Origin of the sequence: Actinomadura decatromicini (assembly GCF_008121305.1) — a bacterium.
Lineage (GTDB): Bacteria > Actinomycetota > Actinomycetes > Streptosporangiales > Streptosporangiaceae > Spirillospora > Spirillospora syzygii.
Window position 1 is genome coordinate 55,263 of the sequence record NZ_VSRQ01000015.1, and the last position, 49,631, is coordinate 104,893.

Here is a 49,631-nt window from a genome sequence, read left to right on the forward strand (position 1 = left end):
TGCGTGTCGCGGATCGTCCATGCTGATCAGGGAGCCGCTGTACTCGGCCATTTGCGTGGACGGGTCGATCGGGCTGACCGCGGTGGGTTGGGAGCTGAACACCCCTGGATTGCGGCTGGCCTCGGCTACCTGCTCGTACCGGGTCAGGGCATAAAAGCCGGGTTCGCCCGGGACGGGGCAGAAGATGCGCTCCTGCGTGGCCCGGAGCGAGGCGAACAACTCGTCCCGCTCGGCTTGTGATTTCGCCCAGAAATCAAGGTTCGACAGCTTCTGCTCTACAAGGGAGGGCATGTGTGGGAGCCGCCTTCCGTTGGGAGTCGCCGTCCTCAGGCTAACTCCGGCGTCCACGGAACGCGATCAAAAGCGGGCGGGCACCGAGACCCGCCCGCTCTAACCAGCGTGCTATTTCCGCTTGCTCCAGCCGTCGAAAAGAAGAAAACCGGTCAGCGCGCGGTGGGCTCCACATAGTGGCGCTCGACCGGGCCCACGTAGACCTGACGCGGACGCCCGATCTTGGTGGACGAGTCGTTCATCATCTCCCGCCACTGCGCGATCCACCCCGGGAGCCGGCCCAGGGCGAACAGGACGGTGAACATGTTGGTGGGGAAGCCCATCGCCTTGTAGATGACGCCGGTGTAGAAGTCGACGTTCGGGTAGAGCTTGCGCTCGACGAAGTAGTCGTCGCTGAGGGCGACCTCCTCCAGGCGCATCGCCAGGTCCAGCAGCGGGTCCGACTTGCCGAGCGCGTCCAGGACCTTGCCCGTCGCCTTCTTCACGACCGCCGCGCGCGGGTCGTAGTTGCGGTAGACGCGGTGCCCGAAGCCCATCAGCTTGACGCCGGGCTCCTTGTTCTTGACGCGCTCGACGAACGAGTCGATGTTGTCGCCGTTCTCATGGATGCGCTCCAGCATCTCCAGCACGGCCTGGTTCGCGCCCCCGTGCAGAGGGCCGAACAGGGCGTCCACCCCTGCGGACACCGAAGAGAACAGATTCGCCTGGCTGGACCCCACCAGCCGCACGGTCGAGGTGGAACAGTTCTGCTCGTGGTCGGCGTGCAGGACGAAAAGCATGTCCAAGACGCGCACGATCTCGGGGTCGATCTCGTACGGCTGCGTCGGGAGGCCGAACGTCATGCGCATGAAGTTCTCCACGTACCCGAGAGAGTTGTCCGGGTAGAGCAGAGGCTGGCCGTTGGACGTCTTGTACGCGTACGCCGCGAGGGTCGGGAGCTTGGCGATGAGCCGGATGCTGGACTGGTCGACCTGTTCAGGGTCGAACGGGTCGAGGCTGTCCTGGTAGAACGTCGACAGTGCGCTGACCGCGGACGACAAGACCGCCATGGGGTGCGCCCTACGCGGGAAGGCGGAGAAGAACGCGCGGAACTTCTCGTCCAGGAGAGTGTGGTTACGGATGCTGCCCGTGAACTCGGAGAGCTGGTCGGACGACGGGAGCTCGCCGTAGATCAGGAGGTAGGCGACTTCGAGGAAGGACGATTTCTCCGCCAGCTCCTCGATCGGATAACCCCGGTAGCGCAGGATGCCCGCCTCACCGTCGATGTAGGTGATGGCCGACGTGGTGGACGCGGTGTTGGTGAAACCCGGATCGAGGGTGACGTGCCCTGTCTCTTTGAGGAGGCTGCCGACGACCAGACCCGAGGGGCCCTCGGTCGACTCGGTCACTTCCAGGGGCATCCGGCCGCCCGCGTGGCCGAGCTCGAAATCCGACATACTCGCTCACTCCCAACTGGGTCCACACCTGCATAGACGTTCCGCTCATCATCGTATCCACGTGATCACAGACGCCGATCTGGGCCTGCCTCGTTGACGGCGGACGGCGAGGGTGCTCCGGTGGAGTCATGACCCATCCCAGCGCCGCGGAACTCGCCGCGCGTGTCCGCGGGGAACTCGCCCGCGCGACGACCGCGAACCGCTTCGTCGACATGCTCGAATCGGGCGACATCCCGAGAGAACGCCTTGCCTGGTTGGCCTGCGAGGAGTACCGCATCGTCGGCAGTGACCGGCGGAGTTTCGCGCTCCTGGCCGCACGCTTTCCCGCAGAGCCGGCGGGTGAGTTCTTCCTCGGACTCGCACAGGGCGAAGGACAGGCGTTGAGGCTCCTCGGCCACTTCGCGGCCGCACTCGGCGAGAGTGAGAAGAATCTCAGGGAGTACGAGCCGAAACCGTTCGCTCAGGCATACCCGGCCTACCTCGCCCAGAGGGCGGCGTTCGGGACCGCCAGTGAAGTCGCCCTCGCCATGCTGGCCAACCTCGAAGAGTGGGGGTCGTACTGCTCCCGCACGGCACGGGCCCTCCAAGCCAACTACGACCTCGATGAGGAGGCAGTGGGCTTTTTCAAGTTCTTCTCCGAGTCGCCGCCCGGTTTCGAGGAGCAGGCGCTGAGCGTCGTCGAATCCGGTCTCGCGGCTGGCGACGACCCAGAGGAGGCGGCCCGCGCGGCCCGCCTGCTGCACGCTTACGAGACCGCCTTCTGGGAGGCCCTTGCCGAAGGACTCTCTTAGCCCTTCACTGCGGCGGCTCGCGTAGCGTCGGCAACTCCGCGGTGACTTCGACCAGTGTCTTCTCTTGGACGCCGATCAGATGTTCCACATCCACGGGCGGCCACTCCTCGCCGTAGTGAGCGTCCAGCAGCGTGGACAGCGCTACCAGGACCTGCTCAGGGGAGGGACGCTCAGCGGGTTCCTTCACCAGGCAGCGCGTCACCAGCCCGCGCATGGGATCCGGCAACCGGGTGAGGTCAGGTGCGCCGTGGACGATTCGCGCGCGGACCTTGTGGTCCGTCCCGAAGGGCGCCGCACCGGTCGCTGCGAAGACGAGGGTCGCGCCAAGGGAGAACACGTCGCTCTCCGAACTGACGGGTTCACCCAGGGCCTGCTCTGGCGACATGTACGCGGGAGTCCCGAGGATCTCCGTGCGCGACAGTGGCAGCGCGTTCAGCGGCCGTGCGATGCCGAAGTCGATGACCCGCGGTCCGTCGGACGCAAGCAGGACGTTCGACGGCTTCAAATCCCTATGCACGATCCCCGCGCGATGGATCGCCAGCAGAGCCTCCGCTAGTCCCGCGCCCAGTCGGCAGGCGGTCTGTTCGCGCAGCGGCCCCTTTTCCCGGACCACCTTGGAGAGGCTCACACCACGGATGTACTGCGTTGCCAGCCAGGGCTGGTCTGCGTCGGGGGCGGCGTCGACGACGGGAGCGGTGTAGAAGCCACTGACCGACTGGGCGGAGGTGACCTCGCGGCGGAATCTGGCACGCCACCTGGGGTCGTCCAGTAGTTCCGGGCGGATGACCTTCACGGCCACAAGTCGTCTGCTGGGAGACGCCCCTAGGAAGACCTCGCCCATCCCTCCGGAACCGAGCCGGGCGACCACGCGATACGGGCCGATCATCTGCGGAAGGTCTGACTGCATGGGCACGGATATCCGATCATGGTGGGGCCGCGCCTAATCGTGCCATGCCCTCGGCTGATCTCCTTACAGGAAAGGCTCACACCCAGGGGAGTTCGCTCCGCTCGGCCCAGTAGACGTCAGGTGGGACGCTCAGGTCGTCCATCAACGCAAGGTCTTCCTCATCGAGGGCCACCTGCGCGGCGGACAGATTCGCTTGCAGTTGCGCGGGACTGACCGCACCGATGAGAACCGTGCCCGCCCACGGCCTGGCGAGTGCGGCGGCCAGCGCGACGGCGTCCGGTCCGACTCCCTTCTGGGACGCCACAGACCGCACAGTCTCGGGTGGTCGCGTTGCGAGCCGTCCGTTGGCCAGCACCTCCTTGAGCAGCACATGTAGGCCCGCGTCATGGGCGTCGCGCAGAGCATCCTCAGCGGACGGCTCAAGGACGTTCCACGTCGATTGAACAGTGCTGAAGAGTCGTTGTCCGGACACTTCCAGCGCCACCGCCCGCCGGATCGTGTCGCGCTGCCCTGGACCCGATGTTGAGAAACCGACGCGGACACCCTCTGCGGCGGCCTCCGCTAGGGCTCCTTGGAGCCGCGTGTCCTCGAACAACGGACTGTCCTCGGTGAGCGAATGCACTTGGTAGACGGACAGGTGGCCGTTGAGAAATGCGCGGGTCTCCTTGTACTGGGCCTGGTAGCGCTCAAGGCTGTGCTCCTTGACCTCGTGCACAGGAGCGTCCATCTTCCATTCGCCGACGTAGGTGTAACCCCATTTGCTCGACACGGTCACTCCGTCAGGGGCGCGTGCGCTCAGCCAGCCGCCGAGGAACTCTTCGGCCCGGCCGTACGATCGAGCCGCGTCCACCCATCGGATGCCGGCGGCGTAGGCCGCGTCCAGGACGTTCCAGGTCGCGTCACACATCTGCGGCACGCTCCGGCTGTTCGGTAGCGCGGCCGCGCGGCCCACGTTGATGTACGCGGGCCGCCCCAGGGCCGCTAGGCCGATCCCAAGTCGCTGTATCGCGTTCATTCCTCCAGCCTGACATGGCCCGTCATCAGGCTCACCCCAGACCGACTTGTCTGAATTGCCGGGTAATTCTCATCGGGTTATCCACAGAATCGAATTCTAATGCTGTGGTCGGGTCCCGTCCGCGAGGCTGAATCGCGTCACCATCTCATCGCGGCAAGAAAGGCACGACAATGCCCGTACAGATCGTCCGTGCCCAATATGGGGCACACCAGTTCGCGGGTTACCTGGGAATCACCCGATGGCAACTGCGCGTCGCCCAGGAGCACGGCATCCTCCCGCGTCCCGACCTCGACGGCGAGCGCTGGTCGGCGGCCCTCGCCGACGAGTGCCGGGGCCGCGGGCGCGGCGAGCAGGTCATCGCCGCCTTCGGCGAGATCCCGCCGATCGGTTCCGCCAAGGCGGCCATCCGGCTGGCAGAGCGGGTGGGGCTCGACGTCGAGCGGCGGGACGTCGAGGTGCTCGCCGCCCAAGGCGAGCTCAACGTCATCAGCACCTTCCGCGGGCACCCGGTCTACCTCCTGAAGGACCTGGACCGGCTCGACCCGGCCTCCGTCCGGTCGGTCGTCGCCGCCCGGAAGGGGCCGCTGATGGAGACGGTGGACGCCGGCGGCGCGGCGACGATCCTCGGCTGGCCGCGCAGGACGTTCGACCGCATCGCCGGCGAGCGCGACCTCCCGATGGACCGGCTCGGCCGGTACGCGCTCGCCGACGTCCAGGCCCTGAGGGCGGACGACAACCTCATGCGCGGAGTCGACGAGGAGAAGCGCCAACTGGCTCTCACCAAGACGCGCCGTTCCGAGATCAGGGTCGAGGACGTCGTGCGCGGCTGGATTCTGCGCTGCTCCGCCTACCTCGACCGCGACGCCGAGGAACCGCCGGACACAGCCCTCCTCAACCGGGCGCTCCGCAACCTGACGAACATCAGGACGGAGCTCGCGAGACATGAACGAAGGACCGCGTAGGCGAATCCTTCCTCGTGCCCAACTCGCCCCTGGATTCCTGCCCCCCATCTTCCGCATGTCAGCCGACCGCCCTGCTCCTCACCTATTTACGAGCAGGACTGGCATCAACCGACGGCAACCCGCAACAGCCTTCAACGAAGAAGATGTCCGCTGAGCGACGAACCGAGCCGACCGGGGTCAACGGGGCGGGACAACCTCCACGGCCGCCTCCAGAACCGTCCCGTGCCTCGACTGACCGCTCTCCTGAGGCCAATGAGGACGCCCATTCGTCCGCCGACGTGTCCACGACCGACGCGGCGACGGGCGACGCGGGCATGGCTGACGCGCGCATGGCCGACGCGGCGACTGGCGATGCGGCCATGGGCGACGTGGGCTCGGCCATCTCCCAGCCCGGGGCTCGTGGGAAAGAGGTGACCAGACCGATCAGGAATCGAGAAGCGTCGGTCGACCAGCCGTAGCTAGCGTGACCTCCATGGACGTCACCATTCACTCCACTTTCCTGCCGCACGACGACCCGGAGGCGGCCCTGGCCTTCTACCGCGACGCCCTCGGGTTCGAGGTGCGCAACGACGTCGGATACGAAGGGATGCGCTGGATCACGGTCGGACCGCCCGGCCAGCCCGGGACCTCCATCGTCCTGCACCCACCGGCCGCCGATCCCGGCATCACCGAAGAGGAGCGCCGCACGATCGCCGAGATGATGGCCAAGGGCACCTACGGGATCATCACCCTGGCCACGGCCGATCTCGACGGCACGTTCGAGCGGCTGCAGGCCAGCGACGCGGCCGAAGTCGTCCAGGAGCCGACCGAGCAGCCCTACGGGATCCGCGACTGCGCCTTCCGCGACCCCGCGGGGAACATGGTCCGCATCAACGAGCTGCGTTGAGGCCCGGCGGAGAGTGAGGAGGTAGGCCAATGGCACGGAAGCAGCACGGCGGCGATCGAGGCGCACGCAAGCCCGGGACGCCCGGGCCGGTGTCCCGATGGATGCAGCAGACGATGAACGCCCGCATGAACCGCAAGATCCGCCGCGGCCGCGGCAAGTTCATGGGGATGGACGTCTTGATCTTGAACACGGTAGGCCGCCGAAGCGGACAGCCCCGGCAGACGCCGGTGGCATGGTTCTCGGACACCGATGACGCGCGGTTGATCGTCGCGTCGGGCGGTGGGAGCCAGAACCCGGACTGGTACGCCAACCTCATGGCGCACCCCGAACAGGCATCGATCGAGCTGCCTGGCCGCGACGCCGTCGGAGTGACGCCGCATCGGCTCGACGGTGCCGACCGCGACGAGGCTTGGCAGCGCATCGCGGCCGCCCAGCCCCGCCTGGCGAAATACCAGAGCAAGTCCGACCGCGTATACCCGGTGATCCGCCTCACGCCAAGGTGACGGAGCCCCGCGACGAACGCACCCACCAGCCTTAAGCGAGCATCCGCCCAGCGAGTCATTTCGGCCGCCCGCTCCATCACCAACCGGCCTGGCTGCCAACCGGGGCCTGCCTGCCAACCGGTCAGTTCGCCAACCGGTCAGTCCGCGAACCCCGCCAACCTGTGAGATGGGAGATTCCAGATGCCTTGATTCCATCAAGACGCCAACGCCCCCGTCAGTGGTGCCAGAAGGCAGGCGCGTGGTCAGTCGAGGCAGAACTCGTTGCCCTCGGGGTCGGTCATCACGATGTGACCGGCTCCCAGCGGGGGAGCGGGCTCGTGCCGCTGGACCCGGACGGCGCCACGCGAGACGAGCCGCTCGGCCTCCGCCTCCAGCGCCGCCATCCGCGAGTCGCCCGCAAGGCCGGGAGCGGCCCGCACGTCGAGGTGCACCCGGTTCTTCGCCTGTTTGCCCTCCAGCACTCGCTGGAAGAACAGCCGTGGTCCGGAGCCCTCCGGATCGACCACCGCTGAAGCGTCGTTGCGCCTCTCGGGCGGCACACCCATGGCGTCAAGCGCCTGCTCCCACGACTCGAAGCCCTGAGGCGGGGCCTGCAACCGGTAGCCGAGCGCCTCGGCCCAGAACGCGGCCAAGGCGGCCGGGTCGCCGCAGTCGAAGGTGATCTGGATTTCGCGCGTCATGTCAGGTCGTCTCCCGTCGGGTCCGCCGGTGAGTGTGCAGGTAGAGGTCGCGAAGCAGGCACACCTCAGCCAGATGATGGATCAGCTCGCGATTGATGTGGAGTACCAACGCCGCCAGCGGACGATCGGCGTACGGTCCTTCCGCCTCCCCACACGGTCGTTCGAGGCCGGTCTCGTCGAGGGACTCGACGCCGGTCAGCCACCTGGCGTATTCCGTATCGAGCTGCGCCAGCGCCGTGGACGCGGTCGTCGCGTACTCAAACGAGTTGTAGTCAGTGGACGCGCGACCGAAATGCGCTGCGTTGCGCATCGCGAGCACGCCCACGATCACGTGTCCGAGACGCCAGGCGATCGTCGTGAACGGCGGCGGATCCGGCTCCGGCACCGCGAAGTCGATGGCCATCGCGCCGGGCCCGCCCTGGACCGGCGCGTCGCCCGTCTCGCGCGGTCGCACGCTCCAGCAGCCGGGCACCGGCTCCCAGAAGTACTCCTCGTTGGTGAGTCCGTCGAGCCGAGGGCGCAACTGCCGGGACCAGTGCCAGGTGAGCTGATCTCGGAGCCGAGGGTTCCAGGTCTGGTCGGTCATGGGCCAAGCCTTCCGCGAATAGCGGACAGGATCGTTCCGTGTTTCGTGGAACGATGGTCGCGTGAGCGTCGAGGCGACCACCGAGCGAGTGCTGCGGCTGCTGGCTCTGCTGCAGCGCCGACCGTCCTGGACCGCCGCCGAACTCGCCACCGAGCTAGGCGTAACCGATCGTTCTGTCCGGCGGGACGTGGAGCGGCTGCGCGCGCTCGGCTACCCCGTCCACGCGACGGCGGGCGTCGGCGGCGGCTACCAGCTCGGCGCGGGGACGCGGCTGCCGCCGCTGCTCCTCGACGACGAGGAGGCGATCGCGACGGCGGTGTCCCTGCGGCTGGCCTCGGGTGGCACGGTCGCCGGTTCGGGCGAGGCGGCCCTGCGGGCGCTCGCGAAGCTCGACCAGGTGATGCCGCCCCGCCTGCGCGCCGAAGTGAGAGCGGTGCACGGCGCCACCGAGACCATGGCCGACCCGGGCGTCGAGATCGACGCGGAGCTGCTGGTGACGCTCGCACGGGCGTGCCGTGACGCCGTTCGGGTCCGGTTCCGATATGCGGCCCGAGACGGCGGCGAACGCGAGCGCACGGTCGAACCGGTGCGGATGGTCGCCACCGGCCGCCGCTGGTACCTGATGGCGTGGGACGTCGACCGGGACGACTGGCGCACCTTCCGGCTGGACCGGATGCGCGAAGCGGTGGCGACGACCTGGCGTTTCCGGGTGCGGGAGCATCCCGATCCCGTCGCCTACGTCCAGCGCTCCGTGACCGAGGCGCCGTACCGGCACCTCGCCCGCGTACGGCTGCACGCCTCGTCCGACCGGGTGCGAGAGCTGATCCCGCCCCAGGTGGGACGTGTCGAGGACGACCGAGACGGGTGGAGCGTACTCGTGGTCGGCGGGGAGGACCTCGACTGGCTCGCCGTCCACGTGGCCCGCCTGGGCTTCGAGGCAGAGATCCTGGAACCCCCAGAACTACGCAAGGCGGCCGCCGCCCTGGCCACGCGCCTCGCGGCCATGGCGGGAACCGACTGAAACAACCGCAGCGCGAGTGGTGGGTCGGGTCCTGAGGGCAACTGCTCGGTCCGGCTATCGCGTGGCCGGGCAGTGCCGGTTCGGTGGAACTGGCTGCCGGGCGCGCGGGTCATGGCGAGTTGGGGCGTGAGGGGGGCAGGGGTGGCAACTGCTCGATGCGGGTTTCGCGTGGCCGGGCGGGTGGCGGCCTCGGTGGAGGTGGCTGCCGTGGCGCGAGGGCCGTTGCAGTGTGCGGGCTGTGGCGGGGCAGGGGTGGGTGGCGTGGTTGGGGCGGCGGCTGTGCGATGCGGATTCGGAGAGTTGGGTGTTTCGTGGTTGGGCGGAGTTGAGTGACGCTATGGCCAGTTGGAGTGGGGATGGGTTAGGGGCGGCGGGGGTTGGAGCGGCGTTTGGGGGGCGGTTTCTGGTCCTGTTGCTGGCGGGCCAGTGCGGAGAGGAGTCGGTCTCGGGCTTCGGTGCGGGACATCGCGGGCAGGCGCTTGGGGAGTGCGGAGGCGAGCGCCTTGGGTGCGTCGACCAGGCCGTCGTCGTCGACCGTGACGTGCTCGTCCGTCCAGGTGCCTAGGACGATCACGTTGACGGCGCCAGGGTGCCGGACGAGGAGGGCCTTGATCCTTTCGGCCTCCGTCCCGCAGTCGGCGACGAGAAGGAGGCGTCGTCCGTTGGCGCCGGTGTTCTCGCGGATGGCGAGTTCGGTCTCGAGGTAGGCGAGCGCTGCGTCGAGGTTGCCGGGGATGAAGAGCCCGGCGGTGTCGTCGTCGAGGAGTTCGTCTTCTCCGAGACCGAAGAGGACGGTGGCGTCGGGACGCGGGATCACGACGAGAGAGCTGTCGCCGTGATCGTCCAACGCCGTCAACGCCAGCACGCGCGCGCTGGCGACGGCGCCCGGTCCGGTTAGCCCCGCCGCCGAGATTGTGAAGGGATCGAGCACGGGCCGGTAGACGAGCGGCGGAGGTGACGCCGTCGGGGGATCCGTGGGCGCGGGCCAACCGGCGGCCGCGTACAGGCGGTGCCGGAACGGGTAGCAGATCGCCGCGGCGGCGGGCAGGAGCAGGCCGAGGAGAAGTACGGGCTGAAGCGACGAGGGGCGGGAGTCCAGCTCGTCCGCCCGCTTACTCGTGCGGGCCGGAGTCGGGGACGGATCGCGCGGCGTCGGGAGCTCCGCCCTCGGCGGCGATGACTGCACGTGCCTGCGCGGGCTCCGCGTCGTGGGCGTGGCGGCGGGCTCCTCAAGGTCGCCCGGAGCAGGGGGACGGTCCCTGACCGCGGGCTTCCTGTCGAACCTCTCCATCCAGCGGGGGAACTCCCGGCCGCGTGCGGATCTCTTGCGGGACCGCTCGTACTTCATCGCCAGCCATGCCTCCTTGCACTTGTGCGCGGTGTGCCGGTCACCGCCGCTCAACGCGTAACGGCAGGCCGGTGGGAGGGATCTGCGCGGCTCGGGGTCGCCGTAGACGGCCGCGTCGGCGGGTGCGACCGCGCCGAGGCAGATGGCCCCGGCCACTGCGGTACATCCCAACAGCCCGCATGTGCAGCGGATGAAGTCGCCGATCAGGACGGCGGGTGTGGGGTGTGCCAGGAAACGGATCATCTTCGCCCCGGGGGATCGCGTCGGTCACCGTGCGAATGCCGATCGTAGTCAATCCGGCTACTCAGCGTTGAACATTGCTCACAGTCGTGCAGATGAACGTTCGCTTGCGGACCGTGACCGACGGGAGCGATGTGCCCGGTGGATGCAGGTCGACCCCCTAATGGCGGGATATTTCGGGCGTTTGGCGGCGGTGAGGCGTGCCATGGCTGTCTTCTCGCTGGTCGCGGCGAATTTGCCCGGCACAAATCCCCGTCGGTCGCGTGGCATGGTTCATCGGCAAACCAAATGCATTCGGGCTATTTCGTCGAAACGTGGCCGGGCGCGCTTGCCCTGGCGGGACGGTATTACAAGTATCACCCCCGATGGCTGGGGCTCGGTGAGTGAGTTGAGGTGGTGCAGGAAGCTCCCGGTCGCCCTCAGTTCATGGGAGGGGCGAAGCTTGGCTCGATTATGCGCGTGGCTGACTCCGGACCATGTGGGCCTCGAAGATCCGCACACAGAACACTGACGTGGGTCGGTCCTGAGGATGTAACGCGTGTGGTCCCCGCCGCGTTGCCCGTTGCCCGTTGCCCGTTGCCCGTTGCCCGTTGCCCGTTGCCCGGTGCCCGTTGGCGTGGGTCCGGTGGGCCTGGGGGCGGTCCAATATCGGCGCACATTGTGCGTCCGAATTGGTCTCGACGTGGGCTAGTTGGTCCGTTGTTGTGTGTTTATCGGCGACTTATGTGGCAGAGGAGTTTCAGGATCTTGATCGATAACTGTTATGGCTGTTCCTGGCGTCGTGGTTTGTCTGAGGGCGTCGTGGGCTGTGGGGTTTGTTGTATGTCGTTGGGCGGTTTTCGCTGGCGTGGCCCGGGCATAGGGGGTGGCCGCATCTGATGGGGGAGTGGTTTCTGTTGGTGGTTAGGCGGCTGTGGGGGGTTGGGTCAGGTCGTACATGCCCAGTGGCAGGGTGTCGTCCCATAGCCAGTCGTTGATGGTGCCGTCGAAGTCGGTCGGTGGGGTGATTGCGAGGAGGTGTGGGGTCAACGGAGAGAGTTGCAGTCTGAACGGGGGCGATGGGGTCAGGTGGACGCGCCGGGTCGTCCCCCAGAAGTCGTTGAAGTCACCTTGCGTGATGTCGACGGCAGTGGCGATCGTCCGGGCCGGGTCGGTGGGGCCTGTGGCCAGCCAGGACCAGTGGTCGGTCAGCAGGTGGCGGGCGGTGGCGCGGAGGACGTTGAGGGCGGCCAGGTCATGCGGGCAGGCCACGTCGCCGATCTGGACTTCGGGGAGGCCGAAACGGCGGAGGCCGCGGGTTCGGAGCTGGACGCAGGAGCAGCCGTTCACGCCCTCCGGGTCCAACTCGGGCTCTGCGGCGATACAGCGGCCGTTGGCGCGGAACGGTGGCAGGACGTCGTCTATCCAGTCGTCGGCCAGCACGAAGCGTGTCCTTTCGGGGGCGTGCGTTCGGAGGACGCGGCCGGTGACGAGATCCGCGGCGACGCCGTCGACGGCGCGGGCGATGGCGTTCGCCGCCGCGCGGGCCACCTGGACGGCGCGGGGCTGGTCGGTGATCGGTGCGAACGCGGTGACGACGGCGAACTCCGGGGCGTTGCTGAACGCATGTGCCGCTCGCCGGTGCTCGGGACGTGCCGCCTTTATGTGCGTCGGGTCCCAGCGGAGGGTGGGGAGCTCCTCACGGGTGAGTTGGAGCTGGGGCGAGCCGAGGCGTCCGGCGACGTGGGCCTGGTAGGGCGTGGCCGGGAGTCGGTGGAGCACTGCGGCGAGGTCGTCCGGGATGCGTTCGGCGGCGACCACGAACCGAGAGGTCGTGGTGGACGGAACCGGAAACGTGATCATGGTCATGAGAGCCGCTCCTTCCCTGCCTGAACGGACATGACCAGCTTGTTCCGCCGCGGAAGAGCCCCGCACCAGAACTCAATTCTGTGGATAAGCCCGCCGCGTGGCTGGCGGAGCCGCGCCGCCGCGCCACAGCGCCGCCGCGCGACCCGGGCCGACGACCGCCCCCTGGAGACGGTGTCTTGCCCGGGGCTGTCCTTCGGATGGCCTGGTGCAGATACTCGCGCCGGTTCGATGGCATCTTCCGCACGTTGTCGGCGACCTTCGGTAATGTAGTCGTCACGTAGAGTTAAAACGTCCTGAAGGGTGACGGCATGTGCCGACTGTTCGGTATGAGTACGGGAGGTCCGCGGGTGCGGGCCTCCCACTGGCTGCTGGACGCGCCGCGGAGTCTTCGCGCCCAGAGCCACCGAATGCGGCACGGGGCCGGTCTCGGCTGGTTCTCGCTGGGCGGCGAGCCCGTCCGCGACCGCTCGCCCCTGGCCGCCTTCGAGAACGCGGACTTCGACATGCACGCCCGCAACATCCCGTCCCACACGTTCGTGGCGCACGTGCGGGACGCCTCAGTGGGCGGGCTGACCGTGCGCAACTGCCACCCCTTCGTGATGGAGGACCGCCTGTTCGCGCACAACGGGGTCGTCAAGGGGCTCAACACGCTCGCGCGATGGCTGACGGAGGTCGAGCGTGCCCGCATCGCCGGTGAGACAGACTCCGAACTGGTCTTCGCCTATGTGACCGCCGAGATCCGCCGCCATCGCGACACGACGGCCGGGCTGGTCGAAGCGGTCCAGCGCATCGGGGCCGAGCTTCCCGTCTTCTCCCTCAACCTCCTCATCGCCGAATCCGGCCGGCTGTGGGCGTTGCGCTACCCGGAGAGCAACGAGCTCTGGGTCCTCTCGCCGGACGAAGGCGGTGTGACGAGCGTCCAGGGCACGGCGACCACCGGTGAGGCTTCGACATCCAAGAATGAGGGCTCGTTACCAGCAGTCGTCATAGCCAGTGAGCCCATGGACGACCGTCCGGGCTGGAGGCTCCTCGACCCAGGTGAACTCCTCGTCGTCGAAGGGTTGGCGGAGACGTCGCATTTCCCGTTCGCGCCTCTGAGCCATCCGGTCCGCCGATCGGAGCTCTCCCTCCGCGAGGCCGCGTCCCAGCAGGTGGGCCCGTCCATGCAGATGGCCCCGTCCGCCGGAACCGCGGCCAAGCAGGCCGTGAGCGGCGCGTGCCGCCACCCTGGCGACACCGATGCCCCACGGCAGCCGGACGAGATGGCCGATTCCGGACCGATGCCCCATTGAGGACACCCCGTCGCGCCTCGTCGCGGCCATCGCACCAAGCCAGGCGGCCCGCTCGCGCGAGCGGGCCGCCCGGCGGCGTCCGGCGGCGCCCGGCGGCCGGGCCGTGCGGGTCCTCCGGCGGCGCTAGGGTCTTCGAATGGACGGTCGGCCGGTGCGCGGCCAGTCGGCCGACTGACTGGTGCGCCCCGTCAGGAGACCGGGTCGCGCGAGCGCCGGACGTCCACCCGTCGCAGGTCACGGGACGCGCGGAGCAGCGTCGCTCCGGGTTGTACGCAGCGCCGCGACACGCCGTTCACCATGAAAAAGACCAGCTTCGGCCGAATTCGCGGTGATTCGCGCGGCATCGACGGTGTAATCAGGGGAATGTGTACGTTGGGGAGATCAACACTGCTGTGAGCTGCGGGGACGGGCCCCGCCGCCCAGCATTGCGAACAGGAGGTCCTCGTGGCCCGAACACTGTCGAGAGGCACCCGTGTCACCGGTGCCGAGAGAACGCGGCTGGCCGCGGAACTGGCCCCGCGCTACGCGTCGGGTGAGAGCATCCGCGACCTGGCCGCCGAGACCGGCCGTTCCTACGGGTTCATCTACAACGTCCTGAAGGAGGCGGGCGTGCCGCTGCGCGGCCGCGGCGGCAACACACGGCGTAAGAGGACCTGACCCGCTCCCGAGATTCTGGAAGGAAGGTACGGCGAATGACCGGATGTCCCCCTCGCCCCCCGGGGGGACGCCGTGCGCTAGGAACGGCGAGACGCCCCGGTGACCTCGTGGCGCCCGTTCAGGCTGGCGAGGTCCGCGGCGGCGCGCCCGGCCACCCAGCCCTCGTGGTTGGACACCGAACCTGCCCGTCCCTTGGCCAGGTTCGGGAACATCGAGGCGACGGCCCGTTCGACGGCCCGGTCGCGCGCGGCCAGCACGGGAAGCAGATCCTTCCCGCCGGCGTCCGCGGCAGCCCGGCCCGCCGCCTCCCGGAGCCGCTCCCCGACGCGGGCGGCGTACGCGTTCAGGAAGGCGTGTCTGAACGACCGCGTCCGTGAGCGTCCCCGCGCGTCGCGCCTGGGACCCGCGTGCACCATGGCGGACGTCGCCTGAACCAGAAGCGATGTGAACAGCATCTCCACCGCCGCCAGATCGGCCGGGAAACCCAGGACCGTGGCGAACCCCAGTTCCCGATGCCACACCGCCCTGCAGCCGTTGGCGTCGGACACCACCGTCAGCAACACCGCCTTTGGCGCGTCGTAGGGGTTGTCGACGGCTATGCGCCGTCCGGACGTTCCCTCCGTGTCACCTGTCTCCACGGCGAGCAGAGCACGGTCGATGCTGTGCCGCGCCATGAGCTGCTGTGCGCGCGCGCTGAGCGCCTCCGCTTCCTCTGGGAACTCGGTCGACTCCGCCTTGGCGAGGAGGGCCCTGACCTTGCCCAGCATCCGCTGGTCGACTTCATTGGCCCGTTCGCGCCAGGCCCGCGCTGAACTGAACGAGGCCGAGGCGTCCTCGCCTTGGGCGTAGGTGCCCGGACACGGCCCCAGCCCAGGAAGGCTCGGCAAGAACTCCAGCAGATGGACGACTTCGACCGCGCAAGCGACATAGACCCTGCGGTCCACCCCTTCACGCTCACGCCACGCGGACGGGTGCGCGTCGTCGTCCTCCCACCAGACCTCGGCTCCGAGAGTGGCGAGCTGCTCCCGCCAGCGGTGGTCCACGGCCGCGCCGGCATAGGCGCGCATCTCGCTTGCGATGGCGTCCGTGACCAGACGTCCGTGCCGGGGAGTGAGCCGCCTGGACGTGTACCTCACCACGTCGGCCGGTTCCCATCCGCGTTCCCAGGCGGCGGTGACGCCCTCCCGCAGCCGTGCGGACAGGCGGCGGTCGGCGGCGAGCGCCCGACCGGGATCATCGGGTCGTCCGGCCAGTTCCGCCACGAGCCGCTGGAACGCGGCGGCGTGCCCGCGCGAGAGCGACCGCACGGCCTCCGTCGTGAGCCGTCCCGCCTCCCGCACCGTCACTCCCGCCGTCCGTCATGTCACAGGGCCAGGACGCATCCTGCCACCGGCAACGGACACCCACCCCATCAGGAGGGACGGGTTCGCCATGCGCGGAAGGCCGGCAGGCGTCCCGCATGCGAAAGCCCCCGGCCGGTCAGGCCAGGGGCTGCGCGGATGCGGGGGAGGCTCTAGTCGTCGTCCTCGCCGCGCATCTCTTCGACCACCACGCTCTGATACGCACGCGACGTGTCGGGGACGTAGCTGAGCCGTGCGAGAGCCTTGCCGCGGTGGTCCCTGATCTCGAACTGGTAGCCCTCGCGGGCCTCGCCCACGTGCGCCACCGCCTGGTCGTGCCGCAGCCGACACATCGTGTCGACCTTCTCCAGCGCCACCTTCAGGCTCCCCGCGTCGCTGATGAGCCGGGCCGGCTCACTCGTCTCCCAGATCTCGAACATTGATCGTGTCCTGTCGGCGGTCGGTCGGTCGGTAGGAACGGGCTAGGAACAGGGCGGGGCATTCCTGACGTCGGAGACAGCTTGAACCCAATTGGTGGATCTTTCAATCAGTCCAGATCTCGGATGGATCACTATTCGAAGTTGTCCACGCTCGTAGCGTCATGTGTGCATGTGGTGAGCTTTGGAGCCTTCCATCCCGCATGCCGGGCTGGATAGGATTCGTCGCTTTCGACGAGGATCCGCGCTCGTCCCGGTCGCGTCAACCACCGGTGACCTCCGTCCGGCATGTCAGCCCTCGTCGGCGACCGCGACGACCGTCTCCTTGGCGTCCGGTTCGAGGAACCGCAGCAGAGCCTCTCCCTCGACCGTGAGCGACTCTACGGCGTCGCGGGGGAGCGGCTCGAAGGGACGAAGCCGCAGCGTCGCCACCTTGCGCTTGTACTCGGTCTCCCATATCCCGCGGGCGAATCCGTCCCAGAGGAACACGGCCCGGACGCGAAGGTTCTTGGTCGTCAAGGAAGGCCGGTGCTCGTCGGCGATGACGCGCCTTCGGTCCGCGTGCGCCAGGACGAGGCTGTCGAACTCGGGCAGGAAACGAGCCGGGGCCGGGGTGTCCTCATCTGGCCGCGGCGCGTCGGGCAGGTCGAACAGCTCCCGGCCCTTGTCGTCGGCGAAGGGCCGGAGGCTTGGACGGAGCCGATCCAGCGCCTCGCCTGTTCCGGGTAGTCCGGACCACGTCTGAGCGTCGGCGGCGGACGCCGGACCGTAGGCCGCCAGGTAGCGGAGCATGAGTTCGTCCATCGCGGCGTCGGCGGCCGGAGGTGTGCCCAGCCAGGTGTCGGCCAGAGTGAACTGCGATGTGCGTGGAAAGCCCCACCTGTCCTCGGTGGGCACCATCACGAGGGGCACGCAGAGGCGGACGGCGTATCCGAGCGCCCGGTCGTTGACGTCTGGGAACTGCTCCTGAAGCAGGGCGCGCATCTCGTTGAACGTGCGAGGGCCCTCCTGCAAGAGGGAGCGTGCCGCCGGGACGACCACATCGAGGTCCAGGCCCTTCGCGCGGTCGCCCAGGACGCGGAGGGCCCCGTCCAGCATCGGTTGCATCGCGGTGCGGAACGCCGTGTAGTCGGCGTCCGTCATGAGGTGCAGCGTGGCCCGCATCATCGTCGCGCGGACCAACGACCGGTCGTGCAAGGCCGCGTGGAGGTCGGACGCGGCGAAGCCGTCGAGCCGCGTCCACAGCCCCAGGAACGGGGGCTTGGGCTCCTGCGCCTGCATGCCGCACAGCCGTCCCACGGCCTCGGCGACCGAGACGGCCTCGCGCGCGAGGAGGAGCTGCCGGGCCAGCGTCGCGCGGTTCAGCGCGCGGATGCTCAGGGTCTCTGTCACGGGGCCCAGCATGCCGGATGAGCCTTGGCGGCGCGCCCGTGCCCTGGAGTTCGCCGCCGGGGCCGCGGGCACGCGGCGGGAAAGCGCGCGCGGCGCGGCGCGGGTCGGGGACGTGGCGGATTCGTGCAGGTCAAGTCGTTGTGGACGCCGGGCGGGCGCGTCCTGGAGCGGCTCGGAACGATCGATCGCTACCCGGGTTACGGGGCGAATCCGTGAAAATGCACGTGCATCAGCTCTTGCACCTGCACGCCATTCCTAGCAGGATGAGGCCCGGCCCCCGCACGTGAACTCCCGCGGAGATCGCGATGAACGCACACTTGAGTGACAGCGACCGACAGGCGCTGAGGCTTGCCCAGGATCTCCGTGAGGAGATGCGCGCGGCACTGCCGCAGCTGTCGGCAGCCCCATCGGTCTCCCCGTTCGTCGACCAGGCGGGAAGGCCCAGCGTCCTTTTGCGCATGGACGCCGACACCGCCCACGCGCTCATGGCCCTGCTGGCCGAGCGCCGCATGGAGCGGGGAGCCGCGCCCGCCGCGGAGCCGTTCCGGGTCGAGGGCACGCACGTGCCGCCGTCCGGCACGTCCAGCCCGCCGCCGCCCACGGCCCAGGCCGTCCCGGCCGCGCAGGGCCCCGTGGTGACCGCCGTGTCGCCGTTCGGGCAACCCACCTACGCCGAGCCCGGCTACGTGGAGCCCGGGTACGCCGAGTCCGCCTACGCGGAGCCCGCGTACGACCGGCCCGCGTACGCGGAGCCCGGGTACGCGCAGGCCCCGTACGCGGAGACGCCGTTCGTCCAGCCGCAGCAGGCCGGCCGGATGTTCCCCGGCGGGACGGGCCCCACGCCGCTCCTGCCGTCCGTCTACCCGACGCGCTGACCCGGCCGAGGCGGCCCACGCCCCTCTACGCACGCAGCCCCGCCTCGCCCTGCACCCGCCCTCGGCGCGAATCCGGTTCGGCCCACACCCCTGCCTCGGCCCCTTCGCCTCGGCGTGCCCGCTTGGCCTACCCCTTGGCCCGAACCCGCCTCGGCGCGCTCCTGGCCGCGCGCGATGCCGCGCGCGATCGGACCCGGCTCCGCGCCGTGGGAACATCCCGCGGCCGCCCCCGGTTCCTATCCCTGAGGCTTACCTGGCCTTGACCCTTCGCGGGCCTGTAGCGGGCCCGTTCAGCGTTTCCGGCTCTGTTTATGCCGAGCACCTTGTGACGTGGGCCATAGTGCCATAGCGCGTCCCAGAGAGCCGAGACCTGGGTCACATCGGAAACACCCTTCGTCAAGCCGACTTAAAGATCCTTTTCGTTGCCGGAGACACCCGGTGACTGGCCCGGAAGCCTTATGGGAAAGGCGTTCAGGTCGCCACCGGAGGAAAAGATCTACCTAGTCAAAGGTAAAGAAAACCCCGGTTTGGCGAAAGTACGGTAATGCCGTATATAGTCGACGTCAGGTCAGGGTCAATGAACCGTTGACCTGGCTGAACGCAGAACCGTCGCTTCCCGCCCGCCAGGCGGGATCCACTCAGCCGAACACGGTCGCACCATGCACCGGCCGTGCACCGGGCCGAGCCAATGAGCCCCCGGTCGGCATTCCTTCCGCTTCATCGAAGCCCGCGTGACACGCACGTCCAATGACGGCCGTGTGCCTATGCGCGCGAGCGCGGTCCGCCATGCCCGCGGATCGTTCCAGCGGATTTCTCGCGGCGGGTTCATCCCGAGTCTCGAAGTCTCGGAAGCCGTTTCCCCCTGCCCGGATACCCGGCCTCAGGCCGCCCGGTGCGGAACGGCAGCCCTGTACCCCGAACAAAGGACTTTCATGCAGCAGCGAGCGATCAACGTCATCCTCACCGGCGTCACCGGCACCGCCCTCGCGGGCATGCTCGTGGCAGGCGTAGCCGCCGCCAGCGATGACTCCGCTCCCAGCAAGAAGCAGTTCCTGACCCAGGAGGCCGTGGCCTCCCAGCAGCACAGGACGCCCGACAAGCAGGCGCTCGGCAAGTCCGACCTGGGCCTGCCGAAGGCCGGCTCCAAGGCGGGCTCCAAGCGTGACTCCGCGCCGGACGCCAAGAGCGCGAAGAAGGACCCGAGGGTCCTGCTGAGCGGCAAGACCACCGCGTCCTACTTCTGGGACGACGGCTCCGGCGTGAACGGCGACACCGGCGCCCCCGCCGGCGGGAAGCCGATGCAGAAGGGCCTGTTCGCCAGCCCGAGCTGGCCGATGCACACCAAGGTGAAGGTCAGCTACAAGGGCCGCAGCATCACCGGCTTCGTCGGCGACCGCGGTCCGGGCAAGCCGTCCCACCGGGGCGTCATGCTCGACCTCGACACCTACACCTTCCGGTACCTGCTCGACGGCAAGAAGCCCGACAGCAAGTACAACGCCGGCACCGGCGAGGGCCACATCAAGGGCGTCAAGTGGGAGGTCCTCAAGTGGGGCTCCGGCGCCGGCAAGAAGGGCGCGCCCAAGCCGTTCGGCTCATGACCTGAGGCCGTACGCGGACGTGTTCCCGAGGGCGGCGTGAAGCAGCCCGTGCGGAGGCTCTCGACCACTGAGCGTGACGAAAGAGCGTGATCGCCGAGCCCGCGCCGTCCCAGGGGACGCGACCGCCAGGTCTCGCCCAGACCCGGCACAGGGCTGCCGGTGCATGGAAAACGGGGATTCCCCGGTGTCACCTCACCGGGGAATCCCCATTTTCATCTCAGCGGCGCTCTCCCGCGCGATCTCCCTGGACAGCGCCAGCGCAGCCGTGCGGACGGCGGGCGCCAGCCGGTCGAGGTCGAGCCGGCACACGTTCCCGGTGATCGAGATCGCGGCGATCGCGCGGCGCCGGTGGTCGAGGACCGGGGCCGCCACGGCGGACACCCCGGCCTCCGACTCCTCCCGGTTCACGGCGTAGCCGCGCTCGGCGGTCCGGGCCAGCTCCCGCTGGAGCAGGCCCGGCATGATGATCGTGTGCGGCGTGTACCGGACGAGCCCGGCGTCCAGGACGCGTTGCAGCCGGTCCGGCGGGCCGAGCGCGAGGAACAGCTTGCCCGTCGCCGTGCAGTACGCGGGCAGCCGCCCGCCCACCCGGGACACGATGGGCATGGAGCGGCGGCCGCTGACCTTCTCCAGGAAGAGCGTGTCCGTCCCGTCGAGGACGGCGAGGTGGATGTTCTCGTGCGTCGCCTCGTACAGGTCCTCCAGGTAGGGGAGGGCGGCCTCGCGCAGCCCCCGCGGCCGGGGGGCGCGCTGGCCGAGCACGAACAGCCGCATGCTCAGCCGGTAGCCGGTCGGGGTCCGCTCGACGCCGCCCCACCGCACCAGCTCGCTGAGCAGCCGGTGCGCGGTCGGCTTCGGCAGCCCGGTGCGGGCGGCGAGCTCGGTCAGGTTCAGCTCGGTGTCGGCGGACCCGAACGCGTCCAGCAGGCTGAGGCCGCGGGCGAGCACCGAGCGCGGCGGCTCCCCGTCCGGGTCCTGGATCTCCATCTCTCGATGGTCGCGGTGATCGCGCCCGTCGGCAAGGGCCGGAAATCCGAGCGCCGGGCCCCTCACCAGGCCCTACCTCTCCAGGGAACGACCCCCGGGCCCCCGGAAAGGGGGCTCGGGGATGCTCGCCTCGCAGCGGTCACCGGGGCTCGTGGCCGGTGATCGGGGCCTCGATGAGGAGGGGGGCGTCCAGGTCCTTGACGGCGGCGACGGCGTCGCGCAGCTCGTCCGCCGAGCCGGGGCGGACGGAGCGGATGCCGAACAGCCGCGCGGCGCTCTGCCAGTCGAGCGCGGGAGGGGCGAGGTCCATGCCCACATACTGCCCGTGTTTGGCGGATGCGCCGCCGCCTTCGTCGAGAGTGTTCTTCAACGTGCGGTATTCGCCGTTGTTCATGACGACGAACGCGACGGGCGTCTCGTAGCGGGCGGCGCTCCACAGGCCCTGGAGGCCGAACATGGCGCAGCCGTCGCCGAGGACGGCGACGACCGGGCGGTCCCCGCTGCCGAGCCGGGTGCCGACCGCCGCGCCGATGCCCCAGCCGAGCCCGCCGCCGACCGTGTGCACGTACGAGCCGGGACGGTCCTGGCGCAGGACGGCGCGCAGCTTCAGGCCGGTGGTGATCGCCTCCTCGACGACGATCGCGTCGTCCGGGAGCCCGGCGGCGACGGCGTGCGCGGCGGCCCCCGGGTCCATCGGGGACGGCCCGTAGGCCGCCAGCGCGGCCGACTCGGGCTCCTCCCGCAGCCGGGCGTGCCGCTCGGCGAGCCGCGCGGCGCGTTCCCGCGCGTCGGGGACGCGGCCGTCCAGCCGGTCGGCGAGCGCCCGCAGCGTGCCCGGCAGGTCGCCGGTCAGGCCCTCCCGGACGGCGAAGTTCCGGCCGATCTCCGCCGGGTCCTCGTCGAGCTGGACGATCGGCAGCGCTTCCGGCACGGCGGGCCCGGGCGTGTAGTGGTGCGCCATGAAGGCGTGGCAGCCCACGATCAGCGCCGCGTCGTACTGGGCGAGGGTCTCGCGGATGGCGGCGTTGCGCGGCACGAGCATCCCCGCGTACAGCGGATGCCCGGTGGGGAAGTCGATCCCGTCGTTCATCGGCTGGTGGTGGACGGCCGCGCCGAGCCGCTCGGCGAGGGCGACGAGGTCGGCGACCGCGCCGGTGCGGCCGACCGCGTCGCCCGCGATGATCACCGGGCGCTCCGCCGCCGCGAGCAGCTCGGCCGCCGCCGAGACGTCGGCCGGGCCGGGGCCGGTCACCGGGGACCGCGCCGGGAGGGCGACGTCCATCGCCTCGTCCAGCAGGTCCATGGGGACCGAGACGAGGACGGGGCCGGCGGGCGGCCGGGCCGCCAGCGCGAACGCGCGGCGCAGCACGATCGGCAGGTCGTAGGCGTGCTGCACCTCGATCGCCTGCTTGGTCGCGGCGGCCGCGAGCCCCACCAGGTCGCCGGACAGCATCGGGTCCTGGATGAGGTGCCGCCGGTCCTGCTGCCCGGCGACGATCACCATCGGGGTGCGGGAGCGCAGCGCGTTCAGCATCCCGATCAGCCCGTTCGCGACGCCCGCCGCGACGTGCAGGCTGACGAGGGACGTCCGCCCGGTCGCCCGCGCGTACCCGTCGGCCATCGCCACGACGGAGCATTCCTGGAGGCCCAGGACGTACTCCAGGTCGGGGGCGTCCACCAGGGCGTCCATCAGGGGGAGTTCGGTCGTGCCGGGGTTGCCGAAGATCCGGGTCACGCCCTCGTCCCGGGCGATCTCCAGCAGCGCCTCGATCGGCCTCATGTCCTGCCTTTCCACGCCCCGTCCGGGGCGGTTCGCGCGTGTTCCGGACGGCGGCTCAGTGCTTCGCCGAGCCGCCGTCGATGTTGATCGTCTGGCCGGTGAGGAACCCGCTGCCCTCGTCGCACACGTACAGCAGCGTGGACACGAGGTCGCGCGGCTCCTCCACCGCCCGGATCACCTGCAGGTCGCGCACCCGCTCGAAGCCGCCGTCCGCGCCGGTCGTGCGGGCGGCGGTCTCGGTGCGGGTGAGGCCGGGGGAGATCGCGTTCACCGTGATCCCGTGCCCGCCGACCGCGCTCGACAGGGCCCGCGTGAACCCGACGAGCCCCGCCTTGGACGTCGTGTACGCGACCAGGTCGGGCGGCCCGAGGAACACGACCGCGGACACGATGTTGACGACCCGTCCCCAGCCGGCGGCCTTCATGTGCGGCAGCGCGGCCCGGGTCACGAGGAACGGCCCGTCGAGGTTGACCCGCATGATCCGGCGCCAGTCCTCCAGCGTCGTCTCCTCGAACTCCAGCGGCGGGTACACCCCGGCGTTGTTGACGAGGATGTGCAGGCCGCCGAACCGGGCCGCGACCTCCTCGACCGCGGCCTGGACCTCGTCCGGGTCGGTCACGTCCGCGCGGACGGGGTGGAAGGACTCGCCGACCAGTTCCGCGGTGCCGGACTGGTCGGCGAGGTCGAGTCCGGCGACGAGGTGGCCGCGCCGGGCGAGGGCGATCGCGAACTCCCGCCCGAGCCCGCCCGCCGCGCCGGTGACGAGTGCGACCCGCTGCTTCGCGTTCGTGGGGGCGTCCGTGGACGGTGTCTCGCTCATGGCCTGCAGCCTGCGGCACGTTCGCCGGGCCCGACAAGACGGCCTTTTCATTCATTGGAACAGCGTCCTGATGGGGGCGTGGCGTCTGTCACACGGCCGCCCGCAGGTCTGTTCCCGGCGTCAGGTGAGCAGCGGGACGACGGGGGCGAACTCCTCCATCATCGCGTCCGGCACCTGGTAGTAGCTGAACCCGTAGCGGTCGCGGCGGGCGAGCATCTGCTCGGCGACGTGCTCGGGCGGGCCGACGAACTGGGACGGCATGTCCAGCACGAGTTCGGCGGCCGACGTCCCCCAGCCGCGCAGGACGGCGACCTTCGCCGCCGTCCGCCGCGGGTCGGGGCCGAACGCGGGCGTGACCATCATGCTGAGCTCGACGTCCCGGTCCCCGGCGGCCTCGCGCACCCACTCGACCTTGCGGGCGATGGTGTCGGGGAGCCGCTCGGTGATCTCGTCGGAGATCGTCCCGTCGGGGCGGGCGCGGGGCAGGATGCCGACCGTGTCGGCGTGCCGCCCGGCGATGCCGAGCATGCGGCGGCTGCCCGCGCCGACGACCAGCGGCGGGCGCCGCTCCGGCGTCGGGAAGACCGTCAGGCCGTCGACGCGGTAGTGGTCGCCCGCGAACGTCGTCTTCTGGCCGGAGAGCAGGCTCCGCAGGATCCGCAGCGACTCCTCCAGGCGGCCGACCCGGACACCGGCGTCGTCGAACGGCATCCCGGCGGCCTCGTACTCGTCGCGCAGCCAGCCCGCCCCGACGCCCAGCTCGAAACGCCCCCCGGACAGGTGATCGAGCGTGGCGGCCTCCTTCGCCAGCATCACCGGATGCCGGTAGTCGTTGGCCAGCACCATCGTCCCCAGCCGCAGCGTGCTCGTTACGGACGCCGCCGACGCCAGCGCCACCATCGGCGCGAGCTGCTCGCCGAACGGCTCCGCGACGAAATGGTCGCGCAGGACCAGGACGTCGTAGCCGAGCTCCTCCGCGCGCCGCGCCGTATCGGCCAGCCCGGCGCCGGAACGGATCGACTCGCCCACGACGCCGAAACGGAAATTCCTGTTCATGGCGTGAGCATGCCCGGCTGAGGCGCCTCGTCGCTGGCGGGAATCCGACATCGGGTTCCGGGGACCACCGGCCGCGTTTCGACCGGTGGAACGGGGCGAGTGGCTCGATCGCCGCCTGCTTGCGGCGTAAGGGCGTCACCGACTGCCCCGCTCTCACCGGTCATATCCAGGCTGCGTCGCGCGATCTGGAAATGCAACCCGTCCGGATACCGCGCGTCACCGTCCGGGCCGCGGACCACCGACACGCTGGGGCGGGACTCAGCCGCCGATGAACCCCTGCGCGCGTGTAAACAGGCCCAAAGTGATCGTGTGGAGGAGGTCGCCCGTCTCCCTGGGCGCCTTTCCCGCGTGGGCGCGGGCGTTCGTCCCCTCCAGGACGATCCCGAGCTTGAAGCAGGCCAGCACCGCGTACCAGGTGATGGACGACAGGTCGCGTCCCGCCACGGCGTCCGAGCGCTCCGCGTAGGTCGCGACCAGGTCGTCCGTCGCGGGCAGGGCGCCGGTCGCGCCGAGCGGCCCGGCGAGCGCCGCGCCCGGATCGTCGCGGTCCGGCCAGGTGGCGAGCAGCCAGCCGAGGTCGAGCAGCGGGTCGCCGATCGTGCACATCTCCCAGTCGACGATCGCGGCGACCTCCGGCCCGTCGAACGAGTACATGAGGTTGGCGAGGTGGTAGTCGCCGTGCAGGATGCCCGGACGCCACCGGTGCGGGCGGTGCTCCTCCAGCCAGCGGGCGACGTCGTCCAGGCCGGGGATGTCGGGCCCGGGGTAGCCGTCCAGCGCGCGGTAGGAGTCGAGCTCGGACAGCCAGCGGCTCACCTGGCGTTCGAGGAAGCCCTCGGGTCTGCCGAAGCCGCCGAGCCCGACCGCCTCGTGGTCGACCGCGCCCAACGCCGACAGCGCGCGGGCCGCGTTCAGCCCCATCCCGCGCTGGATCGCCTTGTCGCCCGCGTGCGATTCCGGCAAGGTCACCGTCGGGTTGAATCCGTCCACGGGAGTCATGAGGTAGAAGACCGCGCCGTTCATGACGGACTCGTCGGGGCAGGCGGCGATGAGGCGCGGCGCGGGGACGCCGGTGCCGTCGAGCGCCGCCAGCACGCGGGCCTCGCGGCGCAGGACGTCGTTCGTCCGCGCCCGCAGGTGGGCGGGCCCGCGCCGCAGCACGTAGTCGCGCCCGCCCCGGCCGAACCGGATCAGCGTGTTCTGCGTGCCCCCGGCGAGGGGCCGGACGTCCTCGAACGGGCCGCCCGGCAGGCCCTGCCCGTCCATCCAACCGGAGAGGACCTCGAAGTCCACGAGGGCGCGGTCGATCTGCTCAGGCTGCACGACGCGAGGTTCCCTTTCGAGACGGGGAGTACCGGACAGTAACAGTCGGACCATTCCCCGTGCCGGGGGCGGACACCCGCCCGCGACCCGCCGCGCGCGGTTCACATTCGTCCAAGACCCGCGGGGTCCCGGGCGACCAGACTGGGCATGCCGACCACGACGAGGGAGGACACCATGACCAGTGAGATCCGCCGGACGTTCTACCCCCTGATCAACTGCGCTGACCCCGCCGCGTCCATGGAATGGATGGAGAAGGCGTTCGGCTTCGAGCCGGTCGCCGTGCACCGGGACGACGCCGGGGAGATCGTCCACGCCGAGATGAGGTACGACACCGGCCTGCTCATGTTCGGCAAGGGCACGCCGGGCACGTCGGCCGTCTACGTCGCGGTCGACGACCCGGACGCCCACCACGACAAGGCCCTGGCCGCCGGGGCCGACGTCTTCCGCGAACTCGCCGACCAGGACTACGGCTCCCGCGACTACGCGGCCCATGACCTGGACGGCAACGAGTGGTACTTCGGCACCTACCGCCCCTGAGCCCGGCGGCGTCCCGGCACCGGATCCGCCGCCCAGGGGACTGCCGGTCAGCCCGTCAGTTCGGCAGTTCGGCGCGCCGGGCCTTGGGCAGCCGGGCCACGACCAGGTCGTAGGACTGGTCGATCAGCTCCAGCAGCTCGTCGTCGGGCACCGAGCCGTCGAGGACCACCGTGTTCCAGTGCCGCTTGTTGAGGTGGTAGCCGGGCGTGATCGCGGCGTGCCGGGCGCGCAGCTCGTCGGCGAGGTCGGGGTCGCACTTGAGGCTGACGCTCCCCGGCGCGTCGCCGAGCGAGACCAGCGCGAACATGCGCCCCGCCACCTTGAACACGGCGACCCCGTCGCCGAACGGGTAGTCCTCCGCTGAGCCCCGCTTGGCCAGGCATTCGGCGATCACCCGGTCGCGGCGCGCGTCGTCCGTCGTCACGGGGCTACCGTAGCCCGCGCCGCCGACGGTCCCGGAGATCAGCCCTGCGGCGGGCTGATGTTGACCATCCACGGCACGCCGAACCTGTCGACGCACATGCCGAACTCGTCGCCCCAGACCTGCTTCTCCATCGGGACGGTGACCGTCCCACCCTCGGAGAGCCTGGCCCAGTAGCCGCGCAGCACGTCGCCGTCGTCGCCGCTGACGCTGACCGAGCAGCCCGCCATGGGCTGGTACGGCATGTCGCCGACGACGTCGCCCGCCATGATCGTGTAGCCGTCGGCGGTCTCCAGCATCGCGTGCATGACACGGTCGGCGTCCGGCGAGTCGGCGCCGCCGACCTCGCCGACGGTGTTGACGACCAGCTCGCCGCCGAACACGTCGGCGTAGAACTCCATCGCCTGGCGCGCGTCGCCGTCGAAGGTCAGATAGGGATTCAGCCTTGAGGACATGGTTCCCCCGAATGAACGATCGTACTTTCGGTGCTATCGGTGACTTACCCGTAATGCCGGGACGAATGAGTAAAGGCGGAGTCGGTCAGCGCAGGCCCGCGAACAGGTCGTCCTCGTGGTCGGGGGCCTCGACGCGGCAGAAGCGCCGGACGAACGCCTCCGACGAGAACGCCATGTGCTGCAGCTCCTCCGACATCTTCAGGAAGAAGATGTTCTCGCCCTGGCTGGCGTGCGCCTCCAGCGCCTTGCGCTTGGCCTCGACGTGCGCGGACACGTCCAGGACGCTGGTGACCAGCTCGTCCGGGGTGCCGAAGTCGTCCGGCGGCTCGAAGCCGATCTCCACGCCGGCGGCGGTCGCCGCCTCGAACATCCGCCGGATGCCGGAGCGCGGCATGGCCGTGTAGTACAGCTTGTCGGGGATGCCGGTGCGCTCGGCGGCGGCCAGCGCGATGCGGTGCGCCTGGATGTGGTCGGGATGCCCGTAGCCGCCGTTCTCGTCATAGGTCACGACGACCTGCGGCCGGTAACGCTCCATCAGCTCGGCGAGCCGCCCGGCGGACTCGTCCAGCGGGATGTTCGCGAACGCCCTCGGGTCGTCGTTGGTGGACCAGCCGACCATGCCCGAGTCGCGGTAGCCGAGCAGTTCGAGGTGGGTGATGTCGAGCAGCCCGACCGACTCGCGAAGCTCCGCGAGCCGCCGCTGCGCGACGCCTGCGGCGTCGTGCCCGGGGTCGCCCGGCTTCAGCCCGCCCGAGTCGTCGCCCTGCTCGCCGTTCGTGCAGGTCACAAGGACGGTTCGGATGCCCTCGGCGGCGCTGCGGGCGAGCAGGCCGCCGGTCCCGAGGACCTCGTCGTCGGGGTGGGCGTGGACCGCCATCAGTGTTCGTTCGCGCGTCATCCGGGCTCCTAGAAGGGGCTTGCTCGTCCGGCGGTCCACCCTACGTCGCGCCGCCGACAATCGATCATGTCCGGTGATCACGTCTGGGACGTGGACTCCGTCTCCGACAGGTCGGCCACGGTCAGCGGGTGCGCGGGCGCGTCGAACGGGCGCACCGACGACGTCGCCCGGCCGTCCACGACGAGCAGCTCGCCGGGGTCGAGGAGCCGCCAGCCCGGGTCGTCGTCGAGGCGCTCGCTGGCGAGGACGCAGGCGGGCGCCGGCTCCCGGTGCGCGGCGACACGGACGACGCCGGGCTCGCGGCCCGCGCCGAGGTGCCGGGCCGCGCCCGACTCGCGCAGTTCGGGCCGCAGCACCCACAGCTCGTGCGAGGCGGGGTAGCGCAGCGCCCAGATCCGCCCCGCCTCGGCCAGCAGGACGTTCAGCGCGAACACCGGAAGCTCGGCGGCGATCCGCCGGACGGCCGAGATCAGCCCGGCCGTCGTGTCGCCGTTCCGTCGGATCTCCGCCGTGACGTAGGCGAACACGAGCTCGGAGTCGGTCTGCCCCCGGACCCGCGCGCGATCCACGTCGGTGAGCCAGGAGTCGAGGACGTCGAGCCCGCGCACCACGCCGTTGTGCGCGAAAAGGCGGTCGTCCATGACGAACGGGTGCGAATTGTGGACGTCGGGCGCTCCCGTGGAGGCGTAACGGACGTGCGAGACGAACGTGTGCGACGCGACCGCGCGCGCCTCGGAATTGAAGTCCGCGTCCTTGTAGGCGGCCAGGGGAGCGCGGTCGCGGACGGGCTCCTCGCCGAGCGAGAACCAGCCGAGGCCCGTCCCGTCGGGCATGCGGCGGCTCTGCGCGCTGAGGCTGTCGGGGGCGTCCACCAGCCAGAACGTCGCGTGGACGCGGGGCCCGCCGGTCGTCATCCCGAACAGTCGGCACATGTCCGGACGATGCCCCGGCGGACGCCGACTATTACTCCCGTCCGCGAAAAACGACCTTCGACGGTGGGCCCCGGATGTCGTACGGTCCGGGTATGGGGTCGCCGGTGATTCTGCTCGACGTGGACGGGGTTCTGAATCCATTTGAAAGGCCGCACCGCGGTTACAAGCGGCACAGATGCTCGCCGAACGGCATGACGTTCAAACTCTGGCTCAACGCGGCGCACGGGCCGTCGCTGCTCGGCCTGGCCGAGTCGTCGGGCGCGGAGCTCGCGTGGGCGAGCTACTGGTGCGACAACGCCAACGAGTGGATATCGCCCCGCATCGGGCTGCCGGAACTGCCGTTCGTCCCGATCCCGCGGTTCCCCGGGGTCGAGGAGGGCCGGACGCTCGGCGCGTGGAAGGCCCGGCACGTCGCCGCGTGGACGGAGGGCCGCCCGTTCGTCTGGTTCGAGGACGAGCCCGACGCCACCGCCTGTATCGCGGCCGAGCCGGACGTCGCCGACCACCTCCTCGTGGAGATCGATCCGCTCACCGGCCTGACCGACGCGCACATCGAGACCGCCGCCGACTGGCTGCGCGCCCTCCAGCGGTGAACGGCGGGGCTCGCGGCCTCCGAGCCGTGAACCCCGCCGGTGCCCACCCGGATCAGCAGGTGCCGAGCAGGCGCCCGAGCGCCGCCTTCTCCGCGGAGTCGACGGTCAGTTCGTAGCGGTACTTCACGTCGATCCACGACCTGGCGTACATGCAGCGGAACGAGGCCAGCGGCGGCGTCCACACGGCCGGGTCCTTGTCGCCCTTGGCCTGGTTGACGTTGTCGGTGACCGCCCACAGTTGCGAACTGTTCAGGTCGTTGGCGAACTGGCGGCGGCGCGCGGTCGTCCAGGTGTTGGCGCCCGACCGCCACGCTTGTGCGAGCGGGACCATGTGGTCGATGTCGAGGTCGTCGCGCTGCGTCCAGACGGCGCCGTCGTAGGGGCTGCGCCACGTGCCCGAGACGGCCTGGCATTCGGAATTGACCTGGACGTTCTCGCCGTCCCGTTTCAGGACGACTTCCCGGGTATTGCAGTTGTTGCCCTGGTCGATCCAGTGCGGGAATTTCTCGCGGGTGTATCCGTCCATCGAGCCTTCGGCCTGGACGGTCAGGGCGGCGAGGTGCTGGGACGCCGTGCCCGCGTCCGGCGGTGGCGGCGGCGCGGCATCGGCGGCGGTGGCGGGCGCGACCAGGGCAGCGGTGAACAGGGTGACGGCGGTGACGGTGATCCCCGTGCGTTTCACGGGAAGCTCCTTTTCGCTCGGGAGCATAAACGCCGTCAGTCTCGAATAGCCGAATCAAATTGAAGATCGTGATCAGGTCATGGGTCAGGTCGCATTCGTCCAAGACACTTCCTCGGGGACGCACGTAACGTCGCGGATGCTCACGAAAGCCGAGGAAGGGAGCCGTCCATGGCACGGACGCCGTCGAGATCACCGCTGCTGGACCTCGCGTTCGGCTACATGCCGGCGCAGCTCATCCACACCGCCGCCGAGATCGGCGTAGCCGACGCCCTGTCCGCCGGGCCGCGGTCCAGCGCGCAGCTGGCGGCGGACACCGGGACCCACGCGCCGTCCCTGTACCGGCTGCTGCGCGGCCTCGCGGGGTTCGGCGTCGTCGAGCAGAAGGAGCGCGACCTCTTCGCCCTCACCGAGGAGGGGCGGCGGCTGCGCGCCGACGACCCCGACTCGGTCCGCTCACTGATCCGGCTGTTCTGCGGCCCCGAGGTCTGGCGGGCGTGGGGCGACATGACCGAGACCCTGCGCACCGGCGAGTACGCGTGGAAACGCGTCACCGGAACGACGCCATTCGAGTTCTTCCAGAGAAATGGCGAACTGTCCGAGACGTTCAACGCCGCGATGGCCGAGCACACGCGGGCCGTCGCGCCGGACATCGTCGTGGCCCACGACTTCGCCCGCTACCGGACGGTCGCCGACCTCGGCGGCGGCGACGGCACCCTCATCGCCGAGATCCTGCGCGCGAACCCGGGGCTGCGCGGCGTCCTGTTCGACCTGCCGCCCGGCCTCGCCGGGGCGGCCGCGAACCTCGGCGAAACCGCCGACCGGATCGAGATCGTCGCGGGCGACTTCTTCGAGTCCGTCCCCGAGGGCGCGGACGCCTACGTCATGAAGAGCGTGCTCCACGACTGGGACGACGCGAAGGCCGCCGCGATCCTGCGGACCTGCCGTGCCGCGATGCGCCCGGACGCGCGGCTGCTCGTCCTGGAGCAGGTCATGCCGGAGTTCGTCACCGAGGAGACGCGGGGCGTCGTGCGCAACGACCTCAACATGCTCGTCTCGACCGGCGGCCGGGAGCGCACCGAGGCCGAGTTCCGGGGCCTGCTGGAAGGCGCCGGGTTCGCGGACGTCGCGCTCACCGGACCGCTGCCGCCCGCCGGATACCACGTCATCGAGGCGCGCCCCGCCGGGTGACCGTCAGTTGCGCGTCCAGTCGGGCTGGACGAAGTCGGCGACCCGCACCCGCCGGCCGAGCAGGACCACCTCACGGAACTGCCACAGCATCGCCCCGGTCGGGGCATGGACGCGCCAGTCGGGGCCGAGCCGCATCTGGAGCAGGCGGCCGCCGTCCGGCCGCGGCACCCACCGCGGCGTGTCGTCGGCGGCGAGCCGCCGCAGGCTCACATGGTGGACGGAGTGGACCTCGTCCGGGCTCGGCGCGAGCGGGCCCGGATCGTCCAGCGCCAGCACGATCGGCGTGATCGAGAAACCGGACGTGGCGGGGAAGTCGTCGAGCCGTCCGAGCACGTCGCCCGGCGCGGCGGCGAGGCCGATCTCCTCGCGCAGCTCCCGCAGCGCGGCCTCCTCGGGCGTCTCGCCGTCCTCGAGCCCGCCACCGGGCAGGCCCCACTGCCCGGCGTTCCGGCCCCGGTACGCGCGCCTGATCAGGATCACCGACGGGACGCCCGCGTGCTCCACCGCGCACAGCACGACCCCGGCGCGGCGCAGCCCGGGCGCGTCCGGGACGGTCGTGTGCGCGAACGCGCCGAGCCGCGCGGCGGCGAGCGTGCGGAACGCGGCGAGATCGTCGAACGGGTCGGGGGAGTCCGGGTGGCCGAGGGGGGCGTCCGTCATGCGTCGATACTGCCAGGGCCGCTTTCGCGCGCGTACCTCGCGGGGGACGTCCCGACCGCCGCCGTGAAGTCGCGGACGAAATGCGCCTGGTCGGCGTAACCCAGCTCGGCCGCCAGCGCGGCCCAGTCGGGCGGCGACCCGGACGCGGCCCGCTCGGCGGCCTCCTGCATCCGGAACCGGCGGATCACCCACTTCGGGCCGATGCCCACGTACTCGCGGAACAGCCGTTGCAGGGTGCGGGCGCTGAGCCCCGCCTCCTCGGCGAGCCGGTCCACTCGGACCAGGCCTGGCGACGCCGCGATCCGCTCCACGATCCGCGCCGCCCGCTCGATGGACGGGTCGGGCTCCGGCCGCAGCCCGATCAGGAACGACGCCAGCCGCGCGACGGCCGCGCCGTCGTCGGCGGTCGCGAAGACCTCGTCGGCGAGCGCCCGGCCGGGCGCGCCGAACACCTCGTCCACCCCGGCGAACCGGCCGGTGAGCGTGGCGACCGGGCCGCCCGCGAACGGCCGGAAACCGCCCGGCCGGAACGCCGCGCCGACCACCCGCCCCTCGCCCGCGATCTCCTCGGTGAAGTCGTCGCGGACGACGCCGACGACGCGGGCCCGGGTCGTCCCGGACGTCAGGTAGCTCGTGAACGTCACATGCACGGACGGCCGCGTGAGCACCTGCTGCCGGTGCGGTGGCCGCCCCCGCAGATCCCAGCGGAGCACCCACAGGTGCGCCACGAAGGGGGCCAGCTCCGGCGGCGGCGCGATCCGCTCGACCCGGAAGCTGTCGAGGGCCGTCCGCGGGCGCAGGATGCCGCGCGTCCCATCGGGTAGGGGACGTCCCATCGCCCCAGGCTAAGCGGCCCGTGCCGGGGAGATGTCGCGTTTTTGCAAGACGCGCGCCCGAGCCCCCGCCTAGCGTTGACGACGTGTTCGAACGGATGAGCGAGGAAAGCGTGATGGATATCCGGACTCAGATGGTCCCCGCCGCCGAGGCCGCGGCGAAGATCGTCCTGGAGACGCCGGAGGAGCGGCTGGACGCGCCGACCCCGTGCGCCGACTGGGACGTGCGCGCCCTGGTCAACCACCTGATCGTCTGGTCCGCCCGGGGCGAGACGGCCGCGCGCAGGCAGCCGCCCGCCGGGCCGGGGGAGGACCACGACTTCACCGCCGAGCCCGGCTGGGCGGAGCGGTACGCCGACCAGGCCCGCCGGACCGCCGAGGCGTGGCAGGACCCGGCGGCGTGGGAGGGCAACACCAGCCTGACCGGCAACAAGGAGGGCATGCCCGCCCCGTTCATCGCCGGGATCCTCTTCGGGGAGTGCGTCGTGCACGGCTGGGACCTCGCCGTCGCCACCGGCCGCGAGCCGTCCTTCCCGCCCGCCGTCGTGGAGGCGGCGTGGGAGCAGATCGTCCCGGCGGCGGAGATGAGCCGCCAGTACGGCGTGTTCGGGCCCGAGGTGCCGGTGCCCGCCGACGCGCCGCTGCTCGACCGCGTCCTCGGCATGGCGGGCCGCGACCCGCGCTGGAAGCCGTAGCGGGCCCCGCGCGGGTCCCGGCGCGAGCGGGGGCCCGCGCGTTCTACCCTTGGGGGCATGTCTTCGAGCTCTTCGATCCGCGTCCGGTTCGCCCCGTCCCCGACCGGCATGTTCCATGTCGGCGGCGCCCGCTCGGCGCTGTTCAACTGGGTGATGGCCGTGCAGTCCGGCGGGACGCTCGTGCTCCGGATCGAGGACACCGACGCCTCCCGCAACAGCCCCGAATGGACCGAGGGCATCATCCGCGCCCTCGCCTGGCTCGGCATCGACGGCGAGCAGTACGAGGGCCCCTACTTCCAGTCCGCGAACGCCGACCGGCACGCCGAGGCCGTCCGGACGCTCAAGGACGCGGGCCGCGCCTACTACTGCGACTGCACCCGCGAGGCCGTCATCGCCCGCACCGGCGACCAGCACAAGGGCTACGACGGCTTCTGCCGCGACCGCGGCCTGGAGCCCGGCCCCGGCCGCGCCCTCCGCTTCCGCACCCCCGACGACGGCCAGACCACCGTCGTCGACCTGCTGCGCGGCAAGCCGGTGTTCGAGAACGCCGTCCTTGAGGACTTCGTCATCGCCCGCGCGGACGGGTCCGTCACGTTCCTGCTGGCCAACGTGGTCGACGACATGACCCAGGGCATCACGCACGTGGTACGCGCCGAGGAGCACCTGTCGAACGCGCCCAAGCAGCAGCTCCTCTGGGAGGCGCTCGGCGCGGAGCCGCCCGTCTGGGCGCACGTGCCCGTCGTCGTCAACGAGAAGCGGCAGAAGCTGTCCAAGCGCCGCGACAAGGTCGCGCTGGAGGACTACCAGGCCGAGGGCTACCTCGCCGAGGCCATGCGCAACTACCTGATGCTGCTCGGCTGGGCCCCGTCCGGCGACCGCGAGATCGTCCCGTGGGACGTGGTCGTCGAGGAGTTCCGCATCGAGGACGTCAACACCTCGCCCGCGTTCTTCGACGAGAAGAAGCTCCGCGCGTTCAACGGCGAGTACATCCGCGCCCTGCCGGTGGAGAAGTTCATCGCCGAATGCCTGCCGTTCCTGGAGCGGGCCCCGTTCGACGTCGACGTCGCCGTGTTCGCCGAGCTGGCGCCGCTGGCGCAGACCCGGGTGGCGCTGCTGTCGGAGATCGTCCCGATGATCGACTTCGTGTTCCTGGACGAGCCGCCGTCCGACGAGCAGTCCTGGAACAAGGCGATGAAGGGCCCCGCCGCCGAGATCCTCGCCGCCGCCGAGGCCGCCTACCTCGACGCCCCCTGGCACGCCGACGAGCTGAAGGAGCGGCTGGAGCGCATCGGCGCCGAGCACGGGCTCAAGCTCGGCAAGACGCAGGCGCCCGTCCGGGTGGCCGTCACCGGCCGCACCGTCGGCCTCCCGCTGTTCGAGTCGCTGGAGATCCTCGGCCGCGACCGTACCCTCGCCCGCATCGCCACCGCCCGCGCGCGCCTCGCGCAGCGGGGCTGACCTCGCGCAGCGGGGCCGATCAGGACGCCGCCGGGTCCTCGCCGTCGAGGGCCCGGCGCAGTTCGGCCAGGCGGCGGTCCAGCTCGGCGAAGTCGTCGCGCAGCGTGATGGGGACGCGCTTGCCGACCAGCTCCGCCTGCTCCTCCAGCGAGACCAGCCGGTCGGTGATCCGCCGGCCGGCCTGCGGGTCGTCCAGCGGACGCCCCCGCAGCAGCGTCGCCTGCTCGCGGAGGAGCGCCGCCTGCTCGCGCAGCAGGTTCGTCTGGTCGCGGAGCTGCTTGTTCTTGTTGTGCAGCTCCACGAACACTGACACCTTCGCGCGCAGCACCCACGGGTCGAACGGCTTGGAGATGAAGTCGACCGCGCCCGCCGCGTACCCGCGGAACGCGTAGTCGGGGTCGCTGTTCACCGCGGTCAGGAAGATGATCGGCAGGTCGCGGGTCTTCTTGCGGCGCTTGATGTCGCGGGCCGTCTCGAACCCGTCCATTCCCGGCATGACGACGTCCAGCAGGATGACCGCGTACTCGTCGGTGAGGAGCGCCTTCAGCGCCTCCTCACCGGACCGGGCCCGGACGAGATCCTGATCGAGCGAGCTGAGGATCGCCTCCAGCGCGATCAGGTTCTCCTCCCGGTCGTCCACGAGCAGGATCTTGGCCTTGTCGTCCACGCGCCCTCTCTCCGATCCGGTCCCCGCCGCCGCCGACCGCGCCGGCGCGCACGGCGGCCCCCGCCTGCCAGGCGACTCCTCTCCTCAGCGGACGATGGAGGGTTGCAGCCAGTTCCTCATGACGTCAAGAAGATGGTCCACGTCGACCGGCTTCGGCACATAGTCCGACGCGCCGGACTCCAGGCTCCGCTCCCGGTCGCCCCGCATCACCTTCGCCGTGATCACGATAATGGGCAGCTCGGCGAACTGCGGCATCTCCCGGATCGCGGCCGTCGTGGCGTAGCCGTCGAGACCCGGCATCATCACGTCCATCAGGACGATCGCGACGTCCGGGTTGCGGTGCAGGACGTCGATCCCGGCCTGCCCGTCCTCGGCGTACAGGACCTCCATCCCGTACCCCTCCAGGACGCTGGTCAGCGCGAACACGTTCCGGACGTCGTCGTCGACGATCAGCACCTTGCGGCCCGACAGGACGGTGTCGAGGAAGTCGGCGGGCGGCTCCTCAAGCAGGCCGTTCAGCGCGGCGTCCCCTTCGCCCGGCCGCTCTCCGCCGGGCGGGCGCTGCTCGGCCGGCAGCCCGTTCTCCCCGGCCGGCGCGGACACGCCCCCGGGCAGCGCGTGCGGCCCGCCGCCGTTCCCGGGCATCCCGGCGCCCTGCCCCGCGCCGGGCATGGGCGGCACGACCGGCACGCCGTCCGGCGAGGTCGCCTCGTCCGGCGCCGCGGCCCGCCGCCGTCCGTCGCGCTCGCTGTACTGCGCGGGCAGGTACAGCGTGAACACGCTGCCCTGGCCCGGCCTGCTCTCGGCGTGGATCTCCCCGCCGAGCAGCCGCGCGATGTTCCGGCTGATCGACAGGCCGAGCCCGGTGCCGCCGTAGCGGCGGCTGGTCGTCCCGTCGGCCTGCTGGAACGGCTCGAAGATCTCCTGCAGCTTGTCCGCGCTGACCCCGATGCCGGTGTCGATTACCCGGAACGCGATGACGTCCGGGGTGTTCCACAGCGCGGGCAGCGCGAAGTCGATGTCGCCCGCCCGCTCGATCACGAGCCGCACCTCGCCCTCCGCGGTGAACTTCACCGCGTTGGACAGCAGGTTCCGCAGCACCTGCTGCAGCCGCTGCTCGTCGGTGTGCAGCGTGGACGGGACGTCCTGCGCGACCTCCACGCCGAACTGGAGCCCCTTGTCGACCGACAGCGGCCGGAACGTCGCCTCGACGTAGTCGACCAGCGCCGACACCGCGATCCGCTGCGGATGCGCCTCCATCTTCCCGGCCTCGACCTTCGCCAGGTCGAGGATGTCGTTGATCAGCTCCAGCAGGTCGGTGCCGGAGTCGTGGATCGTCTGGGAGAACTCGACCTGCTTGCCGGTGAGGTTGCCCTCCTGGTTCTCCGACAGCAGCTTCGCCAGCACGAGCAGGCTGTTCAGCGGCGTGCGCAGCTCGTGCGACATGTTCGCCAGGAACTCCGACTTGTACCGGGACGAGATCGCGAGCTGCTCGGCGCGCTCCTCCAGGGTCCGCCGGGCCTGCTCGATCTGGAAGTTCTGGATCTCGATCGCGCGGTTCTGCTGGGCCAGCAGCGCCGCCTTCTCCTCCAGCTCGGTGTTGGAGTGCCGCAGCTCGCCCTGCTGGCGCTGCAGCTCGTCCGACCGCTCCTGGAGCTCCTGCGCGAGCCGCTGCGACTCGCCGAGCAGCTGCTCGGTGCGGGTGTTCGCGCGGATCGCGTTCAGCGTCACCCCGATCGTCTCGATGAGCTGGCTGAAGAACGCCAGGTGGACGTCGGTGAACCGGCCGAAGGAGGCCAGCTCGATCGCGCCGAGCACCTCGTCCTCGAACACGATCGGCAGCACGATGATGTTGACCGGGGACGCCTCGCCGAGCCCCGAGCCGATCTTCACGTAGTCGGCGGGCGCGTCCGCGATCAGCAGCGGGCGCCGCTCCTGCGCCGCCTGCCCGACCAGGCCCTCGCCGAGCGCGAACCGGACCTCGCCGGACCCGCCGCCGCGGCCCGCCCGGCCGCGCGCCGTCCCGTACCCGGCGATCAGCGCGAGCTCCGTCTCGTCGCCGACGCTCTCCGCCAGGTAGAACGCGCCGTACTGGGCGCTCGCGGTCGGGGTCAGCTCCCGCATGATCAACTCCGCGACCTGCATGAGGTCGCGGTGGCCCTGCATGAGCCCGCCGATCCGCGCGAGGTTGGTCTTGAGCCAGTCCTGCTCCTCGTTGGCGCGGGTCGTCTCGCGCAGCGTCGCGACCATCAGGTTCACGTTGTCGGACAGCTCCGCGACCTCGCCGCGCGCCTCCACGGTGATCGTCCGGGTCAGGTCGCCGGTGGCGACCGCGCTCGCCACCTCGCCGATCGCGCGGACCTGCGTGGTCAGGTTCCCGGCCAGCTCATTGACGCTCTCGGTCAGCCGCTTCCAGGTGCCGGACACGCCCTCGACCTCGGCCTGGCCGCCGAGCCGTCCCTCGATGCCGACCTCCCGCGCCACCCGCGTCACCTCGGACGCGAACGACGACAGCGTGTCGACCATCTTGTTCAGCGTCGTCTTCAGCTCCAGGATCTCGCCCTGCGCGTTGACGTCGATCCGGCGCGTCAGGTCGCCGTGCGCGACCGCCGTCGCGACCTGCGCGATGTTGCGGACCTGGTAGGTCAGGTTGGACGCCATCCCGTTGACGTTGTCGGTCAGGTCCTTCCACATGCCGCCCGCGCCCGGCACGCGCGCCTGGCCGCCGAGGCGGCCCTCGGTGCCGACCTCGCGGGCGACGCGGCTGACCTCGTCCGCGAAGGCCGACAGCGTGTCGACCATGGTGTTCAGGGTGTCCTTCAACTGGAGGATCTCGCCCTGCGCGTCCACCTCGATCTTGCGGGTCAGGTCGCCCTTGGCGACCGCCGTCGTCACCTGGGCGATCCCGCGGACCTGGGACGTCAGGTTGTTCGCCATCGAGTTGACGTTGTCGGTCAGGTCCTTCCAGACGCCGCCCGCGCCGGGGACGATCGCCTGCCCGCCGAGCCGCCCCTCGGTGCCGACCTCCCGGGCGACACGCGTGACCTCGGACGCGAACGCCGACAGCGTGTCGACCATCGCGTTCACGGTGTCCTTGAGCTCCAGGATCTCGCCCTGCGCGTCGACCGTGATCTTCTTGCCCAGGTCGCCCTCGGCGACCGCCGTCGTCACCTGCGCGATGTTCCGCACCTGGAACGTCAGGTTGGACGCCATGCCGTTGACGTTGTTGGTCAGGTCCTTCCACACGCCGCTCACGCCGGGCACCCGGGCCTGGCCGCCGAGCCGTCCCTCCGTGCCGACCTCGCGGGCGACGCGGGTCACCTCGTCGGCGAACGCGGACAGCGTGTCGACCATCGTGTTCACCGTGTCCTTGAGCTGGGCGATCTCGCCCTGCGCGTCCACGGTGATCTTCTTGGCCAGGTCGCCCTCGGCGACCGCCGTCGTGACCTGCGCGATGCCGCGCACCTGGTAGGTCAGGTTGTCGGCCATCGCGTTGACGTTGTCGGTCAGGTTCTTCCAGACGCCGCTGACGCCCGGGACGTTCGCCTGCCCGCCGAGCTGCCCCTCGGTGCCGACCTCGCGGGCGACGCGGGTCACCTCGTCGGCGAACGCCGACAGCTGGTCGACCATGGTGTTCACGGTGAGCTTCAGCTCCTGCAGCTCGCCGGTCGCCTCCACCGTCACCTTGCGGGTCAGGTCGCCCTTCGCGACCGCCGTGGTGACCTCCGCGATGTCGCGGACCTGGGACGTCAGCCGGGACGCCATCACGTTCACCGACGCGGTGACGTCCCGCCAGCGGCCCGTCATGCCGCGCGCCGGGGCCTGGCCGCCGAGCCGCCCCTCGGTGCCGACCTCGCGGGCGAACTGGGTGACCTCCCAGGTGAACTGGTCGAGCAGCTCCACCATGCCGTTCACCGACTTCGCCATGCGCAGCAGCTCGCCGCGCATCGGCCTTCCGCGCACCCGCAGCTCGACCCGCTGGCTCAGGTCGCCCGCCGCCACCGCCTCGACGACCTGGCTCATGCCGGTCGCGAGGTCGGTCAGCTTGTCGATGATGGCGTTGGAGTCCTCCACGGCCGTGGCCCAGGTGCCGCGCAGCGTGCCCGGCGTCAGCCGGCCCCGCAGCTGCCCCTCCCGGCCGATCTCGCGCCGCACCCGGGACAGCCCGGACGACAGCTCGTCGGCGTTCTGCCGGATCTCCTCCAGGACCGCCGCGGCCTCCGCCACGGCGCCCTCGCCCGGCACCTTCAGCTCCGTCCTCGCCTTGCCGTCCCGGACGGCGATGAGCGCCTTCAGCAGCGGTTCGAGGTCGGCGTCGCTGTAGCGGGGGGCGGTGTCGCGGTACCCGCCGCCGGAGCGGGCGCGAGTCGCGGTACGCGGCATGCTCTCAATCCTCCTGGCCCGCGGTCGTCGAGGGTCCGGCCGCCGCCGGGCGTCCCGGGCGGCGGGGCATCCGGACGGCGCGGACTCCTGGCTCTGGCCTCTACTCCCGGCCGCCCCCAACTCTACGTCGCCGGGCCGCCGTGGAGTCCGTTCCGGCCCAGCCTGTGAACGGGCGGTCATGCCGTGGATCCGCCCTTGTAGTCTTCGTGTTACGGTCTGTCGTGCCGCGGCGGGGTCCCCCGCCCGGGGCTTCCGCACCCGGATCCCCGCCTCGCGTGGCCGGGCGGACGCCCGGTCTGTCACGATGGCCGGAACCGGGTAACGAAAGAGCTTGAGCGAAGGGCGACTCTTGGATCGGCAGACGGCGTCGGCGACGTTCCCGTCCGCCGCGGCGGCGGTGGCGGACGCGCGCCGGTTCGTCCGCAAGGTCCTCGCCGACTGGGGCCTGGACGACGTCGCGGACGACGCCGTCCTCGCCACCAGCGAGCTCGCCACCAACGCGATCGCCTACGCCGGGACGTCCTTCGAGGTGTCCTGCCACCTGGAGGCGGGCGACGTCCGGGTCGAGGTCCGCGACCGGCACCCCACCCGCGGCATCGAGATGCCGGGGGTCACCGCGTCCAGCGGGCGCGGGCTGCCGTCGATCGCGCGGCTCGCCGAGTCCTGGGGGGTGTCCTACGACCGCCGCACCAAGGGCGTCTGGTTCCGGCTGGCCCGGCCCGGCGCGGCGAACGGCGCGACCCCGTCCGCGCCGCCCGGATCGTACGAGGAGGAGCCCGCGGGCGAGCGGCCCTCGTCCGCCGCCCGGAGCGAAGCGCGGCGCGAGGCCGCCCGCGACCGCGCCCTGGAGCGCGCGGGACGCGACGCGGCGGCCGAGCGCGACGGCGCGGGCCCCGCGCGGGACGGCAGGATCGGCGAGGGCGTCGGGGAGGTCCCCGTCGCGGGTGACCGGCTGCTGCGTTCCCCCGCCGCCCTGGAGTCCATGGAGGACGGCGTCGTCACCGTCCGCGAGGTGCTCGGCGCGGACGGCGCGGCCGTGCTGCTGACCGAGCGCGACGGCCGCCTGGTCATGGGCGCGTCCGCCGGGACCGCCGCGGAGCTGCCGCTCGGCGAGCTGTCCATCGCCGGGCTCGGCCCCGCGGCCCGCACCGGCGCGCCCTGGGTCGCCGCCGACGCGTCCGACCCGGCGGCGACGGCGTTGAAGGCGCGGTCCCTGGCCGCGGCGCCGCTGGAGTCGCAGGGCCGCCTCACCGGGCTGGTCGTCGCGGTCTCGTCCGCATCCGGCCGTTTCGCCGAGGCCGACGGCGTCCGGCTCGGCCGCCTGGCGGACGAGATGTCGCTCTCCCTGGAGAAGGCCAGGGTCGGCGAGTTGGAACGGTCCTGGCGCGGTTGGCTCAGCTTCGTCGCCGAGGCCAGCGACCTCCTCGCGGGCACGCTCGACCAGGAGCGGACGATGGCGCTCGTCGCCCAGCTCGTCGTGCCCCGCCTCGCCACCTGGTGCGCCGTCTACACCGTCACCGAGGCCGAGCCCGACCGGCTCGCCTACGTCTGGCACGCCGACGAGAACCGCGCCGACGGGCTCCGCGAGCTGCTCGAACAGGCGGGCGCCGCCCCGCCGGTGGACGTCCCCGGACCGTGGAACGGGTTCGCCGCCGCCCCGGCCGACGTCCGCGCCGCCGCCGGCGACACCGCCGCCGACCAGGTCTACGCCTTCCCGCTGGTCGCCCGCGGGCGCCGCATCGGCACCATCGTCATCGGCCGCCCGGCGGGCGACCGCTTCCCGCGCAGCGCGGTCGAGCTGGCCGAGGAGCTCAGCCGCCGCGCCGCCCTCGCCGTCGACAACGCGCGGCTGTTCTCCGCGCAGACCGCCATGAGCAGCGCGCTCCAGCGCAGCCTGCTGCCGCCCGGCATCCCCGAGATCCCGGGCCTGGAGGTCGCCGTCGTCTACGAGCCGGCGGGGGAGGGCAGCGAGGTCGGCGGCGACTTCTACGACGTCTTCGAGAGCGGGCAGCGGCCCGGCGGGGCCGCGCCCGCGTCCCGCTGGCGGTTCGCGATCGGCGACGTGTGCGGCACCGGCCCGGAGGCCGCGGCCGTGACCGGCCTCGCCCGCCACGCGCTCCGCATCCTCGCCGCCGAGGACATGTCCGTCCCCGCCGTGCTCGGCCGCCTCAACCGGCTCATCCTCGGCGAGGGGGAGCGGGGGCGCCTGCTCACCCTCCTGCACGGCGAGATCGCGGCGCGGCGCCGCCGCGACGGCGTGACGATCAGTCTGACCAGTGCGGGCCACCCGCCCCCGCTGGTGCTCGACCCCGACGGTGAGGTACGGGAGGTCGCGTCGCCGCAGCCGCTGCTCGGCGTGTTCGACGGCGTCGAGTTCCACACCGACACCGTCGAGCTGCGCCGCGGCGAGGTCCTGCTGTGCGTGACCGACGGCGTCACCGAGCGGCGTTCCGGACACCGGCTGCTCGGCGACGGGCGCGGCCTCGAACGCCTCCTCGCCGACTGCACGGGGCTGAGCGCGGGCGCCGTCGCCGCGCGCATCCAGCGAGCCGTGCGGGACTTCGGCCCGGAGCCGTCAAACGACGACGTTGCCCTCATCGTTCTGCGGGCGTCATGATGGAGACCAACAATCGGTAAGGTGGGGTGGCGTGGGGCTTGCCTTGCACACGACACGACAGGACGGCCGCGCGACGATCGCCGCGCGCGGCTCCATAGACCTGCACTCCTCCGACGAGCTGCGGTCCCGGTTGACCGAGCTGGTGGACGCCGGTGAGCGGGCGGTCGTCGTCGACCTCACGGCCGTCGACTTCTGCGACTCCTCCGGTCTGAACGTCCTCGTCCGGGCGTACAAGCACGCGCGTGCGCAGAACGCCACGCTCACCGTCACCGGCGCCTACGGCCGGGTCGAGAACGTGCTGCGCACCACCGGCCTCGACCGGTTCCTGATCGACGATCCCGAGGAGACCCCGGCCGAGGGACGCTGAGGCCCCGGATGACCGGCAGTGAAGCGAGGATCTCCGGGGCTCCCGGGCGGTCCGGCGACGGCCTCTCCGAAAGGTAGGGCACGATGAAGAACGGCGAGCGGGCGGAGTGACCGACCCCATGACCGAGACCACCCTGCGCGCGGCCCCCCAGACCGAGGCGGTCGAGTACGCGCGGCGCCTCGCCGCCCGCACGATGCGCACCTGGGCCCTGATGGACCGCGAGGAGCTCGTCACGGCGATCGTGGCCGAGCTGGTCGCGAACGCCGTCCGGCACGCGGGCACCGCGCTCGAACTGCGGCTGCTGCGCGGGGCCGGACGCATCCGGGTCGAGGTCCGCGACCGCGCCGCCCAACTGCCGCGGCTGACCGTCCCCGGCCCGCTGGACGAGTCGCACCGCGGCCTGTTCATCGTCGACCGGTTCGCCAACTCCTGGGGCGCCGACCCGGTCACCGGAGGCAAGGTCGTCTGGGCAGAGGTCGATATCTGACCGGGTCCGGACGTCGCTTCGCGCGCCTGGAACGTAACGTTTTGGAAGATCTCCTGTGGGAGCGCGTCCACCCCGGCGGCCCCGGGCGCGCGGCCCGGGACCGTGCGGGCGGTCAGACCGACTTGCGGTACAGCTCGGCCACCAGGAACGCGAGGTCGAGCGACTGCCCGCGGTTGAGGCGCGGGTCGCACGCCGTCTCGTAGCGCTGGTGCAGGTCGCCCTCGGCGAGGCCCTCCGCGCCGCCGACGCACTCGGTGACGTCGTCGCCGGTGAACTCGATGTGGATGCCGCCGGGGTGCGTGCCGAGCGCGCGGTGGACCTCGAAGAAGCCGGCGACCTCGTCCAGGACGTCGTCCAGCCGCCGGGTCTTGTGCCCGCTCGGCGCCTCGAACGTGTTGCCGTGCATCGGGTCGCACACCCACGCCACCGGGGCGCCGCTCTGGTGCACCTTCTCGATCAGCGGGGGCAGCGCCTCCCTGATCTTGCCCGCGCCCATCCGGGTGACGAACGTCAGCCGCCCCGGCTCCTCCTCGGGGTTCAGCCGCTTCATCAGCGCCAGCGCGTCGTCGGCGGACGTCCCCGGGCCGAGCTTCACCCCGATCGGGTTGCGGATGTGCCGCAGGAACTCCACGTGCGCGCCGTCGAGCTGCCGGGTGCGCTCGCCGATCCACAGGAAGTGCGCCGACACGTCGTACGGCAGGCCGCTGAGGCTGTCGATGCGGGTCAGCGCCCGCTCGTACTCCAGCAGCAGCGCCTCGTGGCTGGAGTAGAACTCCACGCCGTGGAACTCGTCCGGGCTCACCCCGCACGCCTTCATGAACGTCAGCGCCCGGTCGATCTCGCCCGCCAGCCGCTCGTAGCGGCGGCCGGCCTTGCTGTGGGCCACGAAGTCCTGGTTCCAGGCGTGGACCTGCCGGAGGTCGGCGTAGCCGCCCTTGGTGAAGGCCCGGCACAGGTTCAGCGTCACGGCCGAGCAGTGGTACGCCTTCAGCAGCCGGTGCGGGTCGTTCCGGCGGGACTCCGCGTCGAAGTCGAGGCCGTTCACCGCGTCGCCCCGGTAGGCGGGCAGCTCAAGGTCGCCCCGCACCTCGACGGGCTTGGACCGCGGCTTCGCGTACTGCCCGGCCATCCGGCCGATCTTCACCACCGGCACGCTGGCGGCGTAGGTGAGCACGACCGCCATCTGCAGGAGCGTCTTCAGCTTGTTCTTCACCGCGTCGGCGTTCGCGCCGGTGAAGGTCTCGGCGCAGTCGCCGCCCTGCAGGACGAACGCCTCGCCGCGCGCGACGTCGGCGAGCTGGGCCTTGAGCTGGTCGCACTCGCCGGCGAAGACCAGCGGCGGCTGGGCGGCCAGTTCGGCGGCGACGGCCCGAAGCTCGTCCGGGTCGTCCCAATCGGGCTGCTGCAGGGCGGGGAGCTCGCGCCAGGCGTCGAGATCCCCGGTGGCGGAGGTACTCACGGTGAAAAGGCTATGGCACTCCCGGCCCTGCCTGCCGCCGCGCGGGTCTGAGTGGGCGCGGTCAGGATCCGGGCCGGACGCGCGAAACGGGCGGCCTCGCCGGTGGGGCCGCCCGTTTCCATGGTCATGGGACGGAAGAGCCGAAAGCTCGTTCTCGGGCCAACTAACGTCATCCGCGGCATTTCCGGACATGCTGGATCGCGCTCGCGGACGGGCCGCGCCGGGGCGTGGCGCGCCGGGCCGCGCCCGTCAGGCGGCGCGGCTTCCGGCGGTGGCGCGCACCGGTTCCGGCGCCGCGCCGCCCGCCACCGTCCGGCGGCCGCTCAGGTCGGCCTCGCTCGCGAGCTGCCGCAGCCGCCGCAGCGACCGGTCGGTGATCTGCCTGACCCGGTTGTGGCTCAGGCCGTACCGGGCGCCGATCTGCGCGTACGAGAGCGGCTGGCCGCTGTCCATCCCGAACCGGGCCCGCAGGATCGCGGACTCGCGCTCGGGCAGCCGGTCGAGCAGCCGCGCGAGGCCCTCGATGTCGTCCAGCGCGAGGATCTCGGCCTCCGGGGTGACGGCGTCCGGATCCTCCAGCAGGTCGCCCATCGGCGTCTCGCCGGCGTCGTCGACCGTCGCGTCCAGGCTGGCCGGGTCGCGCCGCCAGCGCAGCAGCTCGTCGACGTGCTCGACGTCCGCGCCGAGCACGCCCGCGAGCTCGTCCCGGGACGGCTCCCGGCCCAGCTCACGGCCGAGCTGGCGCTCCGCGCGGCGCAGCCGCGACAGCTCCTCCTCGACGTGGACCGGCAGCCTGATCGTGCGGGCCGTGTGGCTCAGCCCGCGGCCGATCGCCTGCCTGATCCACCATGTGGCGTACGTGGAGAACTTGAACCCGCGCCGGTAGTCGAACTTCTCCACCGCGCGCATCAGGCCCAGGTTCCCCTCCTGGATGAGGTCTATCAGGGGCAACGAGTCGGTCGGGTACTTCCGGGCGATCGAGACCACCAGCCGCAGGTTCGCCTCGACGAAGCGCTGTTTGGCGCGCAGCCCCGCCGCGGCGACCTCCTCCAGCTCCTCGCGGGACACGCCCTCGGGCACGTCGTCCTCGTCGAGCAACTGTTCGGCGTACAGGCCCCCCTCGATCGCCTTGGCCAGATCGACCTCCTCCTGCGCGTCGAGCAGGGGGGTGCGGCCGATCCGGTCCAGGTACGCCCCGACAAGGTCCTTGTCGGGGACTTCGACCCTGTCGCCCTTGGTACGGGTTGCAGCCATCCTGACCCTTCTCCGGTGCGATCTCCCTAAGAGGAGAACGCTAATTACCGCTCTGTGATTCCCGGGCGGGAATACTGCGAGGCTGTTAGCCGCTCTACGCTCTGATACCCCGACTGAGGAGAAACCGACATGGCGACGGTCACGCTTACCGCGGAGAACTTCGATCAGGTCGCGCAGTCCGACGGCATCGTGCTGGTCGACTTCTGGGCGGACTGGTGCGGCCCGTGCAAGCGCTTCGCGCCCGTGTACGAGCGGTCGGCCGGGAAGCACGACGACATCACGTTCGGCAAGGTCGACACCGACGCCGAGCCGGAGCTGTCGGAGCGGTTCGGGATCAGGTCGATCCCGACCCTGATGGCGATCCGCGACGGCATGATCGTCTTCGCCGAGCCGGGGGCGCTGCCCGAGCCGGTGCTGGAGAACGTGATCGAGCAGGTCCGCGGCCTCGACATGGAGGACGTCCGGCGCCGCGCGCAGGGCTGACACCGGACCAGGACGGCGCAACGCCCGAATCATCCGGTTGCCCGCCCGTGACGTCGGGACGGCGCGGCGACGGCGCGGGGGCGGCGTGACGGCAAAGAAGCGCGCGGTACGGCCCCCGGGACGTCCAGCATGGTCGATGATGGACGGGTGCTCGCCGATGTCGTCCGTCACCTGGTGTGCCCCGTCTGCGGAGCGGACCTCGAACACGCCGACCGCCGACTCCGCTGCCCGGGCGGGCATACCTTCGACATCGCGCGCCAGGGGTACGCGAACCTCCTGCCCGGCAACGCCCGTCCGGGGACGGCCGACACCTCCGAAATGGTGCGCGCCAGGGAAGAGTTCCTGAGCGCCGGGCACTTCGCCGCGCCCGCCGACCGGCTCGCTTGGAGCGTTTCGATGGCCGGGCCGTCCTTCGTCCTCGACGCGGGCGCCGGAACCGGCCACTACCTGAGCGCGGCGCTCGACCGCTCCCCGGACGCCATCGGCCTTGCCCTCGACATCTCCAAGCACGCCGCGCGCCGCGCCGCCAAGGCCCATCCGCGCGCCGGAGCCGTCGTCGCCGATCTGTGGCGCCCGCTCCCGGTGCGGGACGGCGCCGCCGACGCCGTGATGAACGTCTTCGCGCCGCGCAACGCCGCCGAGTTCCACCGCGTACTCCGCGACGACGGGTTGCTGTTCACGGTGACACCGTCCCAACGGCACCTGGGCCCGCTCGTGGACGCGCTGGGCCTGCTGTCGATCGACAAGCGCAAGACCGAACGCATGGACGCCGCACTCGCCGGATACTTCAAGCTGGACTCGCGCCAGGAGCTGGAGACCGAGGCCGTCCTCTCCCACGACGAAATCACCACGCTGGTGGGGATGGGGCCGAGCGCGCATCACGTCCCCGTAGAACAGCTCAGTGAGCGGCTGGTAGAGCTAGCCGACCCGCTCCCAGTGCCGCTGGCATTCGTGCTGTCCACCTACAGGCGGCTTGAGTAGGCGCGGACGCACATTCCGCTAGGTGAGGACAAGCATTACCTGCGGAACCTCCCCAGGTCGGATGGTCTCCTCCAGGCCGTGGACGCCGTGGGTCGCGAAACTGAACGACGCCGACACCGCATACACGATGCCGCTTAGCAGGACGCGCTGGAGCGCCTGTCCCGCGCGAAGCCATTCCATGGGCGAATCGCCGAACGTCGTCAACACGGCACGCTGACCGGACGTCCCTTCCGTTGAAGACAACATGTGCAACGCGGCCCCTTCGAGCCGCGCTGCCTCACCCAGCACCTTGAGCACGTGACCGGACGGTGCCGTCGCCTCCTCGGTAGGGCCTGCGCGGAAGGGCTTGAGAGTGGCGGCGTAGAGGAGCCGTTCCTCGGGGATGGTCCGATGACGTCCGGCAAGCCTCACCGACGCGAGCACCGAAGGACGTGCCGCGTCCGGCAGCAACCGGACCACGGCCTCATGTCCCAGTTGGGCTGCCGCCAGGCGCAGGTTGACGAGCGCGGCGCCGCTGCTGATCCGCAGACCACGCCCTACGGGGTCGCGGGACGGCCGGAACCGGACCGGATCGGCACGCAGCTCGATCACACCGGGTGCCACCGTGAATCGCCAGGCGTGCAGGTGGTGGATTGTCGGCCCCATCGTCGCGGCGACCACGAGACGCTCCGCCGGGGCGCGAATCGCGACGGACACGTTCACGGGACGTCCTCCAGACCATGGCGAGACTGCGCTGGCGGGAGCCGCCGCAGAACCGCGAAGTCGAGCTCCGCGGGCCGTGCGGTCCGCGCACCGTATCCCACGGTCACCCACGCCACCTAGCAGGTGAACAAGGAGGTCAGCAGGCGTCGTACCCGTGAGGGGGGACGGGGAGGCGGCTCGCGCCGCCCGCACGACGATTTGCCTCTACCGGCGGGGCCCTCTAGTCTCCTGGTGCGCCAAGGGATGCAGGACGCCACCGTGCGGCCGGCCCTCAGGACGCCGGGTCCTCTGAAAGATGGTTCGGGTTCCGCCCAGACTGGTGTAAGATGGCTCGCACAGCCCAAAACCGGGATGCAGGACGCCGCGAGGTGGCCGGCCCGCAGGGCGCCCCCTACGAATCGATCTTCACGGGTCTTCTTTGGCTTGTGGTGGTGTCGTGAGGTTGGGGTTCTGGCAGGTCCCTCGTCCGTCGAAAAGATCTTCCTGGATCTTCTTGACAACGGGGACGGGTCGGGTAAGTTAGAAGGGTTGCCCCGGAGCCGGGGCCCGTGGGAGCGGGTGGTCGGCGCGGTGGGTGTCCGTTTCTTGAGAACTCAACAGCGTGTTAAAAGCCAGTGCCTTTATACGGCCAGGCCGGGTTTCCTGGTTTGGTCGTCCCCGTGGCCACTCCTTGTGGGTGGCGGGGATTTCTTTGAGGCAATGCACGGCCCTCTACGAGGGGTCGTGCCTGCCGGGATTTATTTCCTGAGGTTTGGCCGTTCAGGGTTCGCCCCTTGTTCGGTCGTTGTGCCTTGATGGAGAGTTTGAT

At 70.9% G+C, this 49,631-nt stretch carries 47 protein-coding genes (1 of these 47 only partly in view); 19 read left to right on the plus strand and 28 right to left on the minus strand.

The features are described from left to right. Positions 1 to 291 carry the 5' end (the start) of a cytochrome P450 gene (locus FXF68_RS41360; RefSeq protein ID WP_148768296.1) on the minus strand. 933 nt of this gene lie to the left of the window's left edge, so only the first 291 of its 1,224 coding nucleotides appear in the window; its start codon is at positions 289 to 291; its stop codon lies off the left edge, out of view. 152 nt (positions 292 to 443) lie between these two features. Beyond that, a complete protein-coding gene (locus tag FXF68_RS41365; protein WP_148768297.1) occupies positions 444 to 1,727 on the minus strand; it encodes a citrate synthase in 1,284 nt (427 codons plus the stop codon). A gap of 128 nt (positions 1,728 to 1,855) precedes the next feature. On the opposite strand from FXF68_RS41365, the gene FXF68_RS41370 reads away from it, so the two are divergent. Then, positions 1,856 to 2,518: a thiaminase II/PqqC family protein gene (locus FXF68_RS41370; protein WP_148768298.1), complete on the plus strand. Its 663-nt coding sequence runs from the start codon at positions 1,856 to 1,858 to the stop codon at positions 2,516 to 2,518. A gap of 4 nt (positions 2,519 to 2,522) precedes the next feature. Here FXF68_RS41370 and FXF68_RS41375 read toward each other — a convergent pair whose 3' ends face one another. After that, entirely contained in the window at positions 2,523 to 3,425 is a 903-nt protein-coding gene (locus FXF68_RS41375) for a serine/threonine-protein kinase (RefSeq protein WP_148768299.1), read from the minus strand. 76 nt (positions 3,426 to 3,501) lie between these two features. After that, entirely contained in the window at positions 3,502 to 4,440 is a 939-nt protein-coding gene (locus FXF68_RS41380; RefSeq protein WP_148768300.1) for an aldo/keto reductase, read from the minus strand. A 170-nt stretch (positions 4,441 to 4,610) separates the two neighbouring features. Here FXF68_RS41380 and FXF68_RS41385 point away from each other — a divergent pair, with 170 nt between their 5' ends. From FXF68_RS41385 to FXF68_RS41395, 3 genes are all read left to right on the plus strand, one after another. Further along, complete coding sequence (locus tag FXF68_RS41385) at positions 4,611 to 5,402, plus strand: hypothetical protein (RefSeq protein ID WP_148768301.1); 792 nt, start codon at positions 4,611 to 4,613, stop codon at positions 5,400 to 5,402. Between the two features lie 472 nt (positions 5,403 to 5,874). Beyond that, positions 5,875 to 6,288, plus strand: a complete 414-nt coding sequence (locus FXF68_RS41390) for a VOC family protein (RefSeq protein WP_148768302.1) — start codon at positions 5,875 to 5,877, stop codon at positions 6,286 to 6,288. Between the two features lie 29 nt (positions 6,289 to 6,317). After that, positions 6,318 to 6,791, plus strand: a complete 474-nt coding sequence (locus FXF68_RS41395) for a nitroreductase family deazaflavin-dependent oxidoreductase (protein WP_148768303.1) — start codon at positions 6,318 to 6,320, stop codon at positions 6,789 to 6,791. A 242-nt stretch (positions 6,792 to 7,033) separates the two neighbouring features. Here the strand turns inward: FXF68_RS41395 and FXF68_RS41400 are convergent, their stop codons facing one another. Both FXF68_RS41400 and FXF68_RS41405 read right to left on the minus strand, forming a co-directional pair. Continuing rightward, the gene (locus FXF68_RS41400; RefSeq protein WP_148768304.1) at positions 7,034 to 7,471 is read right to left on the minus strand and encodes a VOC family protein; all 438 of its coding nucleotides are present in this window, start codon (positions 7,469 to 7,471) and stop codon (positions 7,034 to 7,036) included. A gap of 1 nt (position 7,472) precedes the next feature. Then, positions 7,473 to 8,057, minus strand: coding sequence for a DinB family protein (locus FXF68_RS41405; RefSeq protein WP_148768305.1), 585 nt, complete (start codon positions 8,055 to 8,057; stop codon positions 7,473 to 7,475). A gap of 61 nt (positions 8,058 to 8,118) precedes the next feature. Here FXF68_RS41405 and FXF68_RS41410 point away from each other — a divergent pair, with 61 nt between their 5' ends. After that, positions 8,119 to 9,078: a helix-turn-helix transcriptional regulator gene (locus tag FXF68_RS41410; protein ID WP_148768306.1), complete on the plus strand. Its 960-nt coding sequence runs from the start codon at positions 8,119 to 8,121 to the stop codon at positions 9,076 to 9,078. A 361-nt stretch (positions 9,079 to 9,439) separates the two neighbouring features. Here the strand turns inward: FXF68_RS41410 and FXF68_RS41415 are convergent, their stop codons facing one another. Both FXF68_RS41415 and FXF68_RS41420 read right to left on the minus strand, forming a co-directional pair. Then, complete coding sequence (locus tag FXF68_RS41415) at positions 9,440 to 10,582, minus strand: hypothetical protein (protein ID WP_187438379.1); 1,143 nt, start codon at positions 10,580 to 10,582, stop codon at positions 9,440 to 9,442. A 987-nt stretch (positions 10,583 to 11,569) separates the two neighbouring features. Beyond that, positions 11,570 to 12,514: a hypothetical protein gene (locus tag FXF68_RS41420; protein WP_148768308.1), complete on the minus strand. Its 945-nt coding sequence runs from the start codon at positions 12,512 to 12,514 to the stop codon at positions 11,570 to 11,572. Positions 12,515 to 12,822: 308 nt separating this feature from the next. On the opposite strand from FXF68_RS41420, the gene FXF68_RS41425 reads away from it, so the two are divergent. Both FXF68_RS41425 and FXF68_RS41430 read left to right on the plus strand, forming a co-directional pair. Then, on the plus strand, positions 12,823 to 13,806 hold the full coding sequence (locus FXF68_RS41425; RefSeq protein WP_148768309.1) for a class II glutamine amidotransferase: 984 nt from the start codon (positions 12,823 to 12,825) through the stop codon (positions 13,804 to 13,806). Positions 13,807 to 14,250: 444 nt separating this feature from the next. After that, on the plus strand, positions 14,251 to 14,463 hold the full coding sequence (locus FXF68_RS41430; RefSeq protein ID WP_067891851.1) for a helix-turn-helix domain-containing protein: 213 nt from the start codon (positions 14,251 to 14,253) through the stop codon (positions 14,461 to 14,463). 77 nt (positions 14,464 to 14,540) lie between these two features. Here FXF68_RS41430 and FXF68_RS41435 read toward each other — a convergent pair whose 3' ends face one another. The 3 genes from FXF68_RS41435 to FXF68_RS41445 all read right to left on the minus strand — a co-directional run bounded on the left by FXF68_RS41435 (position 14,541) and on the right by FXF68_RS41445 (position 17,632). Beyond that, on the minus strand, positions 14,541 to 15,809 hold the full coding sequence (locus FXF68_RS41435; protein ID WP_148768310.1) for a DUF2786 domain-containing protein: 1,269 nt from the start codon (positions 15,807 to 15,809) through the stop codon (positions 14,541 to 14,543). A 167-nt stretch (positions 15,810 to 15,976) separates the two neighbouring features. After that, complete coding sequence (locus tag FXF68_RS41440) at positions 15,977 to 16,243, minus strand: hypothetical protein (protein WP_148349547.1); 267 nt, start codon at positions 16,241 to 16,243, stop codon at positions 15,977 to 15,979. A gap of 288 nt (positions 16,244 to 16,531) precedes the next feature. Next, the gene (locus FXF68_RS41445) at positions 16,532 to 17,632 is read right to left on the minus strand and encodes a winged helix DNA-binding domain-containing protein (protein ID WP_246179235.1); all 1,101 of its coding nucleotides are present in this window, start codon (positions 17,630 to 17,632) and stop codon (positions 16,532 to 16,534) included. Between the two features lie 458 nt (positions 17,633 to 18,090). Here FXF68_RS41445 and FXF68_RS41450 point away from each other — a divergent pair, with 458 nt between their 5' ends. Continuing rightward, the gene (locus FXF68_RS41450) at positions 18,091 to 18,507 is read left to right on the plus strand and encodes a hypothetical protein (protein ID WP_148768312.1); all 417 of its coding nucleotides are present in this window, start codon (positions 18,091 to 18,093) and stop codon (positions 18,505 to 18,507) included. A gap of 932 nt (positions 18,508 to 19,439) precedes the next feature. Next, positions 19,440 to 20,105 (plus strand): RlpA-like double-psi beta-barrel domain-containing protein, encoded by a 666-nt coding sequence (locus FXF68_RS41455; protein WP_148768313.1) that lies wholly within the window; start codon positions 19,440 to 19,442, stop codon positions 20,103 to 20,105. Between the two features lie 192 nt (positions 20,106 to 20,297). Here the strand turns inward: FXF68_RS41455 and FXF68_RS41460 are convergent, their stop codons facing one another. From FXF68_RS41460 to FXF68_RS41480, 5 genes are all read right to left on the minus strand, one after another. After that, positions 20,298 to 21,092 carry an IclR family transcriptional regulator gene (locus FXF68_RS41460; protein WP_148768314.1) on the minus strand — a complete coding sequence of 265 codons (795 nt, stop codon included), beginning with the start codon at positions 21,090 to 21,092 and terminating at the stop codon, positions 20,298 to 20,300. 139 nt (positions 21,093 to 21,231) lie between these two features. Beyond that, entirely contained in the window at positions 21,232 to 22,872 is a 1,641-nt protein-coding gene (locus tag FXF68_RS41465; protein ID WP_148768315.1) for a thiamine pyrophosphate-binding protein, read from the minus strand. Positions 22,873 to 22,927: 55 nt separating this feature from the next. Continuing rightward, positions 22,928 to 23,692 carry an SDR family NAD(P)-dependent oxidoreductase gene (locus tag FXF68_RS41470; RefSeq protein WP_148768316.1) on the minus strand — a complete coding sequence of 255 codons (765 nt, stop codon included), beginning with the start codon at positions 23,690 to 23,692 and terminating at the stop codon, positions 22,928 to 22,930. A gap of 120 nt (positions 23,693 to 23,812) precedes the next feature. Beyond that, a complete protein-coding gene (locus FXF68_RS41475; RefSeq protein ID WP_187438380.1) occupies positions 23,813 to 24,748 on the minus strand; it encodes a TIGR03621 family F420-dependent LLM class oxidoreductase in 936 nt (311 codons plus the stop codon). A gap of 258 nt (positions 24,749 to 25,006) precedes the next feature. After that, the gene (locus FXF68_RS41480) at positions 25,007 to 26,071 is read right to left on the minus strand and encodes a phosphotransferase family protein (protein ID WP_342787239.1); all 1,065 of its coding nucleotides are present in this window, start codon (positions 26,069 to 26,071) and stop codon (positions 25,007 to 25,009) included. 174 nt (positions 26,072 to 26,245) lie between these two features. On the opposite strand from FXF68_RS41480, the gene FXF68_RS41485 reads away from it, so the two are divergent. After that, positions 26,246 to 26,608 carry a VOC family protein gene (locus FXF68_RS41485; protein ID WP_148768319.1) on the plus strand — a complete coding sequence of 121 codons (363 nt, stop codon included), beginning with the start codon at positions 26,246 to 26,248 and terminating at the stop codon, positions 26,606 to 26,608. 55 nt (positions 26,609 to 26,663) lie between these two features. Here FXF68_RS41485 and FXF68_RS41490 read toward each other — a convergent pair whose 3' ends face one another. The 4 genes from FXF68_RS41490 to FXF68_RS41505 form a co-directional block, all read right to left on the minus strand. Beyond that, positions 26,664 to 27,032, minus strand: coding sequence for an MmcQ/YjbR family DNA-binding protein (locus FXF68_RS41490; RefSeq protein ID WP_148768320.1), 369 nt, complete (start codon positions 27,030 to 27,032; stop codon positions 26,664 to 26,666). A gap of 38 nt (positions 27,033 to 27,070) precedes the next feature. Then, positions 27,071 to 27,484 (minus strand): VOC family protein, encoded by a 414-nt coding sequence (locus FXF68_RS41495; protein ID WP_148768321.1) that lies wholly within the window; start codon positions 27,482 to 27,484, stop codon positions 27,071 to 27,073. A gap of 85 nt (positions 27,485 to 27,569) precedes the next feature. Then, the gene (locus FXF68_RS41500) at positions 27,570 to 28,382 is read right to left on the minus strand and encodes a PIG-L family deacetylase (RefSeq protein ID WP_148768322.1); all 813 of its coding nucleotides are present in this window, start codon (positions 28,380 to 28,382) and stop codon (positions 27,570 to 27,572) included. 77 nt (positions 28,383 to 28,459) lie between these two features. Further along, on the minus strand, positions 28,460 to 29,314 hold the full coding sequence (locus FXF68_RS41505; RefSeq protein ID WP_148768323.1) for a class II glutamine amidotransferase: 855 nt from the start codon (positions 29,312 to 29,314) through the stop codon (positions 28,460 to 28,462). 92 nt (positions 29,315 to 29,406) lie between these two features. Here FXF68_RS41505 and FXF68_RS41510 point away from each other — a divergent pair, with 92 nt between their 5' ends. Then, complete coding sequence (locus FXF68_RS41510; RefSeq protein WP_148768324.1) at positions 29,407 to 29,907, plus strand: HAD domain-containing protein; 501 nt, start codon at positions 29,407 to 29,409, stop codon at positions 29,905 to 29,907. 52 nt (positions 29,908 to 29,959) lie between these two features. Here the strand turns inward: FXF68_RS41510 and FXF68_RS41515 are convergent, their stop codons facing one another. Further along, entirely contained in the window at positions 29,960 to 30,589 is a 630-nt protein-coding gene (locus FXF68_RS41515) for an HNH endonuclease family protein (protein ID WP_246179237.1), read from the minus strand. 168 nt (positions 30,590 to 30,757) lie between these two features. Between FXF68_RS41515 and FXF68_RS41520 the strand changes: the two genes are divergently transcribed. Continuing rightward, on the plus strand, positions 30,758 to 31,777 hold the full coding sequence (locus FXF68_RS41520; protein ID WP_148768326.1) for a methyltransferase: 1,020 nt from the start codon (positions 30,758 to 30,760) through the stop codon (positions 31,775 to 31,777). Between the two features lie 3 nt (positions 31,778 to 31,780). On the opposite strand, the gene FXF68_RS41525 is transcribed toward FXF68_RS41520, so the two are convergent. Both FXF68_RS41525 and FXF68_RS41530 read right to left on the minus strand, forming a co-directional pair. Beyond that, a complete protein-coding gene (locus FXF68_RS41525) occupies positions 31,781 to 32,437 on the minus strand; it encodes an NUDIX hydrolase (protein WP_148768327.1) in 657 nt (218 codons plus the stop codon). Next, on the minus strand, positions 32,434 to 33,273 hold the full coding sequence (locus FXF68_RS41530) for a helix-turn-helix domain-containing protein (protein WP_148768328.1): 840 nt from the start codon (positions 33,271 to 33,273) through the stop codon (positions 32,434 to 32,436). Before FXF68_RS41530 ends, FXF68_RS41525 begins: the two co-directional genes overlap by 4 nt. A gap of 113 nt (positions 33,274 to 33,386) precedes the next feature. Between FXF68_RS41530 and FXF68_RS41535 the strand changes: the two genes are divergently transcribed. After that, positions 33,387 to 33,965: a TIGR03086 family metal-binding protein gene (locus FXF68_RS41535; protein ID WP_148768329.1), complete on the plus strand. Its 579-nt coding sequence runs from the start codon at positions 33,387 to 33,389 to the stop codon at positions 33,963 to 33,965. 57 nt (positions 33,966 to 34,022) lie between these two features. Continuing rightward, positions 34,023 to 35,423 carry a glutamate--tRNA ligase gene (gltX, locus tag FXF68_RS41540; RefSeq protein WP_148768330.1) on the plus strand — a complete coding sequence of 467 codons (1,401 nt, stop codon included), beginning with the start codon at positions 34,023 to 34,025 and terminating at the stop codon, positions 35,421 to 35,423. Between the two features lie 19 nt (positions 35,424 to 35,442). Here gltX and FXF68_RS41545 read toward each other — a convergent pair whose 3' ends face one another. Together FXF68_RS41545 and FXF68_RS41550 are read right to left on the minus strand one after the other, a co-directional pair. After that, on the minus strand, positions 35,443 to 36,090 hold the full coding sequence (locus FXF68_RS41545) for a response regulator (RefSeq protein WP_148768331.1): 648 nt from the start codon (positions 36,088 to 36,090) through the stop codon (positions 35,443 to 35,445). A gap of 84 nt (positions 36,091 to 36,174) precedes the next feature. Continuing rightward, the gene (locus FXF68_RS41550; RefSeq protein ID WP_148768332.1) at positions 36,175 to 40,473 is read right to left on the minus strand and encodes a hybrid sensor histidine kinase/response regulator; all 4,299 of its coding nucleotides are present in this window, start codon (positions 40,471 to 40,473) and stop codon (positions 36,175 to 36,177) included. 331 nt (positions 40,474 to 40,804) lie between these two features. On the opposite strand from FXF68_RS41550, the gene FXF68_RS41555 reads away from it, so the two are divergent. The 3 genes from FXF68_RS41555 to FXF68_RS41565 all read left to right on the plus strand — a co-directional run bounded on the left by FXF68_RS41555 (position 40,805) and on the right by FXF68_RS41565 (position 43,944). After that, positions 40,805 to 43,090: a SpoIIE family protein phosphatase gene (locus FXF68_RS41555; RefSeq protein ID WP_246179239.1), complete on the plus strand. Its 2,286-nt coding sequence runs from the start codon at positions 40,805 to 40,807 to the stop codon at positions 43,088 to 43,090. Positions 43,091 to 43,121: 31 nt separating this feature from the next. Further along, complete coding sequence (locus tag FXF68_RS41560; protein WP_067891924.1) at positions 43,122 to 43,457, plus strand: STAS domain-containing protein; 336 nt, start codon at positions 43,122 to 43,124, stop codon at positions 43,455 to 43,457. A gap of 118 nt (positions 43,458 to 43,575) precedes the next feature. Continuing rightward, positions 43,576 to 43,944 (plus strand): ATP-binding protein, encoded by a 369-nt coding sequence (locus tag FXF68_RS41565; protein WP_246179241.1) that lies wholly within the window; start codon positions 43,576 to 43,578, stop codon positions 43,942 to 43,944. 112 nt (positions 43,945 to 44,056) lie between these two features. On the opposite strand, the gene FXF68_RS41570 is transcribed toward FXF68_RS41565, so the two are convergent. Next, positions 44,057 to 45,403: a class II 3-deoxy-7-phosphoheptulonate synthase gene (locus FXF68_RS41570; protein ID WP_148768334.1), complete on the minus strand. Its 1,347-nt coding sequence runs from the start codon at positions 45,401 to 45,403 to the stop codon at positions 44,057 to 44,059. A gap of 249 nt (positions 45,404 to 45,652) precedes the next feature. Next, complete coding sequence (locus FXF68_RS41575; RefSeq protein ID WP_246179243.1) at positions 45,653 to 46,657, minus strand: sigma-70 family RNA polymerase sigma factor; 1,005 nt, start codon at positions 46,655 to 46,657, stop codon at positions 45,653 to 45,655. Between the two features lie 129 nt (positions 46,658 to 46,786). Here FXF68_RS41575 and trxA point away from each other — a divergent pair, with 129 nt between their 5' ends. Together trxA and FXF68_RS41585 are read left to right on the plus strand one after the other, a co-directional pair. After that, positions 46,787 to 47,140, plus strand: a complete 354-nt coding sequence (trxA, locus tag FXF68_RS41580; protein WP_067891943.1) for a thioredoxin — start codon at positions 46,787 to 46,789, stop codon at positions 47,138 to 47,140. A gap of 129 nt (positions 47,141 to 47,269) precedes the next feature. After that, positions 47,270 to 48,121: a putative RNA methyltransferase gene (locus FXF68_RS41585; RefSeq protein WP_246179244.1), complete on the plus strand. Its 852-nt coding sequence runs from the start codon at positions 47,270 to 47,272 to the stop codon at positions 48,119 to 48,121. A gap of 18 nt (positions 48,122 to 48,139) precedes the next feature. Here FXF68_RS41585 and FXF68_RS41590 read toward each other — a convergent pair whose 3' ends face one another. Beyond that, positions 48,140 to 48,823, minus strand: a complete 684-nt coding sequence (locus FXF68_RS41590; RefSeq protein ID WP_246179246.1) for a hypothetical protein — start codon at positions 48,821 to 48,823, stop codon at positions 48,140 to 48,142. Positions 48,824 to 49,631 lie beyond the last annotated feature (808 nt).

What these genes read in the sequence shown, in the direction of transcription:
- FXF68_RS41450 (WP_148768312.1), top strand. Translation starts at nt 18,091, where the DNA reads ATGGACGCCGACACCGCCCACGCGCTCATGGCCCTGCTGGCCGAGCGC.
- FXF68_RS41495 (WP_148768321.1), bottom strand. Translation starts at nt 27,484, where the DNA reads ATGTCCTCAAGGCTGAATCCCTATCTGACCTTCGACGGCGACGCGCGC.
- FXF68_RS41510 (WP_148768324.1), top strand. Translation starts at nt 29,407, where the DNA reads ATGGGGTCGCCGGTGATTCTGCTCGACGTGGACGGGGTTCTGAATCCA.
- FXF68_RS41375 (WP_148768299.1), bottom strand. Translation starts at nt 3,425, where the DNA reads ATGCAGTCAGACCTTCCGCAGATGATCGGCCCGTATCGCGTGGTCGCC.
- FXF68_RS41425 (WP_148768309.1), top strand. Translation starts at nt 12,823, where the DNA reads ATGTGCCGACTGTTCGGTATGAGTACGGGAGGTCCGCGGGTGCGGGCC.
- FXF68_RS41380 (WP_148768300.1), bottom strand. Translation starts at nt 4,440, where the DNA reads ATGAACGCGATACAGCGACTTGGGATCGGCCTAGCGGCCCTGGGGCGG.
- FXF68_RS41520 (WP_148768326.1), top strand. Translation starts at nt 30,758, where the DNA reads ATGGCACGGACGCCGTCGAGATCACCGCTGCTGGACCTCGCGTTCGGC.
- FXF68_RS41530 (WP_148768328.1), bottom strand. Translation starts at nt 33,273, where the DNA reads ATGGGACGTCCCCTACCCGATGGGACGCGCGGCATCCTGCGCCCGCGG.
- gltX (WP_148768330.1), top strand. Translation starts at nt 34,023, where the DNA reads ATGTCTTCGAGCTCTTCGATCCGCGTCCGGTTCGCCCCGTCCCCGACC.
- FXF68_RS41485 (WP_148768319.1), top strand. Translation starts at nt 26,246, where the DNA reads ATGACCAGTGAGATCCGCCGGACGTTCTACCCCCTGATCAACTGCGCT.
- FXF68_RS41525 (WP_148768327.1), bottom strand. Translation starts at nt 32,437, where the DNA reads ATGACGGACGCCCCCCTCGGCCACCCGGACTCCCCCGACCCGTTCGAC.
- FXF68_RS41440 (WP_148349547.1), bottom strand. Translation starts at nt 16,243, where the DNA reads ATGTTCGAGATCTGGGAGACGAGTGAGCCGGCCCGGCTCATCAGCGAC.
- FXF68_RS41385 (WP_148768301.1), top strand. Translation starts at nt 4,611, where the DNA reads ATGCCCGTACAGATCGTCCGTGCCCAATATGGGGCACACCAGTTCGCG.
- FXF68_RS41370 (WP_148768298.1), top strand. Translation starts at nt 1,856, where the DNA reads ATGACCCATCCCAGCGCCGCGGAACTCGCCGCGCGTGTCCGCGGGGAA.
- FXF68_RS41400 (WP_148768304.1), bottom strand. Translation starts at nt 7,471, where the DNA reads ATGACGCGCGAAATCCAGATCACCTTCGACTGCGGCGACCCGGCCGCC.
- FXF68_RS41470 (WP_148768316.1), bottom strand. Translation starts at nt 23,692, where the DNA reads ATGAGCGAGACACCGTCCACGGACGCCCCCACGAACGCGAAGCAGCGG.
- FXF68_RS41565 (WP_246179241.1), top strand. Translation starts at nt 43,576, where the DNA reads ATGACCGAGACCACCCTGCGCGCGGCCCCCCAGACCGAGGCGGTCGAG.
- FXF68_RS41500 (WP_148768322.1), bottom strand. Translation starts at nt 28,382, where the DNA reads ATGACGCGCGAACGAACACTGATGGCGGTCCACGCCCACCCCGACGAC.
- FXF68_RS41460 (WP_148768314.1), bottom strand. Translation starts at nt 21,092, where the DNA reads ATGGAGATCCAGGACCCGGACGGGGAGCCGCCGCGCTCGGTGCTCGCC.
- FXF68_RS41475 (WP_187438380.1), bottom strand. Translation starts at nt 24,748, where the DNA reads ATGAACAGGAATTTCCGTTTCGGCGTCGTGGGCGAGTCGATCCGTTCC.
- trxA (WP_067891943.1), top strand. Translation starts at nt 46,787, where the DNA reads ATGGCGACGGTCACGCTTACCGCGGAGAACTTCGATCAGGTCGCGCAG.
- FXF68_RS41550 (WP_148768332.1), bottom strand. Translation starts at nt 40,473, where the DNA reads ATGCCGCGTACCGCGACTCGCGCCCGCTCCGGCGGCGGGTACCGCGAC.
- FXF68_RS41420 (WP_148768308.1), bottom strand. Translation starts at nt 12,514, where the DNA reads ATGACCATGATCACGTTTCCGGTTCCGTCCACCACGACCTCTCGGTTC.
- FXF68_RS41395 (WP_148768303.1), top strand. Translation starts at nt 6,318, where the DNA reads ATGGCACGGAAGCAGCACGGCGGCGATCGAGGCGCACGCAAGCCCGGG.
- FXF68_RS41405 (WP_148768305.1), bottom strand. Translation starts at nt 8,057, where the DNA reads ATGACCGACCAGACCTGGAACCCTCGGCTCCGAGATCAGCTCACCTGG.
- FXF68_RS41465 (WP_148768315.1), bottom strand. Translation starts at nt 22,872, where the DNA reads ATGAGGCCGATCGAGGCGCTGCTGGAGATCGCCCGGGACGAGGGCGTG.
- FXF68_RS41390 (WP_148768302.1), top strand. Translation starts at nt 5,875, where the DNA reads ATGGACGTCACCATTCACTCCACTTTCCTGCCGCACGACGACCCGGAG.
- FXF68_RS41585 (WP_246179244.1), top strand. Translation starts at nt 47,270, where the DNA reads ATGGTCGATGATGGACGGGTGCTCGCCGATGTCGTCCGTCACCTGGTG.
- FXF68_RS41535 (WP_148768329.1), top strand. Translation starts at nt 33,387, where the DNA reads ATGGATATCCGGACTCAGATGGTCCCCGCCGCCGAGGCCGCGGCGAAG.
- FXF68_RS41455 (WP_148768313.1), top strand. Translation starts at nt 19,440, where the DNA reads ATGCAGCAGCGAGCGATCAACGTCATCCTCACCGGCGTCACCGGCACC.
- FXF68_RS41365 (WP_148768297.1), bottom strand. Translation starts at nt 1,727, where the DNA reads ATGTCGGATTTCGAGCTCGGCCACGCGGGCGGCCGGATGCCCCTGGAA.
- FXF68_RS41575 (WP_246179243.1), bottom strand. Translation starts at nt 46,657, where the DNA reads ATGGCTGCAACCCGTACCAAGGGCGACAGGGTCGAAGTCCCCGACAAG.
- FXF68_RS41505 (WP_148768323.1), bottom strand. Translation starts at nt 29,314, where the DNA reads ATGTGCCGACTGTTCGGGATGACGACCGGCGGGCCCCGCGTCCACGCG.